Source organism: Williamsia sp. CHRR-6 (assembly GCF_018474015.1).
GTDB lineage: Bacteria > Actinomycetota > Actinomycetes > Mycobacteriales > Mycobacteriaceae > Williamsia_A.
This window is the reverse complement of sequence record NZ_JAHCSG010000002.1, coordinates 171941-229611: the sequence shown is the minus strand read 5'-3', so window position 1 is coordinate 229611 and position 57671 is coordinate 171941. Positions and strand designations below refer to the sequence as shown.

The 57671-nt window shown below is 66.7% G+C and carries 46 protein-coding genes (1 of these 46 cut by a window edge); 15 read left to right on the top strand and 31 right to left on the bottom strand.

The window, feature by feature from the left end:
• The 6 genes from KIK15_RS06985 to lysX form a co-directional block, all read right to left on the bottom strand.
• Positions 1-210, bottom strand: the start of a protein-coding gene (locus KIK15_RS06985; RefSeq protein WP_214243827.1) for a metallophosphoesterase. It extends 1518 nt beyond the left edge of the window; only the first 210 of its 1728 coding nucleotides appear in the window; it begins with the start codon at positions 208-210; its stop codon lies off the left edge, out of view.
• 118 nt (positions 211-328) lie between these two features.
• Positions 329-2074, bottom strand: a complete 1746-nt coding sequence (locus KIK15_RS06980; RefSeq protein WP_214243472.1) for a metallophosphoesterase — start codon at positions 2072-2074, stop codon at positions 329-331.
• A gap of 87 nt (positions 2075-2161) precedes the next feature.
• Positions 2162-2971, bottom strand: coding sequence for a DUF1295 domain-containing protein (locus KIK15_RS06975; protein WP_214243471.1), 810 nt, complete (start codon positions 2969-2971; stop codon positions 2162-2164).
• 1 nt (position 2972) lies between these two features.
• Complete coding sequence (locus tag KIK15_RS06970) at positions 2973-4274, bottom strand: cyclopropane-fatty-acyl-phospholipid synthase family protein (protein ID WP_214243470.1); 1302 nt, start codon at positions 4272-4274, stop codon at positions 2973-2975.
• 174 nt (positions 4275-4448) lie between these two features.
• Entirely contained in the window at positions 4449-5813 is a 1365-nt protein-coding gene (locus tag KIK15_RS06965) for a DUF4878 domain-containing protein (protein ID WP_214243469.1), read from the bottom strand.
• A gap of 172 nt (positions 5814-5985) precedes the next feature.
• The gene (gene lysX / locus KIK15_RS06960; protein WP_214243468.1) at positions 5986-9399 is read right to left on the bottom strand and encodes a bifunctional lysylphosphatidylglycerol synthetase/lysine--tRNA ligase LysX; all 3414 of its coding nucleotides are present in this window, start codon (positions 9397-9399) and stop codon (positions 5986-5988) included.
• A 162-nt stretch (positions 9400-9561) separates the two neighbouring features.
• On the opposite strand from lysX, the gene KIK15_RS06955 reads away from it, so the two are divergent.
• Positions 9562-11967, top strand: a complete 2406-nt coding sequence (locus KIK15_RS06955) for an amino acid permease (RefSeq protein WP_214243467.1) — start codon at positions 9562-9564, stop codon at positions 11965-11967.
• A gap of 45 nt (positions 11968-12012) precedes the next feature.
• Here the strand turns inward: KIK15_RS06955 and KIK15_RS06950 are convergent, their stop codons facing one another.
• The gene (locus KIK15_RS06950) at positions 12013-13170 is read right to left on the bottom strand and encodes a serine hydrolase (RefSeq protein ID WP_250324282.1); all 1158 of its coding nucleotides are present in this window, start codon (positions 13168-13170) and stop codon (positions 12013-12015) included.
• Positions 13171-13328: 158 nt separating this feature from the next.
• On the opposite strand from KIK15_RS06950, the gene KIK15_RS06945 reads away from it, so the two are divergent.
• Positions 13329-14693, top strand: a complete 1365-nt coding sequence (locus KIK15_RS06945) for a PE-PPE domain-containing protein (protein ID WP_214243466.1) — start codon at positions 13329-13331, stop codon at positions 14691-14693.
• Positions 14694-14710: 17 nt separating this feature from the next.
• Here KIK15_RS06945 and KIK15_RS06940 read toward each other — a convergent pair whose 3' ends face one another.
• The 7 genes from KIK15_RS06940 to KIK15_RS06910 form a co-directional block, all read right to left on the bottom strand.
• Entirely contained in the window at positions 14711-15982 is a 1272-nt protein-coding gene (locus KIK15_RS06940; RefSeq protein ID WP_214243465.1) for a triacylglycerol lipase, read from the bottom strand.
• 57 nt (positions 15983-16039) lie between these two features.
• Entirely contained in the window at positions 16040-16960 is a 921-nt protein-coding gene (locus KIK15_RS06935; protein WP_214243464.1) for a dienelactone hydrolase family protein, read from the bottom strand.
• A gap of 59 nt (positions 16961-17019) precedes the next feature.
• Positions 17020-17454, bottom strand: coding sequence for a MarR family winged helix-turn-helix transcriptional regulator (locus KIK15_RS06930; RefSeq protein WP_214243463.1), 435 nt, complete (start codon positions 17452-17454; stop codon positions 17020-17022).
• 73 nt (positions 17455-17527) lie between these two features.
• Entirely contained in the window at positions 17528-19147 is a 1620-nt protein-coding gene (locus KIK15_RS06925) for an alpha/beta hydrolase (RefSeq protein WP_214243462.1), read from the bottom strand.
• A complete protein-coding gene (locus tag KIK15_RS06920) occupies positions 19140-19454 on the bottom strand; it encodes a hypothetical protein (RefSeq protein ID WP_214243461.1) in 315 nt (104 codons plus the stop codon). The genes KIK15_RS06925 and KIK15_RS06920 overlap by 8 nt, the downstream gene beginning before the upstream one ends.
• 140 nt (positions 19455-19594) lie before the next feature.
• Positions 19595-19942 (bottom strand): hypothetical protein, encoded by a 348-nt coding sequence (locus KIK15_RS06915; RefSeq protein ID WP_214243460.1) that lies wholly within the window; start codon positions 19940-19942, stop codon positions 19595-19597.
• 83 nt (positions 19943-20025) lie between these two features.
• Positions 20026-20790, bottom strand: a complete 765-nt coding sequence (locus tag KIK15_RS06910) for a hypothetical protein (RefSeq protein WP_214243459.1) — start codon at positions 20788-20790, stop codon at positions 20026-20028.
• Between the two features lie 182 nt (positions 20791-20972).
• Here KIK15_RS06910 and KIK15_RS06905 point away from each other — a divergent pair, with 182 nt between their 5' ends.
• Complete coding sequence (locus tag KIK15_RS06905) at positions 20973-21416, top strand: Fur family transcriptional regulator (protein ID WP_307851773.1); 444 nt, start codon at positions 20973-20975, stop codon at positions 21414-21416.
• 31 nt (positions 21417-21447) lie between these two features.
• Positions 21448-23658, top strand: coding sequence for a catalase/peroxidase HPI (gene katG / locus KIK15_RS06900; RefSeq protein ID WP_214243824.1), 2211 nt, complete (start codon positions 21448-21450; stop codon positions 23656-23658).
• Positions 23659-23766: 108 nt separating this feature from the next.
• Here the strand turns inward: katG and KIK15_RS06895 are convergent, their stop codons facing one another.
• Positions 23767-25815, bottom strand: a complete 2049-nt coding sequence (locus tag KIK15_RS06895; protein ID WP_307851771.1) for a glycoside hydrolase family 97 catalytic domain-containing protein — start codon at positions 25813-25815, stop codon at positions 23767-23769.
• Between the two features lie 294 nt (positions 25816-26109).
• The gene (locus tag KIK15_RS06890; protein ID WP_214243457.1) at positions 26110-26820 is read right to left on the bottom strand and encodes a DUF6636 domain-containing protein; all 711 of its coding nucleotides are present in this window, start codon (positions 26818-26820) and stop codon (positions 26110-26112) included.
• Between the two features lie 190 nt (positions 26821-27010).
• Between KIK15_RS06890 and KIK15_RS06885 the strand changes: the two genes are divergently transcribed.
• The gene (locus KIK15_RS06885; protein WP_214243456.1) at positions 27011-28528 is read left to right on the top strand and encodes a DUF222 domain-containing protein; all 1518 of its coding nucleotides are present in this window, start codon (positions 27011-27013) and stop codon (positions 28526-28528) included.
• A 46-nt stretch (positions 28529-28574) separates the two neighbouring features.
• Positions 28575-29795, top strand: coding sequence for an amidohydrolase family protein (locus tag KIK15_RS06880; protein WP_214243455.1), 1221 nt, complete (start codon positions 28575-28577; stop codon positions 29793-29795).
• Positions 29796-30043: 248 nt separating this feature from the next.
• On the opposite strand, the gene KIK15_RS06875 is transcribed toward KIK15_RS06880, so the two are convergent.
• The 3 genes from KIK15_RS06875 to KIK15_RS06865 form a co-directional block, all read right to left on the bottom strand.
• The gene (locus KIK15_RS06875) at positions 30044-30742 is read right to left on the bottom strand and encodes a dienelactone hydrolase family protein (protein ID WP_214243454.1); all 699 of its coding nucleotides are present in this window, start codon (positions 30740-30742) and stop codon (positions 30044-30046) included.
• A 59-nt stretch (positions 30743-30801) separates the two neighbouring features.
• The gene (locus KIK15_RS06870; RefSeq protein ID WP_214243453.1) at positions 30802-31083 is read right to left on the bottom strand and encodes a hypothetical protein; all 282 of its coding nucleotides are present in this window, start codon (positions 31081-31083) and stop codon (positions 30802-30804) included.
• Positions 31084-31163: 80 nt separating this feature from the next.
• Complete coding sequence (locus tag KIK15_RS06865; protein ID WP_214243452.1) at positions 31164-32891, bottom strand: peptide-N4-asparagine amidase; 1728 nt, start codon at positions 32889-32891, stop codon at positions 31164-31166.
• 337 nt (positions 32892-33228) lie between these two features.
• Between KIK15_RS06865 and KIK15_RS06860 the strand changes: the two genes are divergently transcribed.
• From KIK15_RS06860 to KIK15_RS06850, 3 genes are all read left to right on the top strand, one after another.
• Complete coding sequence (locus KIK15_RS06860; RefSeq protein ID WP_214243451.1) at positions 33229-34335, top strand: hypothetical protein; 1107 nt, start codon at positions 33229-33231, stop codon at positions 34333-34335.
• A 267-nt stretch (positions 34336-34602) separates the two neighbouring features.
• Positions 34603-34683 (top strand): tryptorubin family RiPP precursor, encoded by an 81-nt coding sequence (locus KIK15_RS18875; RefSeq protein ID WP_214243823.1) that lies wholly within the window; start codon positions 34603-34605, stop codon positions 34681-34683.
• Between the two features lie 107 nt (positions 34684-34790).
• On the top strand, positions 34791-35834 hold the full coding sequence (locus KIK15_RS06850; RefSeq protein ID WP_214243450.1) for a cytochrome P450: 1044 nt from the start codon (positions 34791-34793) through the stop codon (positions 35832-35834).
• A 110-nt stretch (positions 35835-35944) separates the two neighbouring features.
• Here KIK15_RS06850 and KIK15_RS06845 read toward each other — a convergent pair whose 3' ends face one another.
• A complete protein-coding gene (locus tag KIK15_RS06845; RefSeq protein ID WP_214243449.1) occupies positions 35945-37774 on the bottom strand; it encodes an alpha/beta fold hydrolase in 1830 nt (609 codons plus the stop codon).
• 153 nt (positions 37775-37927) lie between these two features.
• On the bottom strand, positions 37928-38785 hold the full coding sequence (locus KIK15_RS06840) for a hypothetical protein (protein ID WP_284149959.1): 858 nt from the start codon (positions 38783-38785) through the stop codon (positions 37928-37930).
• Here KIK15_RS06840 and KIK15_RS06835 point away from each other — a divergent pair.
• The 4 genes from KIK15_RS06835 to KIK15_RS06820 are packed head-to-tail and all read left to right on the top strand — an operon-like array spanning position 38756 to position 41946.
• Entirely contained in the window at positions 38756-39466 is a 711-nt protein-coding gene (locus KIK15_RS06835; protein ID WP_214243447.1) for an alpha/beta hydrolase, read from the top strand. The two genes, KIK15_RS06840 and KIK15_RS06835, sit on opposite strands and share 30 nt — an antisense overlap.
• Positions 39467-39520: 54 nt before the next feature.
• A complete protein-coding gene (pnuC, locus tag KIK15_RS06830) occupies positions 39521-40165 on the top strand; it encodes a nicotinamide riboside transporter PnuC (protein ID WP_214243446.1) in 645 nt (214 codons plus the stop codon).
• Between the two features lie 6 nt (positions 40166-40171).
• Positions 40172-41260: an AAA family ATPase gene (locus tag KIK15_RS06825; protein WP_214243445.1), complete on the top strand. Its 1089-nt coding sequence runs from the start codon at positions 40172-40174 to the stop codon at positions 41258-41260.
• A complete protein-coding gene (locus KIK15_RS06820) occupies positions 41257-41946 on the top strand; it encodes an NUDIX hydrolase (protein WP_214243444.1) in 690 nt (229 codons plus the stop codon). Before KIK15_RS06825 ends, KIK15_RS06820 begins: the two co-directional genes overlap by 4 nt.
• Positions 41947-41982: 36 nt before the next feature.
• Here KIK15_RS06820 and KIK15_RS06815 read toward each other — a convergent pair whose 3' ends face one another.
• Positions 41983-43818, bottom strand: a complete 1836-nt coding sequence (locus KIK15_RS06815; RefSeq protein WP_214243443.1) for an alpha/beta fold hydrolase — start codon at positions 43816-43818, stop codon at positions 41983-41985.
• A gap of 252 nt (positions 43819-44070) precedes the next feature.
• On the opposite strand from KIK15_RS06815, the gene KIK15_RS06810 reads away from it, so the two are divergent.
• Positions 44071-44496 carry a nitroreductase/quinone reductase family protein gene (locus KIK15_RS06810; RefSeq protein ID WP_214243442.1) on the top strand — a complete coding sequence of 142 codons (426 nt, stop codon included), beginning with the start codon at positions 44071-44073 and terminating at the stop codon, positions 44494-44496.
• A gap of 1 nt (position 44497) precedes the next feature.
• On the opposite strand, the gene KIK15_RS06805 is transcribed toward KIK15_RS06810, so the two are convergent.
• The 6 genes from KIK15_RS06805 to KIK15_RS06780 form a co-directional block, all read right to left on the bottom strand.
• Positions 44498-45697 (bottom strand): kynureninase, encoded by a 1200-nt coding sequence (locus KIK15_RS06805; RefSeq protein WP_214243822.1) that lies wholly within the window; start codon positions 45695-45697, stop codon positions 44498-44500.
• Positions 45698-45742: 45 nt separating this feature from the next.
• A complete protein-coding gene (locus KIK15_RS06800) occupies positions 45743-46597 on the bottom strand; it encodes a ParA family protein (RefSeq protein ID WP_214243441.1) in 855 nt (284 codons plus the stop codon).
• A 40-nt stretch (positions 46598-46637) separates the two neighbouring features.
• Positions 46638-47873, bottom strand: a complete 1236-nt coding sequence (locus tag KIK15_RS06795) for an FAD-binding domain-containing protein (protein WP_250324281.1) — start codon at positions 47871-47873, stop codon at positions 46638-46640.
• A 54-nt stretch (positions 47874-47927) separates the two neighbouring features.
• Entirely contained in the window at positions 47928-48932 is a 1005-nt protein-coding gene (locus tag KIK15_RS06790; protein ID WP_214243440.1) for an aldo/keto reductase family protein, read from the bottom strand.
• Between the two features lie 100 nt (positions 48933-49032).
• Positions 49033-50985 (bottom strand): ABC transporter ATP-binding protein, encoded by a 1953-nt coding sequence (locus KIK15_RS06785; protein ID WP_214243439.1) that lies wholly within the window; start codon positions 50983-50985, stop codon positions 49033-49035.
• Positions 50985-52718 carry an ABC transporter ATP-binding protein gene (locus KIK15_RS06780; RefSeq protein ID WP_214243438.1) on the bottom strand — a complete coding sequence of 578 codons (1734 nt, stop codon included), beginning with the start codon at positions 52716-52718 and terminating at the stop codon, positions 50985-50987. The genes KIK15_RS06785 and KIK15_RS06780 overlap by 1 nt, the downstream gene beginning before the upstream one ends.
• 182 nt (positions 52719-52900) lie before the next feature.
• Here KIK15_RS06780 and KIK15_RS06775 point away from each other — a divergent pair, with 182 nt between their 5' ends.
• Positions 52901-53449 (top strand): lysozyme, encoded by a 549-nt coding sequence (locus KIK15_RS06775; protein ID WP_307851770.1) that lies wholly within the window; start codon positions 52901-52903, stop codon positions 53447-53449.
• Between the two features lie 81 nt (positions 53450-53530).
• On the opposite strand, the gene KIK15_RS06770 is transcribed toward KIK15_RS06775, so the two are convergent.
• The 3 genes from KIK15_RS06770 to KIK15_RS06760 form a co-directional block, all read right to left on the bottom strand.
• Positions 53531-55012, bottom strand: a complete 1482-nt coding sequence (locus tag KIK15_RS06770; RefSeq protein WP_214243436.1) for a carboxyl transferase domain-containing protein — start codon at positions 55010-55012, stop codon at positions 53531-53533.
• Positions 55013-55036: 24 nt separating this feature from the next.
• On the bottom strand, positions 55037-56734 hold the full coding sequence (locus tag KIK15_RS06765) for a cytosine permease (protein WP_374222827.1): 1698 nt from the start codon (positions 56732-56734) through the stop codon (positions 55037-55039).
• Between the two features lie 122 nt (positions 56735-56856).
• Positions 56857-57588 carry an enoyl-CoA hydratase gene (locus tag KIK15_RS06760; protein WP_214243434.1) on the bottom strand — a complete coding sequence of 244 codons (732 nt, stop codon included), beginning with the start codon at positions 57586-57588 and terminating at the stop codon, positions 56857-56859.
• Positions 57589-57671 lie beyond the last annotated feature (83 nt).

Genomic DNA, 57671 nt, shown 5'->3' with positions numbered 1-57671 from the left:
GGCGATACCCGACCAAGCCAGGTTGCCCATGCCCGCCGCGGCGGCCACCGCGGCGCTGCCGTAGAGGAAGTTGCGCCGGGTGACCGCATGCTTGCGCAGGTTCGACTGATGCCAGTCGTACTGCTCGGCGGTGGTCATCGAGGCGGCCACAGAACGCGGGATCCCGGTGTCAACGGTTTCGCCGGCCGGGTTGGCGCGAGATTCATTCACGGTCATGCATTCACCTCACGGCATCTGCGGGCCGGGCTGGTGCCCGGCGGATGGCCGACAGATGAACAACCGGCGAAGACTAGTTGTATCGGCAAAGTAGTTTTTACTCTGGCCGCGCTCATGACCCGAAGTCGATGCCTCCCAGGAGCGGCACCCGACGCTCGAAGGTCAACTCGTCGAACTCTTTTCCGTATTCGTCCACACCGACCACGGTCATCCGGCTGGGGATCACGCCGGGGATGCCGGGCGTGACGTCCACGCGCACGAACGAATACGAGCGAAACCGCACCCGCGACCACTCGACTGTTTCAGGGGTCTTGGAACCATCGGCGGCCCAGACGTAGCTGTTGGGTACCGAGGTGTCACTCAGGGCGTTACCGCGGTAGCTCTCCTTGACCCCATCGGGGAACGCGTAGCGGGAGTTTCCGCCACCGCCGACGGTGTAGTACACGGTGCCGTCGGTCTTGCTCGACACCGTCGAGCGGTCGGGAGCGGCCTTGCGCGGCTTGCCGTTTCGGATCGGGTCGGACCGTTCGAAGACATGGTTGTGGCCCTGGAACACCGCGTCGACGTGGTACTGGTCGAACAGCGGCGTCCAGGCGCTGCGCACGCCGTCGTCGCTGGCGTGATCCTTGGTCGTGGAGTAGGCGCACTCGTGGTAAAACGCCACGATGAAGTCGATGTCGGGGTCGGCGCGCAGCGCGGCCAACGTGGTGGCCAACCACGACTGCTGGGTTCCACCGCTGTAGCCTTTGAGCGCCTTGACCTCGTTGGACACGTCGTTGGCGTCGAGGGAGAGCACCGCAAGGTTGCCGTAGACCACCGAGTAGGTCAGCGGGCACTTGGCCGGACCGTTGGTGGGTTGGGCCAACCGGATCTCGTGTGCCCCATATCCGTTGGGGCTGTACAGGCTTTCGATGTCGTGGTTGCCGCTGGCGAAGAACCACGGCGTGGTGGCTGCCGACGGTTCGATCTCGGCGAAGTAGCCGTCCCACATGTAGGGGTTGTAGCGCCCGGATCCCGACGGGGTGGACCCGCCGCTGGGGGTGAAGACCAACGGGGTCCCGCGACCGGCGATGTCGGCATAGGAGATGTCGCCACCGAGGATGTGGAAATCGGGCTGGGACAACGCGATCTGGCGCACCACGTTCTTCGCGTGCGGGATGCCGGGCAGGTCGTCGGGGTCGGTGGTCTGGTTGTCGTACTCCCCCGGCTTGAGACCCGGCGGCTGGGTGGGCGTGTCGTCGATCCCCTGATCGGCCATCATGGTGAACCGGAACGAGCCGAAACGTCCACGGGGAAAGGCGGTCTGGGCAGTGGCCAGCGGGGTGGTGGCTTGGGTCGGGTTGGCGCCGTCCGCGACACGCCACCGGTAGTGGTAGGAGGTGTGTGGGGTCAGGCCACTCACCTTCGCATGCACGTAGAACTGTTCGGCGGCCAACACACCGCCGTCAGAGCGCGGCACCTGGCTGATCAGGTTGCGGACCTCCACCGCCGCGGTGGCCCCCAGCAGCGGAGTCGGCCCGTAGTCGAGGAAAACCTTTGCCGCACCCGGGTTTCGCGACAGCTGCGCGGAGAAGGTGAGCTGGGTGGCGGGGTCGTTGCCGTAGGACAGGTGTCGTCCCCCGATCGCCAGCGGGGCGTCGGCGGCGTAGGCGATGCCCGTCCAGGCCGCGTTGCCCACCCCGGCGGCGGCGGCCGCAGCCGCACTTCCGGCCAGGAAGTTGCGGCGCGACACCGGTCGCGCCCGCAGGTGGCCACGGTGCCAGTCATGTTGCTCGGCTGCGGTCATCTGCTCGGCGTGCGACACCGGGATGCCTGCGTTGGGGGTGAGCCCGTCGGGGTTGAGAACCATGCGTGACATGCAACGCGTGTAGGTGAACGCCACGGAAACGGGAAGTTGACCACCGAGTGTCCAGCACCCCAACAATGGCCTGCCGACAATGCCTTTTCAGGCAACCGCCTTCTTCGGCGGCCACGGGATGAAGTAGCTGGTGCGCTGCTGGTACTCGGGGTATCCCGGTCGGGTTGCCATGTGCTTTTCCAGCAGCCGCGCACCGGTGGCGAAGACCAGGAAGTAGGTCATGGCGATCGGTGAGGCGATGGTGGCCACCGTCGGCCAGAAGGTGAGACAGACCAGGAAGATCCCCCACCACACGCAGGCGTCGCCGAAGTAGTTCGGGTGACGCGTGTATCGCCACAGGCCACGATCCATCACCGGCGGGCGGTGTGGATCGGCCTTGTACCGGTCCATCTGCCAGTCCCCGACCGCCTCGAAGGTGAGCCCCACTGCCCAGACGATGCTGCCGATCACCGCGAACACCCACAGCTCGCCGTGCGCTGCGGCCGACACCTGCACCGGCAGCGACACAAACCACAGCGCCGGCGCCTGTGTCAGGTAGATCTTGGTTATCGCCGCCCACGTCCGATTACCGGGCGCCTTGTCCAGCAACGCGGTGTAGCGGGGGTCCTCACCCTTGCCCCAGGTACGTCGTAACAGCGATCCCGAGAGCCGCAGCCCCCAGACCGCGACGAGCGCGAACACCAGCAGTCGGCGCCACAGGTCACCGTTGCCGACCGCCGCCGACACCGCGGCGATCACCACGAACCCCGACCCCCAGGTCACGTCGACCACGTTGTGGCGGCCGATGCGGAATCCGATGACTGCGGTGATCCCCAGAAACACCAGCGTGGCGGCCAGGCTGGCCCCGACCACCACGCCGAATCGAGCCCAGTCGAAGTCGATTGCGCCAGAGTTCATCTCAGAAGTCCCGCACCGGCGGCATGGATGAGCGGCCGCGGCCGTCGGGGCGCACCGACAAGATCTGATCGACACCCATGCGCCCGTCCCGAAACGCCATCCCGCCACCGACGAGATACAGCCGCCACACCCGCGCCGTCTCCTCCCCCACCATCGAGACCACGTCGTCCCATCGGCTCTCGAACGTCTCGTACCAGGCGTCGACGGTGCGGACATAGTGCTCACGCAGCGCGTGCACGTCGCGTACCTCCAGACCGGACTGCTCGATCATCGCCACAGTCTCGCCCACCGGGCGCATGAACATGTCGGGGGCGATGAACTGCTCGATGAACGGGCCACCACCGGGGTTGTCGCCGTGTTTGCGCGACATCTGCTGGATCAGCACCCTTCCCCCCTCGATCACGTTGTCGTGCAGTGCTTTCGTGTAAGTGGGGTAGTTCTCCTGACCGACGTGTTCGCCCATCTCGATGGAGGCGACGGCATCGAAGGGGCCGTCGGGGATCTGCCGGTAGTCCTGGATCCGGATCTCCACACGGTCGCCGAGTCCACGTTCGGCGATGCGGGCGTCGATGAACGCCTTCTGCTCCTTCGAGATGGTGACGCCGGTGACCTGCGCGCCGTACTCGGCCGCGGCGAACAGGCTCAGCGAGCCCCACCCGCAGCCCACGTCGAGGAACCGCATCCCCGGACGTGCGTCGAGTCCGATCTTGCGGCACACCAGATCCAGCTTGTCGCGCTGAGCGTGCTCCAGGGTGTAGTCCGGGGCGTCGGAGGTCCAGTAGGCGCTGGAGTAGGCCATGTTCGGGTCGAGGACCAGCGCGTAGAAGTCGTTGGACAGGTCGTAGTGGTGACTGATGGCGGCCCGATCACGCGCCAGGGTGTGCAACTTGCCCTTGACCACCGCCTGGCTCGCCGGGGCGGGCAGCGGACGACCGATGGCTCCGAGCTTGGCCACGGTACGCACCAGATGGGCCACCCGCGCCGGCGTGATCTTAATGCGCTCCAGGTTGCGCTCACCGATCACCCGCCACACGTGGGTCAGCGCCTCGTTCAGGTCGCCGTCCACCTCGATCTCGCCGGTCACGTAGGCCTGCGCGGCTCCCAGTTCGCCTGGGCTCCACAGCAATCGGCGGAGTGCGTCAGGGCTGCGCAGGGTGACGCGCGGCGCGTCGGCCGGCCCGGCGGTGCTGCCGTCCCAGGCCGTGAGGTGCACCGGGATCTCACCACCGACATACGGCGCCAGGAGCTCGGCTACCGTACTCGCGGCCCCGGTCCGGGTGGGTGCAGAGGTCGTCTGGGTCATCGGTACTTCTCCTCGACTCATGGATTCGGCTGACGGTCGGCCGCAGGTGGTTCGTCAGCGACCCCTCGGTGGATCCGCGTCCTGGAAGACTGTGACTGCGATCACTGTCCCACAGCCACGCACAGTTGGTTTAGCGCCCAGTCGACGCCGGTTTCCGCCCAGTCGACGCACGGCTCACGGTTGGTCGGGAGTGAACACCACCGGATCGGCCGACAGGTCGATGTTTCCGACGAGCAGGTCAGGATCTTGCGTGGTGGAGGTGGAGTTGTCTCTCTTGCGGAAGGTGGCCGACCAGGTCACGTTGGTGAAGATGCGAATCTTGCCTTCCTCGGTGACGTCAAAGCGCGGCTTCAGCGATTCCAGCGTCACCGGTGGCGCCGTCCAGGCCACGGTGCCATCGACTGCGTCGTAGGCGAACACCTGTTGGCCACAGCCTGGCTTGTCCTTGGCGGCGTCGGTCTGCTTGCTGGTCGCACAGTTGTTCAGGTAGGCCTGCACCGCACCCAACACCGCTGCACCACCGGTCTCGCTGAGCTTGGGGTCGAGGCTGTATGCCGATGCGAAATCGCCGGGCTTGATCGGGTACTCAAATGTCGAGGTGTCCACGGCGTAGTTGGGATTTCCTGAACCCCAGTCGATCGGACCGGGGAACACCGAGATCGTCGACTGCTTCGACACGTCGACGCCGAAAGCGGTCAACGACGGCACGTCGACACGTCCGAGATCGATGTCGATTGCGCCTCGGTCGATCTGCCAGGTCCCATCGACCTTCTTCAACAGCAGTTGTCCCTGCACATCGCGGTCGCCCATCCGATAGGACACCTTGGCCGTCCCCGTGTTGCCGTACTCGGAGCTCGTGAGCACCGTCGCGTTCGAGATCGGGGCCTCTTGGCGCTGCTTCTTGAGCACGGCATCGGTCAGCAGCAGCTGCGAGGCCGGCGGCTCGACATACTTCAGTGCCGTTTTCGCGTCCCCATCGGAGATCGCCTTGAGGTAGGCCGTCGTGGCCGCCTTCGCCGACCCACCGCCCCCGTCCCGTCCGCCGCCACCGCTGAACAGCACGACACCACCGACGATGGCGAGCACAGCCACCACCGCGACGGCCACACCACCGATGATCAGCGGCTTGTTGTTCGACTTGTTCGACGGCGGAGCCGGAGGGCTGCCCACGGGGGCGCCGAAGGTGGGGAACCCCGGCGGCAGCGGTACCGAGCCGGGAGGCACCTGTCCCCCGGGTGGCGGTGCAACCGCAGACCATTCCGCGGGTGCAGGTGGCGCGGGCGACTGCGGTGCCGAGTAGTAGGGGCCCGACGACGCTGCGGAGTCGGGATACTGCTGGCTCCCGTAGGCCGGCTGCTGATCAGGTGTCGCACCCCAGGTGTTGGGCGCCGTGTACGGGTTGGTCGGGGCCGGGTAGCCACCGCCGGGCGCCGGGTAGGGGGGAGCTGCGGCGGGCTCCTCTGAGGGCACCGGCCCCGGGGTGTAGCCGCCGTACCCGCCGGCCGGAGGTTGAGGGGGAAACGGTCCCTGGTTCGTCATCTGTTGCTTCCTCGTCGGTACGCCCGTTGTGCAAACGGTGGGGATGGTGCGGGAGGTCGGCGCCGGTCGGTGGGTCCACAGATGAGAGTCGCACCGACCGGAAATGTTCCCGTCCAGGCGTACATCACAGCAGACTTGGTGCAGACAGTACCGAGCACGCCCAGAACCAGCCTCACTGCTGCGGTCGGACGAACGGGAAACTCAAGGTCGGTCGGATGGACACCCCGGCCAGCATCATCACCAGCCGGTCCACCCCCAGGCCCAGACCGCCCGTCGGTGGCATCGCGTAGCCCAGGGCGTGCAGGAAGTCCTCGTCCAGGCTCATCGCCTCGGGGTCGCCGCCTGCGGCCTGCATCGACTGGGCGGTCAACCGATCACGTTGGTCGACGGGATCGGTCAGCTCCGAATAGGCGGTGCCCAGTTCGGCCCCGAAGCCGACGAGGTCCCACTGTTCGGTCAGCCGGGGGTCGTCACGATGGCGCCGTGCCAACGGCGAGACCTCCACCGGGAAGTCGCAGTAGAAGGTGGGGAAGCGAGTCTGCTTCTCCACCAACGCCTCATAGAGTTCCATCACCAGCTTGCCCGCCGACATCCCCGCCGCCACCTCCACACCGTGGGCGCGAGCGACGCCTGCCACCTGGGCGGCGGGCGTGCCTGCGGTGATGGTGGTACCGGTGGCCCGCGACACCGCGGCGTGCACGGTGACGATCGGCCAGTCACCGTCAAGGCGTACGGCGGTGCGCTGTCCGGATTCATCGGGCTGCCAGGCCACCGGCTCGCCGTTGATCGCGACCGCCATCGCGAGGATCAACTCGCGGGTCAGCACCCGCATCGAGTTGTAGTCGCCGTAGGCCTGGTAGGCCTCCAATGCGGTGAACTCGGGGTTGTGGGTGGCGTCGGCGCCCTCGTTGCGGAAGTTGCGGTTGATCTCGAAGATCGCCCCCATCCCACTCACGCACAGCCGTTTGAGGTAGAGCTCGGGGGCGATGCGCAGGAACAGCTCCTGGTCGTAGGCATTGATGTGGGTCTTGAACGGTCGTGCCGCGGCTCCGCCGTGCACGGTCTGCAGCATCGGGGTCTCCACCTCGAGGAAGTCGTGCGCGAACAACGTGTCCCGCAGTGCCCGCACACCCCGCGAGCGACGTTCCAACAGTTCGACCGCGGCGGGGTTGGTGATCAGGTCCAGCGGCCGGTCCCGTACCCGGACGTCGTCACCGATCTCGGCGCTCAAGGGCGGCAACGGATTCAGGCATTTGCCTGCCATCGCCCACGACGCCACGGCCACCGACAGCTCACCGCTGCGCGACCCGACCACCTCGCCGGTGACGCTGATGAGATCGCCCAGATCGACGCTGCGACGCAGTCGTTCGTGTTCGCCGGGCCGGGCGATCGCCGACTCGCTGAGCACCTGGATCCGGGCGCCGGCGTCCTCGATCACCGCAAACCACACGCCCCCGAGATCGCGCAGGACCCGCACACGACCCGAGATGGACACCTGCACTCCAGTTCTCGACCCGGCGGCGACGCCTCGCTGCTCGGCGAGCACGTCGGCCACCCGGTGCGTTCGCGCGACGGCAACCGGGTAGGCCTGCACCCCCGACTCGGAGATCGCGGCCAGCTTGCGTCGGCGCATCCGCTGTTGGTCGTTGAGTCGCGGCGGTGGGACCCGCGCGAGCAACAGATCGCGTTCCAGGGTGGCTGCGGCGGCGAGGAAGTCGGGGTCGGTGCGCCGAGGCTGCTCGTCGGGAGTCTTGTTGCCCACCAAAAACTTCGGGCCCAGATGCGGCAGAAACCCCTCGGCCACACCAAGAGCCACAGCCGCCCGCATCACCGTCAACGACGGGTGGTAGCACATCACCCGGGGCACCCACTCGGGGCGATACTTCTGGTTGGACCGGTACAGCGACTCCAACTGGTAGAAGCGAGACGCGAATCCCAGCACGGCGTCGAGCAGCCGGGTCATCGGGCCCGCACCCTCACGTTCGGCGCCGGAGAACACCGACCGGAACACCGCGAAATTCAACGACACCCGGCGGATCCCCAGATCGGGTGCGGCCTCGATCAGGCGCGCCACCAGGTATTCGTTCACCCCGTTCTCCGCGCTGCGGTCCCGACGCATCAGGTCCAACGACACCCCCCGCACACCCCACGGCACGAAGGAGAGGAAGGCTCTGATGGTCCCGTGGGCATCGAGGGCGGTGATCAGCAGGCACCGCCCGTCCGACGGGTCGCCGACGCGGTTGAGCGCCATGGAGAACCCGCGTTCTACCTCCTCACCACGCCAGGCATCGGCCAGCCGTTCGATCTCGTCGAGTTCCTCCGGTGACAGCTCACCGTGGCGGCGGATCACCGTGGTGTAGCCGGCCGCGGTCACCCGATTGACCGCCTGGCGAACGGGTTTCATCGCCGCGCCCCGCAGGGTGAAGTCGTCGACGTCGATGATCGCCTCGTCGCCGATGGCCAACACCCGCAGACCGGCCGCCCGGTACACCTTGGCCCCGGCCTCGCTTGCCGCGAGAACCGCACCCAGCAGACTGTGGTCGCGGCAGTTGCGCATCCACGCCTGGACCGCGGCCGGCCACGACTGCACCGCCCCGATGGGGTCGGCCGAGGCCACACTCACGCTGCCCACCACCCGAAAGGTGACTGCGGCCTTGCCATCCGGGGAGAACACCACCGACTTGTCCCGGCGCGTGGCGAAGTAGCCCAGTGAGTCGTCCTCGCCGTAGCGCAACAGCAGTTCGCGTACGGCCAGTTCCTCATCGGCGTCGACGAAGTCGTTGTCCCGGTTGGCCCGATACAGCGCCAGGATGGCCAGCAGCAGGGCCAGGGCCGACATCCACCCGGCCAGAACATAGATCAGATGGTGCCCGGAGTGGTTCTCCAGCAACGCATCCCCGACCTGCGCCTGGTCACCGAGGGTGGAACGCAGGGCCCACTCCAGCTCCTCATCCCAGCCTTGCAGACGGTGCGGGAACAGGATGGTCAGAGCCAACGTCACCGCGAAGGAGATGCCCAGCCCGCCCAACAGCACCACCAACGCCACCCGTACCGATCGCGGGGCGAGGTGCGCCACGAACGCGCGGCGCGAGTAGGCGAACACCAGCAGGGTCACCACGCCGACGGCGAGAGCGAACCACAACATGGCCGCGGTGAGCGATATCCCGTTGCGACCGTGCAACTTCCCGTCCGGACTGGTGTAGCTGCTGATCAGCAGCAGCACGTCGTCGACGACAGAGATGCCCATGACCACCAGCAACGCCGAATGCGCGGCACGGAACCGCCGACGCACCGCCCCACCGAACGCGAACACCAGCAACACGATGAAGATGCTGGGGTCGGCCGGGATGTTGAACAGAGAGATCAGGTCCAGCACGTGGTCGGTGAACTGCAGATGCCGGAACGGGATGGCCAGCAGCGAGACAATCGCCGAGATGTAGAGCAGGCGTCCGGCCCACGTGGCGATCTGCTCGGCCACCGCGTCGTTGCGCCACCACCGGCGCGGCCGTGGGCTCCCACGGTGTGGCGTGCTGCGGTGCGGCGACGGTGTGGATCGCCGGTCGTCGACAGAGGTGGCTGCGGACATGAAAAACGACACTAACAGCACAGACAGCTGCATTCGGGGTGCTCGGTCCACGCCGCGACCGGTCCCCGCGCGCCGGGTCGGGCAGCGCTCCCGGATGCCCGACCCGGCGCGGCACCCTAGGCTTGGTACCCGCGCAGCCGCGCATTCGTGAGGTCGACCGTCATGCCGGCCCGTCATCAGGAGGTCGGTGTGTCCCCGAAGTCGTCTGACGCCACCGGAACGCCGAGCGAACGGCGAGCCGAGATCGAGCTCGAGCGCAACGTCCCCGAGACGCTGGGGTACGCGTTCAAACGACTCTTCCTGGGCAAACCGATGATCAGCGATCAGCTGAAGAACGAGCGGCTGTCCAATCCGGTGGCCATGGGAGTCCTGGCGCCCGACGCCATCTCCTCGACCGCCTACGGCACCGAGCTGATCCTGGTGGAGTTGCTCCCCTACGCCGGCCTGGCCGCGTTCTCGCTGCTGCTGCCCATCACCGGGGTCATCTTGGTGATCCTGGTCCTGGTGGCCGCGTCGTATCGACAGGTGGTGATGACCTACACCCGCGCAGGCGGGTCATATGTGGTGGCGCGCGACAACTTCGGGCCTCGGGTGGCTCAGATCGCCGCGGCCGCACTGCTCATCGACTATGTGGTCACCGTCGCGGTGCAGGCCTCGGCCGGCACGGTGGCGGTGGTGTCGGCCATCCGACCGCTGGGCCCCTACAGCCTCGAGATCACCATCGGCGTGGTCGTGATCATGGCGTGGGTCAACTTGCGCGGCTTGCGCGAAGCCGGGCGACCGTTCGCCATTCCCACCTACTTCTTCACCGCCATGGTGTTGGCGCTTATCGTCGTGGGCGTCATCCGCGACCTCCTCGGCAACCTCACGATGTTCGATCCCGGCTCGATGGCGGGGACGGTCGAGGTGCACCAGGGAGACGGATTGATCGCGGGGGCAAGCCTGCTGATCATCCTGCGCGCCTTCGCCAACGGCGGCTCGTCGCTGACCGGCGTGGAAGCGATCTCCAACACCGTCGGCACGTTCCGCAAACCCGAGGGCCCCAACGCGCGGCTGGTGTTGACCATCATGGCGTGTGTACTGGGAATCCTGCTGACCGGTGTGGCCTGGCTGGCCTATCGCACCCACGCCCTGCCCTACACCGACGGCTACCCGTCGCTGCTGAGTGAGATCGCCAAAAAAGTGTTCGGCGACAGCATCATCGGGCATCTGCTGTACTACGCCCTGCAGATCGCCACCGCTGCCATCCTCTTCACCGGCGCCAACACCAGCTTCAACGGGTTCCCTGCCCTGGCGAACTTCGTCGCCGCCGACCGCTTTCTGCCACGGCAACTCAGTAGACGCGGACACCGGTTGGTGTTCTCCAACGGCATCATGGTGCTCGCCGTCAGCTCCATCCTGCTGCTGTTGTTCACCGGGGGCTCGGTCAACGCGCTGGTGCCGTTCTACGCGATCGGGGTGTTCACCGGGTTCGCCATGGCCGGCTACGGTATGACCAAACACCATCTGACACATCGGGAAACGCGCTGGCGGGGCAAACTGGTCATCAACCTCAGCGCGGGCATCGTGTCGACCGTGGTCGTTGGCATCTTCGCCATCGCCAAGTTCACCGAGGGCGCGTGGTTGGTGGTGGTCGTGTTCCCACTCCTGGTCACCGTGCTGATCCGCCTCAACCGCGAGTACAGCGCCGAGGCCGCCATCCTGGACAACTTCCGCACCAACCGACCCGAGCGTGTCAACTACGCCCAGCACGACGCCATCATCCTGGTGAACTCGCTGGATCTGGCCGTATTGGAGGCGGTGCGATACGGCGTCGGGTTACGCGCCGACCGTCTCGTGGCCATCCACCTGATGACCGACGAAGCCCAGGCCCGAACGCTGCAACACCGCTGGGATCACTTCGGGCTGACGGTGCCGCTGAAGATCGTCGACTGCCCCGATCGCCGTATCACTCGAGGCGTGCAACGGCTGGTGGTCGAGGCACTCGAATCCACAGCCCGCTCACACGTGACCGTGCTGTTGCCACGACGCACCTACGCACCGTTTCTGGGTCGACTGCTCCACGACCGCACCGCCGACAAGATCGCACGCGCGGTCAGCGCCATCCCGCACGCGGCGGCCACCATCGTCCCCTTCGACGTGCAGGCGCAGATCCGAAAAGCATTCCCCGACATGGCCGAAGAACGCCTGGCGCGCAAGGTCGAACGGCTGCAGTCCCGGATCGTCAACCCCGAGGCACCAGACTCCCTCGACACCGACAGCACCCCGCCGGCCGTCCTGGCCATCGACGGCCTGATGTCGGGATACCTCAGCTCCGTCGAGGGGCGCGTCACCGAGATCTCCGAGGACACCTACCACGACGTTGCGATCCTGGTGGTCGAGGTGGCCGACGACAGTGGTGCGCTGGCCCTTCGGTTCACCCCACGTAAAGCGGCGAGCAACGCGCAACTGCGCGCCGGACAGCTGGTCCGCGCGGTGGGCAAGGCACGTCAGGCCAGAGGCGGTGAGATGATCATGGTCGATCCCGATGTCGAGGTGGTCACCGACGATTCCGCCGACACCGACTGAACCTCAGCGCGATTCACCCCGACTGTGTTCAGACCCCGACTGTGTTCAGACCCCGGTTGGGCAGGTGGAGGTGATGGCGGCGTTGATCGCCGCAGTGGCCTGCTGCTCCAACGGATCCCGGGTGGGGTCGGGACCCGATGCTGTCCACGCCAGCGTCAGCTGGCGGCTGCCGTCCGGTGAGGAGAACGACACCGAGCGGTAGCCGTAGCCGTTACCCCGTTGCCCGAACAGCAGTTTCGATCCGGTGCCGCAGGTGTCCCGGGCGGCCACCACCCCGAGGCCGTACCCGGACTCGGGTTTCTCCTGCATGAGCGCCACCAGGGCCGGCGGCACGATCTTGCCGGTGAACAGCGCCCGGTAGAAGCGGTTGACATCAGCCACCGTCGACACCAACGCACCGGCGCCACCGAAGAAGCTGGGCGTGAACGAGGTGGCGTCCTTGTAGTCGGTGCCGTTGACCAGATACCCGTGCAGCGCTCCTGGCGGCATCGCGGCGTCGGCCGGGTATCGGGTGGCGGTCATCCCGGCCGGCCCGAAGATGCGTCGCTGCAACGAATCAGCCAGCACACCGCCGTCGAGCGTGCGGATCACCTCGCCGAGCACCACATAGTTGGTGTCGGAGTAGACGTAACTGGAGCCCGGGTTCTGGGTCCACGGCTGGGTCAACGCCGCGGCGACCAGGTCGGCGTCGGTGCGTTCCACCCCGCTGTTGGCCAGGATGGAATCGACGTTGGGCGGTGCCATCGTGGCGGTGTAGTTGGGCAGCCCACTGGTCTGTTCCAGCAGCTGCTCGATGGTGACCGCCCGGGGAAGCAGTCCCGGGACCACCGTGTTGACGTCGGTGTCGAGTGTGAGCCGTTTCTCGGCGACCAGGTCCAGGATCACCGCGGCCACCATCGACTTGGTGATCCCGGAGATACGAAACGGTGCCTCGCCGGTCGCCACGGCGGGGTTGCCGCGGGTGAGCACCCCGGCCGAGCCCGTCCAGCGGCGATCGCCACTGACCACCTCGACCACCGCCGCCGGCGCGCCCGCCGCGACCAGCGCGTCGAGCGCTTGTTGCAGCGCTGCGGTGGTGAGCGTCGCCGTGGCCGACGGCTCAGGTGTCGAGCGCGGCGACGTGGACGAACATCCCGCCACCAACGCAGTTGTCACGATCATCACGGCAGGCAGCAGCCACCGGATCCCCCCAGAAATCCCCATGCCGGTCATCCTAACCGTGAATTCGCGATTGCCCATCTGCAACTAACTGGGCGATATGGGATTATTAAGCGTTTTGTCGGATTCTCATGCGATAGTTGCACTCGGATTCATCCGATCTCGATCGGGCAGACGCGGGGAGGGTCGAGTCGATGAGAATCGTGTCCACAGCGCGCGCAGCCGGGACGAGCACTGCCCTTCGCGTGCTCAGCATCGCGGTCGCCGTGTCGGTGGCGACGGTCGTGACCGAAGGCCCGGTGTCTGGCCCGGAGGTCAGACTGACCGCAGCCGACTCCGCGACCGGCCCCGCAGCCACGGTCTACGTGATGGGCGGCAACACCAATCCGACCGGGACCGCGATGGACCGATTACTCGGCGGATACTTCTCGACCGCACCGGGTACCCCCTACGCCGGCTATCGCTACACCCCGCTGACCTGGCCCGCCGACATCCCGTTCACCAGCGGCAACATCGGTGGGTGGACCCCGTTCGACGCCGCCACGCGCATCGGGTCACTCACCCTGATCGATGCACTGTCCACAACCGCAGCAGGCACGACCATCCTGGTGGTCGGGTATTCCTCGAGCGCCGCCGTGGTGACCAAGACGGTGCGCGCGTTGGCCGCAGGCGCCGCAGCCGGGCAGCCGGTGCGCTCGCCTGAGGATCTCTCGTTCCTGGTGTTGGGAAATCCCAACCGCCCCAACGGCGGCGTGATGGCTCGCCTGCCCGGCATCTACCTGCCACTGGTCGGCATCACCTTCGACGGCGCCACCCCACCCAGCCCGTACCCGACCACCGACGTGGCGTTGCAGTACGACGGGATCGCCGACTTCCCCGTCGACGTGACCAATCTGCTCGCCGTGACCAACGCGATACTGGGGATGGGGTTCTTGCACCCGGACTACCGCCGCTACGACATCACCGACCCGCGCACCCTCATCACCGACGTCAGGATCGGCACCACCCGTTTCCTCACCGTGCGCGCCGACCGACTACCGCTGCTGATGCCGTTCTACCTCTTCGGTTTTCCCACCGCGGTGCTCGATGCCCTCGACCCGATCCTGCGTGCTGCGATCGAGGTGGGCTATGACCGCACCGCCGGCCCGGGCACCGCGACCACCGCGCGCATCGGGTCCCCGCTCTCGTCCGCCAAGATCGCCGCGATGTTCGCCGAGGCGTCCGCACGCAGCGCGGCGGTCTGGGCGGCGGCGACCGCGCCGAGGTCGGTGACAGGTCCGGCGTCGACCGCGACGCCGACCACAGCACCTGCGGCCGCAACACAGGTGGCACCTCCAGCTGCCCCTGCGCCGCCGACCGCCCAATCTGGTTCTGGATCAACCGATCCCACTGGCCCCGAACCCACTGGTCCCGCACTCGACCCGTCGACGACCCCGGCGCCCGCCGGTACCGTGCCGACGGCCCCGACGTCAGAACCGACGACGTCGGTCCCGGCCGCTGCGGCCATCGAGCCGGGATCCAGCGCACCCACCGCGACCGAGGTGTCGAGCCCACCTGGGTCCGACTGAGGCCACCGAGCCGAGGATCAGCCGTGGGCGAGTAGCGCCGTGGGGGTCAGGCGAGCCAGGATCCAGGCGTAGACGCGGTCGTCGTTGAGCAGTGTGAAATGGTTCGCCGCCGACACCGCGAGACCGTCCTCATCACGAAAACCTATGTGGCGCCGCTTGTTACGCCCCGAGGCGCTCGGGGTCAGCACCAGACCATCGCCGATGAACCGCCCGATCGGATGGCGCGGATCGACGGTGACGGTGGCCGAGACGAAGCAGTGATCCACACCGGCCAGCAGCGGGATCTCGCGTACCGCAGCCACCTCCAGTGAGTCCAGGTCACGGCCGCTCCAGTCCTCGTCCACCAGCGAACCGTGGAAGAGATCGCGCACCCCAGCGCTGCGCCGACGCAGCAACCGGGCGAACGGTCGCAACTCGGGCAGCAGATCCAGTGCGGCACTGAGGTAGTGGACCGACCGCGCCAACGGCGCACCCAGGTGCGGGGTGCCCAGGCTGACCACCTGGCGCACCCGCTGCACCCACGCGGCCCCGTCCAGCGAGCCACGATGACACGCACTGCGCGCCACCAATCCGCCCATCGAGTGGCCGATCACGGCGATCTCGGTGACCGGCACCGGCCACTCGGCCACCAGGCGGTCCATCAGCACCGCCAGATCATGTCCGTTGCGGGAGATGTGCCGTCCGGTGTTGTAGCGGATCTCCACGCCGGTGGCGCCGAGATCGTCGGCGAACCGCTGGGCGTAGGTGGGTCGGCCGCCGAGGGTCCACGCGGCCTCGGTCTCCATCAGGCCATGCAAGAACACCACCAGTCGACCCGAAGCCTGCGGGAAGGCTGCGGCCAGCGCCGCGCGATCGGGGTCGACGGCCACCCCGGCCACCCGCACCGACATCGGCGCGGCCAGCGGGCTGTCCTTCTCGTCGAGGTGATCGCCGATGAGCCCGTTGACCGCAGCGATGGTCATCGCACCCTTGGTGGTCTGCGACGGCGGCCGGCCCCATCCGTCGGCGGTCTCGCCCGCGATGTCGGCGGCGGTCTCGCAGACCGTGGTGATGATGGCGTAGGTGCCGCCGGCGATCGCGTCGTGCATCACCTGAGCCGGGGCAACGAGATCGCCCAGCCCCATCCGCAGCCCGGCGAACACGCGCGAGGAGATGGCGGAGTGCACATCGGCCACCCCCGCGGTGGCACCGGCGATCTCGGAGAAGGCCAGTCGACTCAGTGCGCGCACCTCGGCGCGCCGCTGATCATCGGTGGCGGCAGAGGTGCGGTTCTCGTCGCTGTCATTCACACGTTGAGTGTACGACTGTTCACTCAAGTGTTCCGAGCGAATGTGATGTAGTCGAACTCAGCCGAGGTATTCGCCGAACCAGTCCAAGACCTGCTGGTAGATCTGGGCGGCCGCCTGAGCGTTGTAGCGCTGGCCGGTGTCGTTGAAGAATGCGTGGTCGACTCCGGGCACGGTGACGACGGTGTTGGTCATCCCGGCCGCCTTCAGTGCAGCCTCGGCGGCGGGCATGGACGCGTTGACCCGCTTGTCCAGCGCAGCGTAGACGGCGAGCACCGCAGCCTGTTTCGAGCCGGCGAAGTCGGCCTTGTCGGGCAGCGGACCGTAGAACGGGACCGCCGCCGACAGCTGCGGCTCGCCCGAGGCGAGCAACGTCCACACCAGTCCGCCGCCGAAGCAGAAGCCGATCGCACCGATCTTCTTGTCGGGTACGCGCTTGCGTAGTTCGGCCACACCCGCCTTCATGTCGGCGGTGAACCGATCCGGCGAGGCCTTGGCCAGGGCGGCGGTCGCCTGTGCGGGGTCGGAGAAGGTGGCAGTGCCCCCCTCCTCACTGAGCAGGTCGATGGCCAGGGCCGAATACCCGGCCCCAGCCAGCCGCCCGGCCACGCTACGGATGTGGTCGGTGAGGCCCTTGTTCTCGTGCAACACGATCACCGCACCCTTGGCCGAGGCGGCCGGTGCCCACGCACCCTGCAGCGGACCGCGTGGACCGGTGAAGGTGATGGCTTCGGTGGCCACCGCCGTCGACATCCCCGGTGCCGAGGCCGTCCCCGATCCCGCGGCCGCCGACGCCGGGGTCGAACTCGACGAACTCGACGACGATCCCGAATCGCTTCCGCAGGCCGCGATCAACGCCGACGCCGATGCAGCCGAGAGCCCGATCAGCCCCAGCCGGCGCATAGCCTCCCGACGCGAGAGCAGACCCTCCACATGGTCGGTGGCGATTTCCTCGGCGATGTACTGCTTGAGTTCGGTCATCACCCCACTATGCCCAATTCAGCGGGCCACAGGTGGCAAAACCTACGATCGACCACCAATCAGGTTGTTGTGCCGCCCATTTGGATCTCCCGCAATCGGTTGACGGCCGCCACCGCGGCCCCCAGCGTCGCCCGGTCCTCGCTCGACAAGCCCTGCAGGGACTGCTCGATCAGCTCGGCGCCGCGTCGCCGCCGGGCCAGGACGTAGTCGATTCCCTTGTCGGTCAGCGACACCTGTTGTGCACGCCGATCGGCCGGATCGGGGCGCCGCTGCACGTAGCCCGACCGTTCGAGCCCAGCGATCATCGCGGTCATGGACGGCTGGGCCACCCCCTGGACACTCGCGAGCGCCGTGATGCGCTGTGAGCCGAGCCGTTCGATCATCGACAACGTCGAGATCGCGGTGAGACTGAGATCGCGCGGCATCTGCCGCACCACCTCGACGGTCAACCCGTAGAGCGCCTGCGCGATCGCGGCATCGCGGGGAACGGTCACCGGCTCAGCATAGGGCGACGATGCGACGCACAAGCCCGAAACGGGCGGGCCCGCGCCCGCCCGACACCTGGCCTCACCGCTGCATCCGTCTGGCGGCGATGGCACCGATGGCATCCAGCGCCGGGTTGCCCTCGTCGAAGTAGGCAGAATGCACGGCCACCCCGAACTGCGACGACTGATCCCACGGTGGATCGCCTGGGAGCGCGGGGAATTCGACACCCCCCACCCTCGCCCCCGGCTGGGGACCCAAGACATAAGGGGCGGCCAATCGGATCGGGTCCAATGCTGCGGTGGACCACCAGACATGCTGCGCCACCGTGTTCCCTGAGGCCCCGAGCAGCCGCAGATCGGCCACCGAGTGCGCGCCACCCAGACCCGGACTGGCCAACAGCACCACGTCGTCGGCCTCCACACCCGAGTCGATCGAGGCCGCCATCCCGATCACCGTGGTCCCGTAGCTGTGTCCGATCACCGTCAGGTGTGGCGGATGCCCGCCCACCGCGGCCGAACGCAGACCGGACTGAAAGTCCTGCAGCCCCAACGCACCCGACCGAGCCGGCCCCGGGTCGACCGCGGCGAGCACCGATGGTGGTGCGGCGTAGTCCTGCCAGATCACCACTGCCACCTCGCCGTCGGCAGCACCGGCGGTGCGAGCGGCGGCGGCTATGCGGTCGGCGCGGCCGAGGTTGGCGTCGATGTCGCCGAGGGTGGTGGCGGTGCCCGGCACCACGGTGGCCACGTGGGCGGCGCCGTCGGTGTCCCCGGTGCCGACGGCCACCCGGCCGTCGGCCCGCAGCACCAGCAGAGCTCGTCCCGGGCGAGCGGCAAGAGCGTTCGCGAGCGTGCCGAGCTGATCGCGCCACCGCCGGGCCGCCGGGGAGGGACCCGCGCGCACCGCAGCGTCGGCATCGATCATCATCTCCCCCAACCTGATCCGATTGATGTGGTCACGATCGGCGGCGGGCAGTCCAGCCCGGTTGCCCAACTCGGGGAACTTCGCGACCAACAGCGCCTTCTCTGGTGCGGTGAGTCGCGACCAGAAATCGGCGAGCATGGCCGGCCAGGGCGGCAGCTGGGCCTCGCCGACGAGGATGCGGTTCACCCACTGCGACGCGACGACGCCCACCCCCGCCGCGTGTGCGGTCTCGCGCACCCGACCCAGCGACTCACCCACCTCACGCGCCAACTCGTGATCGGCCGCACCGACCGCTGCCATCGCCAGGTGCACGCGCTGCTCATGCAGGCGAGCCGATCCGGCGGCGATGGATGCAGCCGAGCGCGGTCCGGCGTCGGCGGGTATGTCGGTGGGGAACCCGCCGCGCGGCAGCTGCGGAGGTGACACCCCGCCCGAGTCGTCGACGAGATACCCTGCAGCTGAGATGGATTCAACCGCGTTGACGGTCAATCGGGTGGCGTGCTCGAGGGTGGGCAGCTGACGACGGATCGCTTCGGCGACGTCGAGCAGGCCGAAGCCGAGCCGCTGCCCCAACACGCGTTCGGTGTCGGCACGTGCCTGCATCGTGCGTGCGGTGATCCCCTGCCACTGCCCCATCGCGGTGTCGACGTCGCGATGCACGCGGTTGATCACCCCGTCCAGATCATCGACGAGCTGATCGATCGCTGCCGCGAGATCGGCCAGATGGTGCAGGTTGCGACTCCACGCGAGCACCTGCCCGATTGTGGGTTCAGCCATGCTCGTTGCGCTCGAGCACCTGGTGGATGCGCCGGGCGTAGTCCTCGTCGGCCAAGGTGATCGTCTGTGCCGCAGCAGTATTGGCCTGCGCCAATGCATCGATACGGTGGGCGATGTCCGACAGCGCGGCGGCGGCCACCTCGGCCAGCGGCCCGGCGGCCTGGGCCGCTTGCGATCCGGGTAGCCCTGCGGCCACGGTGCCGACGTCGATCGCCTCGCGCAAGGCTCGCAGCTGATGTGCCGCGCCACGCTGGCGCGCGGCCAACTCGGCCACCACAACCGGGTCGATGATGAGGATCTCAGTCACGAGCGCCAGGCTATGGCCGCCACCGCGATCCACCACACACACACCGAAAGGCCCTGTGGATCAACGGTAGCTGTGGAACCTGCCGGTGCCTGCGAGTGCGATACACCTTGAGACCGGCGCGAGCGCACCGCATGAACTCCTCACAGCGAGGCGTGCGCCACGCTGATCGTGGTCAAGACCTCACGCAAGGCTTCCACCAGATGCGTCAACTCCGCAGTGCCGGCCACCAGCGGCGGCGCCAGGCTGATCACGGGGTCACCGGCATCGATCGACACGCGCAACATCACACCGAGTCGCTCGAGCGGCCACGCGAGCATCGCGTCGCCGTACAGCTCGTTGCGCTCCGGCGGCGTGAGCAGCCGCCCGTCGACGGTGTGTGCGCTCGGTTCGATCGCGTAGAAGTAGCCGCAGCCCCGAACTTCCCGGACGGTCGGGAGGTCGGCGAGGGTGTCGAGCTGAGCTCGAAACGCTCCCTCCGTCGCCCGCACCCGCGCCCGGGATGCAGAACATGGATCACGTCGACGGTTTCGCCGCCATCAGAAACGCCTATCGCGCCTGAGCGCGGAGATGATCAGGCTGCGGTCAGCTTCTTCGCCGCGGTGCGCACCAGCGCGGTGAACGACGCGACGTCGGGGGCCGAGCCGTCGGTGGCAAACTTACGCGCGGTCACCTGCACCGTGGTCGATCCCTTGCGCAGCAACGCCACCAGCGTCGCATTGCTGCTGGTCTGCCCGGCGACGGCACTGCGCAGGGACTGCTTGGCCACGAAGGATTCATCGACTCCGGCCGGGGTGATCGGCAGCGGGGTGTAAGTGACCGTCACATCGACGGCCTGCCCGTCGGTGGTCACCCGCGCGCGGTGGGTGGCGCATGCGCCGGAGTTGTAGGTCTTGTACTGGCGCACCAGCGAGGTGCCGGTGGTGGCCACGGTGGTGACCAGCTCGCCGGTGTCGGTGTTGGAGAAGAAGCTGGTCGCGTAGCTGCCCTCGGCCGGCGGCGTCGCCCCACGCAGATCGGGTTGGCATCGCGCCGGGGTGATGACGGTGTTCTTGGCGTCGCCGAATGCCGAGCGAACCGCCTGCGCCCGCTGATCGGCGGGCACGCTCATCGAGGTGAACCCGCCGGGCAGGTCCGAAGCCGTCAGTAGGTACTTGTCCAGCGCCGACGAACCACCGGAATCAGCTGTGCCGCTGGACGTCTGGGCTGCTGACGTAGAGGCCGCCGACGTTGGATCAGCTGCCGATCCAGACGAATCCGACGAGCACCCGGCGAGCAGACCCGCCGCCGACAGCATCACCGATGTCGTCACGACGACCGACACGCAACTGCGCTTCATTCTTCTCCTGAGATCCCGTTACCTGCGCGCAACGCCCGACGGCCCGCACGCGCCCCAGCCCGGCCAACACCGGAAACAGACGAGCGACACACTAACCGGCACACCCGACGATCCGTGGTCACTTCGGTGAACACCTCCGACTCACTCTTGACTGGATCCAGAAAAGTGGTCATAGTCGGGTGGTGACCTCAACCGCCGACTTTCCTCAGATGCTGCGTGCCGCGGCCCTGCGGGTGACGCGGCCACGGGTGGCGGTTCTCGGAGCGGTGTACGCCCATGCGCACGCCGACACCGAGACGATCTTCACCCGGGTGCGCGATGAGCTACCCGAGGTGTCCCGGCAAGCCGTCTACGACGTGCTCGGCGCTCTCACCACTGCCGGGCTGGTGCGACGGATCCAACCCTCGGGTTCGGTCGCACGCTACGAATCCCGCGTCGGGGACAACCACCACCACATCGTCTGCCGCACCTGCGGGACCATCGCCGACGTCGACTGTGCGCTCGGCGAGGCCCCCTGTCTGCACGCGGCCGACACCCAAGGCTTCGAGATCGACGAGGCCGAGGTCATCTACTGGGGAGTCTGTTCCTCATGTTCGACAGCCCAAGCGGTGCAGTCACATCCGTGACCGCACCGGTGAAGAAGCAACTCTCGAAAGGATTGTCGTGACTGAAACCCACGAGACCGAGACCGCCGCACGGTGTCCCGTCGTCCACGGTGAGCGCAAGTACCCGGTGGAGGGTGCCGGCAACCAGGACTGGTGGCCCAAGGCCCTCAACCTCGGGATCCTGAAGAAGAACCCGTCCGTCGGCAACCCGATGGACGACGATTTCGACTACGCTGCAGCGTTCTCCTCGCTGGATCTCGCCGAGGTCAAGTCCGACATCGCTGCGGTGATGACCGACTCCAAGGACTGGTGGCCGGCGGACTGGGGCAACTATGGACCGTTCTTCATCCGGATGGCCTGGCATGCCGCCGGTACCTACCGGGTGACCGACGGTCGCGGTGGCGCCGGCGCGGGCATGCAGCGCTTCGCGCCGCTCAACAGCTGGCCCGACAACGCCAACCTCGACAAGGCGCGGCGCCTGCTGTGGCCGGTGAAGAAGAAGTACGGCAAGAACCTTTCGTGGGCCGACCTGATCGTGCTGACCGGCAACGTGGCCCTGGAGACCATGGGCTTTGAGACCTTCGGTTTCGCCGGCGGTCGTGAGGACGTGTGGGAGCCCGACGAGGACGTCTACTGGGGTCCCGAGCGCACCTGGCTGGGCGACGAGCGCTACAGCGGCAACCGCGAGCTCGAGTACGAGCTGGCTGCGGTCCAGATGGGTCTGATCTACGTCAACCCGCAGGGCCCCAACGGCAACCCCGATCCGCAGCTCTCGGCCAACGACATCCGCGAGACGTTCAAGCGGATGGCCATGAACGACGTGGAGACCGCTGCCCTGGTGGTCGGTGGTCACACCTTCGGCAAGGTGCACGGCGCCGGTCCGGACAGCACCGTGGGCGCCGAGCCCGAGGGCGCCCCGATCGAGCAGATGGGTCTGGGCTGGAAGAACAGCCTGGGCACCGGCAAGGGTGAATACACCATCACCTCCGGCATCGAGGGCACCTGGACCCCCAACCCCACCCAGTGGGACAACGGTTACCTGGAAACCCTCTACGGCTTCGAATGGGAGGTGCACCAGGGACCCGGCGGCGCGTGGCAGTGGCGGCCCAAGGACGGCGCCGGCGCCGACCTCATCCCCGATGCGCACGTCGAGGGCAAGAAGAACCCGCCGATGATGCTCACCTCCGACATCGCGATGCGCGTCGACCCCATCTACAAGGAGATCACCAGCCGTTGGCTGGAGAACCCCGCCGAGCTGGCCGACGAGTTCGCCAAGGCCTGGTTCAAGCTGACCCACCGCGACATGGGCCCCAAGGCGCGTTACCTGGGATCCGAGGTGCCCGCCGAAACCCTGCTGTGGCAGGACCCGGTTCCCGAGGTGACCGGTGCGCTGATCAACGAGGCCGACGTGGCCGAGCAGAAGAAGCAGATCCTCGCCTCCGGGCTGACCGTCTCACAGTTGGTGTCGACCGCGTGGAAGGCGGCGTCGTCGTTCCGCGGTTCGGACAAGCGTGGCGGCGCCAACGGCGGCCGCATCCGCTTGCAGCCGCAGGCTGGTTGGGAGATCAACGAGCCTGACGAGCTGGCTCAGGTCATCCGCGTCCTCGAGGGCATCGCCGAGAACTTCACCGGATCGGATGGGGCCAAGGTCTCGTTCGCCGATCTCGTGGTGCTCGGTGGCGCGGCCGGCATCGAGAAGGCCGCTGCGGACGCCGGTCACAGCGTGACCGTGCCGTTCACGCCGGGTCGCACCGACGCCACCCAGGATCAGACCGACATCGAGTCGTTCTCCTACCTCGAGCCGCGCGCCGACGGGTTCCGCAACTACGTGGGCAAGGGCGAGGAGTTGCCGGCCGAGTTCCTGTTGGTGGACAAGGCGAACCTGCTCACCGTCAGTGCACCGGAGATGACCGTGCTGGTCGGCGGCCTGCGGGTGCTGGGCGCCAACCACGGTGGGTCCACCCACGGCGTGCTCACCGACAAGCCGGGCACGCTGACCAACGACTTCTTCGTCAACATCTTGGACATGGAGACCGAGTGGTCGTCGGTGGAAGGTGAGAACACCACCTACGTCGGCAAGGATCGCGCGACCGGCGCCGAGAAGTGGACCGGCACTCGCGCCGATCTGGTGTTCGGCTCCAACTCCGAGCTGCGCGCATTGGCCGAGGTGTACGCGGCCGACGACGCGAAGGAGAAGTTCGTCGCCGACTTCGTCGCGGCATGGACCAAGGTGATGGACGCCGATCGGTTCGACTTGAGCTGATCTGCGCCTGACAGACGACGAACACCCCCCGACGGCCAGTCGGGGGGTGTCGCATATGTGCCTCAGGGTTGTTGTCGCGCAGGCTATCTCCCCGCGTGACGGCTCACGTCAGCTGCTGCCGAAGATTCCAGAGCCACCCGGACGGCGCGAGAGCCCACCGTCGAACACCAGCAGGAAGCCACCGAACGGGGCAGTGTCGATGGTGAAGCGATTGCCCCGCACCTCCTCGTGGACCAGGGAGCTGTCGGTGCTCGAGACATCACGGAACAGCGTGGCCCGCGCGCCGCGGCCGATCTTGAGGGCTCGCAGGTCGGCAGCCAACGGCAGCGACGCACCGGAGGCACGCCGATACCCGGGCGCCGACGTCGACAAGCCCGGCGAGATGGATGTGGTGACACCGTTGATGCCCGCCACCCACCAGACGCGACCCTTTCGGCGGGCCACGATCACCTGGCGCGCGGGATCGACAGTGAGGAAACGGGTTTCGTCCCAGTCGCACGGCACCGACGACAGTGCAGTACGTACCTGCTCATCCTGCCCGAGGTACTTGTCGGGAGCATCGGCGAACCCGTTGAATCCCGATTGGAAGATGACCGCCAGCGCCAATTCGTGGGCGGCAGAGGTATAGCGATCAGCGCCTGGTTTCAGTGCCGAGGTGAACAGTGTGGTCCCGTAGTCAAAGGGGCCCACCGCATTACGGACCACTGCGCTGATGGTGTTCTGCTCGGCCATCTGATCGGTGTAGGGCTTGGTGTTGTTGTAGTACTCGCTGGCGATGCCCGCTTCCACTCCAAGCAGATGCGGGTAGGTGCGGTCCCACCCGCGCGGGATGGTGGTGTTGTGCAGCACCACGTGCAGCTTGAACTTCGCAGCATCGATCAGCAGATCACGTTGCAGGGCCAGCAATTGTTGCTTGTCGCTCTGCCAGCCGTCGACCTTGACGCCGGCGATCCCCAGCGCCGCCAGACGGGCGAAGGTGGCCAGCCGAGTGGCCGGGTCGGCCAGCTTGTCGCGCGGAGTGTTGCCGGACGCGTCGTTGTTGGTACCTGCGGAGTTGTACCACAGGAACAGCCGCACGCCCCGCAGCTTCGCCTCCAACGCAAGGCGTTCCAACGGCACCGACGCACCTGTGGCGTCGGTCATCTGGTCCCACTTGACGTCGATCAGCGAGTACGGCCAGCCGAGCTTTTTCGACAGATCCAGCCAGGTGATCAGTTTCTCCAGGCTGGTCGGACTGCTGTTGTCGGTCAACCATGAGAACGAGGCCGACCCAGGCGTGACCCACGAGAAGTCGCCGATGGCGTTGGGTTCAGCGAGGTCAGTGGCCAGGGTGGTCTCGGCGACGGTGGCCGCATCGCGCGCGATGGCGATGAAGCGCCATGGACTGTCCCAGGCACCCGACACCCGCGGCGCCCCGGGGCCGAACGTGCCCAACGCCTCATCGTCGGTCGGAAACGCCACCGCGAACGTGGCGGTGCGCGCGGAGGGATCTCTCACAGGCTGCTTCAGATGACACGCCGGGTAGCTACCCAGAGCGCCGGATTCGCTTGCCAGCAACCAATACTGAGTGCCATCGGCGGCTGCACTGCGCAGCAGGATGGGGAAGGTTGCCCCACCGGAAGCGGTGAGCGCACTGGTGACGGTGCTGCCGAGAGTGGGGATCCCGTGGTGGTTGCGGTCGAGGTAGAAGTCCTGATACTTCGGCGACGCGGGAGTGTACGGCTCGGTGAACTGTGCGCCACCGTCGGCCGGGATGCGGGCGGTGATCCCGGTCAGGTCTCTGGTGACGGTGTGCGTTGCGCCGTCACGCGGATCAGCGAAGCGGTAACGCACCGCCACGCCCTGGGCAGAGGCCCACAACGCGACGGTCATCGTGCGCCCGGATGCGGAGGCGAGCGCCACCTCGCGTTGGGTGGCCACCCCACGCACCCGCGCGACCTTGCCCTGCGCCAGCGGGTAGTCATACGAAATCCGTTGCCGACGGCCACGATCGGTGATGGTCAGGCCGGTGGAGAAGTCGGCGTCGTCGAGCACGATGCCCAGTGGGCAGACGCCGGTGATGTCCACACCGTCAACCGAGGCAACGTAGCCGGGCGTGCCAGCAGGATCGATGATAAGCGTGATCCGCATCCGCCCACCCGGCGCGGTGGCGCCCACCGAGGTCGGCGACCGACGTTGAGGGGCGCCAACCGCCGAACCGGTGCCGGCCTGCCACACAACCGGCGCTGCGATTGCAGCCAGCGCCGTCGCGCGCAGTACAGTCCGTCGACCTACCGATGGTGACCACTCGTTTTCCTGCACACCACTCCCCGTTCCGGGTGTCCGCGGCAGGCACCCGGGGCCACAAGCTACAAGGCGATGAGGTTTCGGGGAACCCGCAATCGCCAACCGTGTTGTGAATATTTGGGTTCGCGCCCGGAATTGTGTATTTTGCCCGATTCTGGACCGGTTTCAGAAGAGCCGGTTAGTCTCTCGCGCGATGGTGAAACCCCGACCAGTGGAATTCTGGCGGCAGGTGATGCCACTTTCGAGGACCGTGCAGGAGAAGTCATACGCCTGCAGGGTCTGCCCGTACCCCAGCACCCGGGCCGGCGTACCGTCGGCCGGCGCGAACTGAACGTCGCTGACACACAGGAACTCTGGTGCGGCGCCCACGTTTACCCTGATGCCGTGGCCCCAGCTGAGGCGGCACGAGGACGGCTTCGGGGGAATCGGCGAGGTGTCGCCCTGGCATCCCGCCCCATTCGACGCCCCCGGCGTCGACGGCGCCAGGATGCCGCAGCTGAACAGCCCGCTCGGACTGATGAAGTAGTAGCGGTCGCCGACGGCGTAGGTCGATGGGTCCACCGTGCCCGGCGATGTGGGCGTCGGCGCGGGAGGCGACGGTTGTGGGGTGAGAGGTGGACGCTGATCCCCGGCAGGCCCACCGTCACCGAGGTCACCACCGCCACCAGCAGTGTTCGTCGCCGGGTTGGTCGTGGGGGTGCTCACCGGACTGCTGATCACGGTTTGGGTGAGCCGACTGGTCGCCGGCGAGCGGGACACCGAATCCGATCCGCATCCGGCCACCAGCACCACCGGCGCCCAGATGGCGAGGATCGCCGCAGCCCGCGCTGCCATACCGTGACGTGCCGACGAATTGGCACCATCGGGTGCGTACATGACCCGAGACTAGGCCGTGGCCGCGACCTCGGCTGGCACTCAGGCGACGATGAGACTCTCATTCACCGCGCAGCCTACCTGCCTACGCATCACCGCGACCGAGACCCGACGACCATCGCGCTGGACTGGTCCTCCCACGTCAGGGCTGGTTTTTCGATGATTGTCATACCTGTGTCGTAGCGTGCGGGGTATGGCTGGTGGGGGGTGGTCGGGGGTGTCGCGGGAGGCGATGGGGTTGCTTGCTGATCCCACCGCCGCCCCGGATGCGGCCCTGTTGACTGAGATGCGGCATGCGACGGCCGGGCAAGCGTTTTTGGAGTGGCTACGGCTGTCGCGGGCGGCGGAGTTGCATGCCCGTCGGGTTGCTCCGACCGCGGAGTCTGATACCCGCCGGTTTGACGGGTTCGTGCAATGCGCCACCTCAATCGCGGCGGTCCACAACATGTCCCAGGCCGCCGGGGAACGCCTGTTGGACACCGCAGTCACCATGGCGTCGCGGTTGCCGAAGGTGGGGGAGTGTTTGCGGGATGGGCTGATTTCGGGCCGGGATCTCCGGACCATCATCACCCGCACCGACCTGGTCACCGACCCCGACACCCAGGCGTTGATCGACACCGACATCGCCGCCACCCTGCACCGGCGGGGCTCATGGTCGACGGCCCGGCTACGGGACATGGTCGATCGGATCGTCTACCGCTACGACTCCTACGCCGTGCGGGAACGCCGCAAAAAAGCACTATCCGAACGTGGCTTCTGGTGTGATCCCCGCCCCGACGGCATGGCCGAACTCTCCGCGACCATGACCGCCGAAGCAGCCGTCGCGCTGGCCCGCCGCATCGACGCCCTCGCCCGCGCCGTCTGTAGCCGCGACGACCGCACCCTGGCGGCGCGGCGTAGTGACGCCTTGTTCTGCCTCACCATGGGAGTCCCCTGGGAATGCAGCTGCCACCAGCCTGACTGTGCCGCACCGGTCGTCCCCGATGCTGAGGCCGTCACCCGCCGGGACGTGCCCGCGACCGCGACATCGCTGATCGTGCATGTGGTGTGCGACCTAGAAACCGCCGCCGGCGACGGGGAAACACCGGCATTCATCGACGGCTACGGCGTCATCTCCGCCCCCCACCTCACCGACCTACTGACCCGCCCTGGAACGTCGATCCGGCCCGTCGGCGGATCCGACACACCACTCCCGCCACACCTACCGTCAGACCCCTACCGGCCCTCGACCGCCCTGGACACCATCCTGCGGACCCGTGACCTGTACTGCACCTGGCCCGGCTGCGACCAGCGGGCCTGGACCGCCGACCTCGACCACGTCACCGAATACGACCACCAAGACCCCGCCGCCGGTGGCCACACCTGCTACACCGACATGAACACCAAATGCCGCTTCCACCACGGCATCAAAACATTCACCACATTCCTCGACGATCAAACCGTCACCCACGGCATCACCACACAAACCATCACCACCCCCGAAGGGATCACCCTGGCCGGACCCGCCTTCACCGGCGACGACATGTTCCCCGGCCTCGCCGACATCACCTTCACCGAACCCGCCCACGCCCCACCCGCCCCACCAACCGCGGCCACACCAGACGAACCCACCAGACGACAACCACGCCTGGCAGACAAACACGCCCGCCGCCGCACCGAACGCCACCACAACCGCACCACCGCAGGCGCCGACGACCCACCACCCTTCTGACGGCCCGATTGCTGCGCATCACTCATGACCGGAGTTAGATCGTCGTATGCGCACACTCTTCAGCGGCGGGACCCTGTACACCGGTCACACCGAGGCCCCCGCTCCCGGCGACATCCTGGTTGAGGACGGTCGGATCACCGCGGTGGGTTCAGGTCTCGACGCCGACGAGGTGATCGACTGCACCGGCCGCTGGATCTCACCGGGCTTCTTCGACGCCCACGTTCACGTCGCCTTCGACAGCCCGAGCATGACGTCCAATCTCGAGTCACCGTTCAGCCTGCAGTTCTATCGGGCGGCGGCAAACCTCAAGCGCACCTTGGACATCGGGGTCACCTCAGTCCGGGACGCCGCTGGGGCCGACCTGGGGATCAAGACCGCGGTGGACACCGGACTGATCCCGGGACCGCGGATGCAGATCTCGATCAGCCTGCTGTCGCAAACCGGCGGTCACGGAGACTCGCACACCGCATGCGGGGTGGACGTGCCGTTGATGGTGCCCCATCCCGGACGTCCTCGCGGAGTGGTCGACGGTGTCGACGAAGTACGTAGGATGGTGCGCACCCTGATCCGCGAGGGCGCCGACGTCATCAAGGTGGCCACGACCGGTGGGGTGCTCTCCCCGCGAGATGACCCGCGCCACGCCCACTTTCGTGATGCGGAGATCGCGGTGATGGTCGAGGAGGCTGCGGCTGCGGGGCTGGCGGTGATGGCGCATGCCCAGGGCACCGAGGGCGTTAAAGCCGCCATCCGCAACGGGGTGCGTTCCATCGAACACGGCATCTTCCTCGACGACGAGGCGATCGAGATGATGCTCGATCGCGGCACCTGGCTGGTGCCCACCCTGCACGCGCCGCGGTCACTGCTGGCCGCGATCGACGCCGGGGTGCCCTACCCGCCGGCCGTGGTGGACAAGGCGCACATGGTTTTCGAGGCGCACCGCGACAGCGTGCGCCGAGCCCACGAGGCGGGTGTGGCGATCGCGATGGGCACCGATTGCGGTGTGGGCCCACACGGCACCAACCTCGACGAGCTCGCGTTCATGACCGAATGCGGGATGTCGGACCTCGACGCCCTACACGCCACCACCGGCAGTGCCGCAGCCCTGCTCGGCGTCGCCGACGACCGAGGCCTCATCGCACCCGGACAACGCGCCGACCTGGTGGTGCTCGACGGCACCCCTGGCGAGGTCACGGATCTGACCCCGCGAGTGCGCGGCGTGTATCAGGACGGCAGGCTGGTCTCCGACGGTCCCCAACCTGCCGCCTGAGTCGGGACTCGGCGCCGCGTGACCGTCGCCGAGCAGGTGACCGGGATTGTCCGCAGCCCATCGCGGTGGCCACGTTCTGCCAGCGCAGGGTGTTATCGGACCGATAGCCAGTATTCGGTGGCAAACCGATGAAGAACCAGAAGCTGGCGACGCTGGTCACCTGTGCCCCAGCCACGCCCGACGGCACCCCGACAGCAATCCGCCCGCCGACCAGGACGGCCGGCGGGCGGAGTTGTCAGAGCGCGAGATCAGACCACGGTGGCCTTCAAGAACTCCACCGTGCGACCCCAGGCCAACGCGGCCTGCTCGGCGTCGTAGGTTCCGGCCTTGTCCTCATTGTTGTGGAAGGCGTGTCCGGCCGGGTAGTAGAAGAACTCCACCTGCGCGCCGGACTCGTCGCGGATCTGCTTCTCCTGCGCATGCGCCTGTTCGACCGGGTAGAAGCCGTCGTCGTTGGCGTAGTGGCCCTGCACCTTTGCCGTCAGTCCCGCATAGGTGTTGGGCACACCCGGGCCGACACCGTAGAACGGGACGGCCGCCGAGACCTTGTCGCCGGCCTCCACCGCGAGTAGCAGCACGAACCCGCCACCCATGCAGAACCCGACTGTGCCCACGGTCTTCGAAGTCACCGCATCATGGGCGAGGAGGAAATCGACCGCGCCGGACAGGTCTTTGGCCGACTGCTCCACCGGAAGGGTGGTCATGTACTGCCCGGCGGTGTCGGCATCGTGGGCCACCCGACCGCCGTAGAGGTCGGGTGCCAGCGCCACGAAACCTTCGGCGGCCAAGCGGTCACAGATGTCGGCGATGTGGTCGTCGAGACCCCACCACTCTTGGATGACCACGACGCCCGGGCCCGAACCGCTCTCGGGAACCGCGAGGTAACCATGGGCCTGATGGCCGTTGCTGGCGAACGTGACGTTTTGACGTGGGTTGGTTTCAGTCATGGTCACCAGCCTACGAGATGAAAGAGAACGCGCAGCTCAGAGCGCTGCTACGCGCCTGATCACAACGGAGCGAGCTTGATCTTCTTCGACCCGTTGGATGGGAGCACGCAGTAGGCGCGGATCTTCAACCCTGCCGAGGCACGAGCCACGGTCCCCGGGTTCTTTCCGTACTTGGCCTTGTAGGCCGACTCGGTGGCTTTGCGTTGGTTGCTGTCGGACGCCTTCGCGAAGTTCGAACACGTCATGTTCGCGTTCGCCTTCGGCTTGCTGGAACATCCGGTGGCCAGCAACGACAGGCTCACCACCACGCTCCCCACCACCATCACGGCTCGAGGTCTCATCACGATTTTCCCAGCACCTTCCCGCCAGCCGTCTGAACGTACGGGAGAAATTATCACAGGCACACCGCCACGTGGATCGATCAGCGCGGTGTGGCCGTGTCGGTGAGCACCCGCCCATGCTCGGTGGTGATGGTGCGAGCGCTGTATCGGCCGCGGTCGTCGACTCCGCGCCAGGTTGTCCTCGACGACCCGTCCGAGGCGCTGGTCTTGCCCGCCGCGCGGGCCAACACCCCGCGCGAGTCGAGGGTCAGCTCGCCCGCTCTGCGTGCCCGCGGACCGCCGAGCGTCACCGCGTCGCTTGCGTAGTCCAGGCCCATCGACACGGTCGCGGTCAGCGAGAAGTTCTGGTCATCGGTGTAGTCGGCGGTGTTCACATCCACCGTCAGCGGATAGGTTTCCCGCAGGGTCTGCTCGGCCACCACCCGCGCGCCGCTGGTCGAGCGCGACCGGTAACGGGTCACGTCACGCTGTTCGAGTTGTTGGCTGGCACCGTTGCCCGAGATGGTGCCGACCTGCCGCCAATCCCGGGACTCAGCGACGGTGGTGTAGACGGTTCCTGCCGAGGACCGCACCCAGCCGACGGTCTGCCAGTTACGCCCAACGGCCACTTGATATCTCACCGCTGCACCGGCCGCCGGTCGCGTCGTCACACGCGGGGCGGCATCAGGCACCGAACTCGACACCAGCGATCCCGACGTCTGGGTCGATGAGGCATCGACGGTTCCGAACAGCGTCGCCACCACCTGCCATCGATCGTTGAGTTGTGGAAGTCGCACCGACACAGTGTGTTGCGCGCCGTCGACCAGCCGGCCGACGAACGGTGTGATGTCGACGGTCTCCGGCCGCAGATCCAGGGTGTTGATGGCGAGCACCGGTCGCCACAGGGTGGGAACGATTCCGCCAGAGTAGATGTGCGGGAACGTGTTCACCGCTGCCGCCGGGGTGTTGTCGATCGACAGGATCGCCTCCCGATACGACGTGGCACCACAGAGACCAGCCTTGGGGAACGCCGAGACCACCGCGTCGGGCACCGCGCTGAACCACTGTTCATCGCAGCCATTGCCCTTCAGCGTTGTCTCTACCGACGCCGAGGTGAGGTTGCGGGGCAGGGCCACCGACGCGGTCGCCGACGATGCCGCAGGCGTCAGATCGGCAAAGGTCAACGGTTTCACGACGTCGGGAACCGACGGTGCCGGGTTCGCGGCATCGGCCCGGAAGAACGTGAGAGTGACTGTCTGCGAATAGTTTCCGGTGTAGACGTCGGTGGTGTAGTTTTCGATCCCACCCTCGTAGGACTGCGCCGATCGGAACAACGCCGAGTAGCGGGTGACGTCTTTGCTGAAACGGAAGGTGGTCGGTACCGCGCCTGCGGGCTCCTGGGTGGTGCCGAACCAAATGGTCACACCTGCCACCTTCAGGTCACCCACCCGGTCGAACTGGCGACCCGAGACCGTCGTGGAACTGTCGAGGATCACCTTGGCCCATGGGCCCGGGCATGCGGCAGGCGGCGTGAAGGTCCCGCGGTACCGCTGGTTGCTGCCGTCGGGCGCGTTGGACAAGAAGTTGTGCGCCAACGTGACTGAGCACGATGCACTCGTTGGACGCGTGGTATCGGGTGCGGGCGTGACGGGATCGTCACTGCCGCTCTCGATGTAGCCCGACGGCGCCGGAGCAGGGTCGGCGATCGCGGCGGGAGCCCACCCCACCGCCCCACTGGCGAGCAGCACCGCGAGCGCCGACATCGCCACCAGACCCGAGCCGGAGCGCCGCAACCGGAGTCGAGCGGGGACCAAGATACGACCGACCATGCGCATGGGAGCTCAAGCTACCCAGGATCGGGGTCCACCGCCGATCGAATCGGTCGCCGATCATGACGCTTCCGACTCTGTCGCACATGGGAATTGGCTCGTACCGGACCATCCGGACACCACGACCCACCTCAGCCGCCGCCGGTCGAGCCGCCTTGCGCCCACAATGACCCGAACCTGTCCGAACTGCGTAGTTCTTGTCGTCTTTGAGTAGTTTGCCTCCCTAAAGTATTTCGGGAGTGTTAATTCTCTCAGACATTCACGAATGCGTTCATCTGCATAGGCTTCCCAAGCCGTTACTTACGGCAAACATCCCTTCACGAGAGGTTCGTCCTACATGACCAACAGGTCCACCAGTGTTCGCGTCCTGAGCATCGCCGCTGCCGTCGGTGCCGTACTGAGCGTCATCGGGTCCGGGATGGCGGCTGCCGCCCCGCCCGAGGGCAGCACCGGCCCCACCGCCGGTCCCACCGACGCAAAACACATCAAGCTTCATCTGATCGACGGCACGCAGAAGATCCAGTCGCGCAAGTCAGCCCGATCGGCCCCGGCTGCGCTCACCTCCACCGTGGCGTCCTACTCGACGACCAACATCGACGCCAACACCGGAAAGTCCTACCCCGCACGCTTTGTCGGCGGTAGCCCCTCCGCCAACGCCACCACCACCATCACCGTCAACCTGGTGCCGATGAACTTCGTGCTGCAGAACGCCAACGGCACGTCGACCACCATCAACGCCAGCGCAGCAGCCACCGCAACCGCGGGCAGCCCCATGTTCACCAACACCGCCACCAAGCCCGCCGGCGAGGTCACCCAGTACCTCGACGCCTACGTCCGGGCCAACGCGGGCAAGGTGGGCTCGAACTATCACCTGCTGCTCAACCCGGTGGTGAAAGCGCCTGTGACGGTGACGGTTCCCTACGGGCAGTGGAGCACTGTCGGCAGCGAGTACGGGGTCCTCGACACCACCATCCAAAATGCCGTCACCACCAACGGCATCAGCGGGGCCTACTCGGCCACCGGGCTGACGATGTTCGTCGCGCCGAACGTCTACGGCGACGACGGCACCTTCCAGGGAAGCGGTTTCGGCGGGTACCACGATCAGCGCGGCAACTACACGTTCGGCTACGCCAACATCGAAGCCAACAACACCAACCTGCAGGCGTTTTCGCACGAGGTCGCCGAGTGGGCGATGGACCCGTTCGTCGGCGGCACCCAATACAACGTGGTGCCGGGTAGTTCAGTGGCCGGATACGGGTGCCTGACCAACCTCGAGGTGGGCGACCCGGTGTACACCTCGACCTACACCCAGGTCGTCGGTTCCACCACCTGGAAGCTCGAGGACGAGGTCTATGTGCCGTGGTTCTTCCATACCTCACCCTCGCCGAGCTACCAGGGCAAGTACTCGATGCTCGGCCTGACCAGCCCGGCCACGAGCTGCTGACCGCGACCGACCTGCATTACGCGGTCGGCCGCGCTCGTGCGTTGCGCACCAGGGCAATTCGATCAGATCAGACAAACCACGCAGATCATCCAGATCTGTTCGGCCACAATCATGTTTCCGGTCGCGCCAGGTTCTTAGCGGTACTAAAGTACAACCTGTTCGCCCCCCGGTGAACAGTGGCGACACGGCCCCGGTTGCCTACCCCCCACACGTAAGTCCCCTCACGACAACCGGGTTCGGCCACTCGACAGAGATTGAGGAGTTCCCATGAAGGTGTTTGCCGGCATCAAGAACGCCGTTCGTCGCGAGAAGAGCCTGAAGGCCTACGCCTGGTACATCTGGTACTGACCGCGTGCACCCTTGGCCCCACCATTTGGGGCCAAGGGTGTTTCGGTAGAACAACCCTCAGCGCCACCGGCGCATCTGACCCGAACACGCACAGTGCAGGAGATCGCATGTCGGACATGACCGGTGTCCACCGCGCGCGAACGACACAACTGCCTGCTCGCCTCCGACGACTCCTCGCCGACCACCGTGACGACCCGGTGTTCCGCTTGGAACCGGCGACGGTCGGTGTCACCGATCCGACGCTGATGGACGCCATCCTCACCTCGCGCACGGCCACCGACATCGAGCGGCCCACCTTTCGACCGCTGCGCGGCCGATCCATCCCTCGGCACGAAGCCACTTTCCTCATGCGGGAGGTGGGCAAAGACGTTCGTGCCGCGCTCGACACCCCGATCGACGGGGTCGATCTCACCGGCCGCTGGCCAGACGTCGTGCACGAGCACCTCCGCAACACCGTGTTCGGCCACGACCCGCAGCGGATGACCGTGATGGTCAACCGCGAGCTCGAACGCACACCGGTGCTCACCTGGCTGACCATCGCGGCCGCGGCCACACCGCGGCTGCCCAGCGGTGACCGCGAACTGTCCGCGCTGGCCACAGCCGTCTCCACCCACGGCTCCACGTATGCGGGGCGACGCCACGCGCTAGGCCTCTACCGTCGCCTGGCCGCACCGGTCTGTTTCACTGTGGCCGCCGTGGTCACCAACGCCGTGTGGTTGGGATCGCCGTTCGACGACTCGGTGCCGAACTCGCACATCATCGCCGAATCCCTACGGCTGCTCCCGGTTTCATGGAACATCCTGCGACTGGCCTCAGCCGGGTTCACCGCCGTCGATCCCAGCATCAGATCTGACGACGACGTCTTGCTGCTGCCGTTCCTCAGCCATCGCAGCAGCCAGAACTTCGCCGATCCCGACCAGTGGCAGCCGCAACGCTGGAACGATCTCGACGTCGACACACATCCGGGCTATCTGCCCTTCGGGCACCTCTCAGAACGATGCTGGGGTCGACACATGGTGTTGCCCTTGGCTTCCCGCATCCTCGACGTGGTGCGTGAACAAGGTCTGCGCATTGCCGAGGAACAGCACAGCGCTTCCGTGCCGCTCGCCGGGATGCTCGGCGTCACCCGGGTCGAGGTGACCCGAACCTGACCTTCCGGTCGTCGAAGAAGAACGAACACCCGACCGATCCGCTGGGTGGTGTGCCCGGCCCGGGGGTTGCCCCAGGGCTCGGGTGATCGGCCGGGTGTCGTCGTCACCGGCTACCCGGCGTTCTTGCGCGCGATCTCGACGCCCCTGTCGCCGTACAACTCCCGAAGCTGCGGTGCCACGGTGTTGTCGAAGGTGACCCGATCGAGCTGCTTGTGCAGGTCGGCCACCGCCCGCTCTTGCCGCGGGGTACGCGGGATCAGGGTCACCGAGCCCCGTCCCCGCGCATCGAGCTGGTTACCCGATTCGTAGGTGGTGGTCTCGCCCGGCAGTGGCTTGGCCTGACACACCGTCACCTTCTTGCTCGGCAGCTTGCCGGTGAGGAAGAAGTCGATGATCGGACGGTCGAAACACTCGGTTCCATAAGGGAACAACCCATGCGTGCCCTCGTTGTCGATGGCGAGGAGTTTTGCGCCCGGTAGGCCCTTGACACTGGCCAGACCCGACTCGTAACCCACCTGCGCATCGAACTCCGACTGCCCGAAGAGCACCTTGGGAAAGTTCTTCGGGGCAACAGGATTGAGGTTCGAAGTGGGGAAGAACGCACAGAACGGCGGATTCTCCACCAGGTCGACCTGGGTGTCGAAGGGGGCGGTGGTCGTCAGCCGGGCGGCCAGCGACTCGTAGTAGGCGGTGCCCTGGGTCCATTGCCCGTCTCCGCAGCGGATGAAGTTCTGCGAATCGGTGAAGTCGAATGTCTGCGGCTCGTCGGGATTCTGCCCCACCAATGGTGCCGCGGCCGCACTCACCGTGGCGGCGGTTTCCTTGGCCACCGCCGGTGCGTCGGGGTCGACCTTCACCGCATCCAAGGAACTGATCAGCGCCGCAGCGGTCCCCCCGGTGGCCGAAGGCGCGGCAATCGGCTGCTCGCCCATCTGCACCAACGTGGTGAAAACGTTTGCCGCAGACTGAAAGAACTTGTTGTTGGCCAGCCCGGCGAGCCCGTTGTCGAAAGCCCACATCGTCTTCACCACGCCTCGATCGAGCTTGGCGGTAGCGGCGAAGTACCGCTTGACGATGTCCTCGCGAATGGTGCCGAGCTTGTAGAGGTCGTCGTGACGCGAGATGTAGTTGGCCAGATGCAGCGCGAACGAACGATCGCGGGCCAGGTACTGGAACTCCTGGGTGCTCTGCAGCGTCGGCTTGGTCACGTCGGCCGCCGAATCGAGGTACATGTGGTTGACCTTGCTGGGGAACAGACTTGCGTAGGTGGTGCCCAGCCACGTCCCGTAGGAGTACCCGATGTAGTCCATCTTCGGCTCCTTGAGCAGGCCGCGGATGAAGTCCATGTCGTAGGCCGTCTGCTGGGAGTTGATGGTCTTGACGTCCTCGTTGGCCGCACAGATCGGTGCCACGATCCGGTACAGCTCCTTCAACGAGCCGGGCTCGGTGGTGGTCACCCGGCACGTGGCGGGATCGGACTGCCCCACCCCGCGCGGATCAAAGCCCAGATAGTTGTAGTAGGGCTTGAGATCTGGGGTCCCCTCCTGCAGTGAGATCGGCAGGTCGATTCCCCCACTCCCCGGACCGCCGGGGTTGGTGAAGATCGTGCCCTTGTGGCGCGGGTTGTCTGTGCTGATGTTGAACGCGTACGAGATCTTGATGTTCCAGATCTTGCCGTTGGTCGGCTTCTTCCAGTCCCGGGGCACCTGCACCGTGGCGCACTTGATGTTGGCCAGGCTGGGCGGCAGAGGCGTTCCGGGCGGGATGTCAAAACACTCGCCCCACACCACCTTCTGCTTGGACAACGTGCCTGCCAACTTCATCGTGTCGGGTTCGGTGGATGCCGGTGCGGCAGTGGCCGGGGCCGGGAGCACCGCGACGACCAGCGGGGTGAGAAGACCAATGGCTCCAACGAGGAGCCGACGAGAGGGACCAGACATGCAATGCGCCTTTCCGGGGTGCCCCCACACGCACGACCACGACACCCGAAGACGCCACCGCGTGGCGCACGCGTGTCGACACCCCCGACTTGCCGATACAACGTAGGAATCCGGAGACTAGCGCAGATCCGCTGTGGCGACGCGGAAAACGACTCACGTCTGGTCGTGAAAGGTCTCGACGGTGGCACCGATCTCCCCGAGGCGTTCGGCGAGCTGTTGGTGACCCCGGTTGATCACATAGATGTTGCGCAACACCGATGTTCCTTTCGTGGCCAACATCGCCAGCAGGATCACCACGGCCGGACGTAGCGCAGGCGGACACATCACCTCCGCGGGCGACCACGACGTGGGGCCCTCGATGGAGACCCGATGCGGATCGAGTAGCTGCACTGCCGCACCCAGACGGGTGAGTTCCACCAGGTAGATCGCCCGATTCTCGTACACCCAGTCATGGATCAGGGTGCGGCCCTGGGCAATCGCGGCGATCAGGGCAAAGAACGGGAGGTTGTCTATGTTCAACCCGGGAAACGGCATCGGGTGGATCTTGTCGAACGGAGCAGCAAGTGGACCCGGGTGCACCGTGACGTCGGCCAGCCGGGTGACACCGTTGGCCGAGCGATACTCGGTCGAGACGTCCATCTGCAGCCCCATCTGCTCGAGGATGGCCAGCTCGATCTCCATGAACTCCATGGGAATTCGGGTGACGGTGAGAGTCGAGTGGGTGACCACGCCTGCGGTCAGCAGGCTCATCGCCTCGATGGGGTCCTCCGAGGGCTGGTAGTCGACATCGGCATCGATCGTGGCCAGCCCATGCACCGTCAGAGTGGTGGTACCGACACCCTCGATCCGCACCCCGAGTTGTCGCAGAAAGCAACAGAGGTCTTGGACCATGTAGTTCGAGCTGGCGTTGCGGATCACCGTCGTTCCCGGGCGATGAATCGCGCCTACACACGCGACGACCGTCCGTGCGACAGTGGTCGCGTGACATCGACAATCCAGTACGACGATCATCCCGAGACCGTGATCGAGGTGTACCGCCCGACGACCCCCGCACGGTGGGCAGCGGTACTCATCCACGGTGGTTACTGGCGATCGAGGTGGACCTATGACCTCATGGTCCCGATGTCGATGTGGTTGCAGGACAACGGCGTCAGCGCCTACAACGTCGAATACCGGCGACCCGATGCCCACGGGTGGGCGACCACGACCGCCGACGTCGCGTCCGCATTGACCGCATGCGTCGAGGCCATCGGGCCCGACATCCCGATCGTGGTGCTCGGACACTCCGCCGGAGGCCAGTTGGCGTTGCGCGCCTGCGCCGACGTGGGCGGTGGGTTGCTGGCAGTGTCATTGGCTGGCGTGGTGGACCTCGAGTCGGCGACGTCGCACGAACTGGGCAACGGCGCGGTCGCCGCCGCACTGGGACACATTTGGCGGGCCGACGATCCCGGCGACATCGCGTCGTCACCGCGCCATCGTCTGCCGCTGGGGGTACCTCAGCTGGTGGCCTGCGGGCACGACGACGACCCGAACCTTGTGCAGATCAGCCACGACTACGCCGCCGCCGCGTTCGCTGCGGGCGATGAGGTGACCGAGGTGTTCGCCCCCGGCGATCACTTCGACATCATCACCCCGTCGTCGGATCTGTGGGCCGCAGTGGTCACCGCTGTCGAAATGCGCGTGCAGGTCTGACGGCCCCTCTGCTACTCTGTAGTCATTCTGACCACAGACGCCGGGAGGTTGCCGATGAACGTTCTCGATTGGCTGCAGGCACCTGCGTTCACCTCGTTCGGCGCCCCCACCTCCCGAATCGAGCTGATCGGGTTCATCACCGGCGCGCTGTGCGTCTATCTCGTTGCGCGCCAGAATGTCTGGAACTGGCCGATCGGTATCGCCAACAACATCGCGTTCGTGGCCCTGTTCCTCACCGCGGGCCTCTACGCCGACTCGGGGCTGCAGATCGTCTACGTGGCCCTGGGTGTGTGGGGCTGGTATCGCTGGACCGCACGGCGCGAGGCGGCCCCGCACTCAGTGACCGGCACCAGCCCGACCGAATGGTTCTGGCTGATCGCGGCCGGGGTGAGCGCCACGGCGGTGTTGACCTACCTCCTGACCGTGGGCACCGAGTCGACGGTTCCGTTCTTCGACGCCGTCACCACCGCATTGTCGCTGGTCGCCACCTGGGGCCAAGCCCGCAAGCGCTGGGAGTCGTGGGTGCTGTGGATCATCGCCGACGTCATCTACGTCCCGCTGTACCTGTACAAGGGACTCACCCTCACCGCGCTGCTCTACCTCGGGTTCATCGTGCTGTGCGTGATCGGACTCCGAGAATGGCGGCGCGACATGGCCGCCGGCGTCGCAGCGGCCACGCCGTCGGTCGCCACCGTCTGAGCGTCGATGTACGCACACGCCCTGGTCATCGGCAAGTTCTACCCACCGCACGCCGGGCACCACGCGCTGATCCGCCATGCCGCCGGCGTCGCGGGTCGGGTCACGGTGGTGGCGATGGCCGCCTCGGTGGAGTCCATCCCCATCGACAATCGCGTCTCCTGGTTGGCGCAAGCGCATCGTCACGACACGACCGTGACGGTGACGGGCGTGGTCTGCGATGCACCCATCGACATGGGATCGCAGCCGGTGTGGGCGGCCCAGGTCGCAGCGATGCGCGCGGGGATCGCACAGGTCACCACTGACCCGGTCGACGTCGTGGTCAGCAGCGAGAGCTACGGCGGGCAGCTGGCGCAGTGGTTCGACGCCGCACACGTGACGTTCGACCCCGAACGGACCGCCTGGCCCGTGTCGGGTCGAGCGTGTCGGGCCGACCTCGTCGGTCACTGGCCACTGTTGGAGCCGGGCACCCGCGCGGGCCTGACCACCCGCGTGGTGGTGTTGGGTTCGGAGTCGACAGGGACCACCACGGTGAGTTCGGCACTGGCACAGCACTATCGCGAACGCGGCGGGGTCTGGGCGCAGACCAGGTGGGTGCCTGAACACGGACGCCAGGTCACCATCGACAAACTCACCCGAGCCCAGGCCGTCAACGCAGACGCCACGATGCATGATCTCACCTGGGAAGGACCGGATTTCGCCCAGATCGCTCACGCTCAACAGGTGGCTGAAGACACTGCAGCGGCCGAGGGATCACCGCTGTTGGTCTGCGACACAGACGCATTCGCGACCACGGTATGGGAACGCCGCTACCTTGGGCCGGCTAGCCGATGGGCACGTGATCGCCTGGTCGCGTCCCCGTCGGTCTACCTGGTGACCGATCACGTCGGAGTTCGGTTCGTACAGGACGGGATTCGCGACGGCGAACACATCCGAGCAGCAATGACCGGCTGGTTCACCGACGCGCTCACCCGCTCGGCGCGACCGTGGGTTCTGCTGACCGGCTCGGTGCAGGAGCGGCTCGAGCTGGCGATCCGGGTCACCGACATGGCACTGGACCGGCGCGCCACCTTCGCCGATCCTCTCGAGATGCGATGAGCACCAACGAGTTTCCACCTTTCGCGGTCACCGTGGACCTTCTCGTCGCCACCGTGCGCGACAACGCACTGTCGGTACTGCTCATCACCCGCGGTGTCGAACCGTTCCTCGGCGCGCCCGCGCTACCCGGAGGGTTCGTCCACATCAACGAGTCGGCTGAACAGGCCGCGCACCGTGAACTCCTGGAGGAGACCGGGCTGGCCCATTTCGCCGGACACCTCGAACAGCTGGGCACCTATTCGACCCCTGATCGCGATCCCCGTATGCGGGTGGTCTCGGTGGCCTATGTCGCCCTGGCGCCACACCTGCCCGATCCGCAGGCCGGCACCGATGCGGCACAGGCGATGTGGTGTCGGGCCGACGACCTGCCCGCGCTGGCGTTCGACCACGATCAGGTCGTTGCCGACGGGCTGGAACGCATCCGCGCGAAACTCGAATACACCACGTTGGCGGTGACCTTCGTGTCCGAACAGTTCACGATCCGGGATCTACAGACGGTGTACGAGGTGGTGTGGGGGATCACCCTGGACCGCGCCAACTTTCGACGCAAGGTGCTCGGCACGCCGGGATTTGTCGTCGCGGTCGACGGCATCACCGTACCCACCGGCCCCCGAGGCAAACCGGCTCAGGTCTACCGCAGGGGACCGGCCACCGTTCTGCGGCCACCCATCCTGCGACCGATCTGATGCCTGGGTGCGCGCGCGGGTACCCGCAACTGTCGATCACTCCACGTTCTTGCGCGCGATCTCCACGCCCTTGTCGCCGAACTTCTGCCGCACCTGCGGTGCAATCGTGGTGTCGAAGATCGCCAGGTCGAGCTGTTTACGCAGAGCCGACAGAGCTTCGGTTTGGCTGGGAGTCCTCGGCAGGAGAGTCACCGAACCCCGTCCCCGCGCATCGAGCTGGTTACCCGATTCGTAGGTGGTGGTCTCGCCCGGCAGTGGCTTGGCCTGACACACCGTCACCTTCTTGCTCGGCAGCTTGCCGGTGAGGAAGAAGTCGATGATCGGACGGTCGAAACACTCGGTTCCATAAGGGAACAACCCATGCGTGCCCTCGTTGTCGATGGCGAGGAGTTTTGCGCCCGGTAGGCCCTTGACACTGGCCAGACCCGACTCGTAACCCACCTGCGCATCGAACTCCGACTGCCCGAAGAGCACCTTGGGAAAGTTCTTCGGGGCAACAGGATTGAGGTTCGAAGTGGGGAAGAACGCACAGAACGGCGGATTCTCCACCAATCCGATCTGAGTGTTCAGCGGCGCCAGGGTTCGCATCCGCGTGGCCAAGCTCGCGTAGTAGCCCGCGCCCTGGGTCCACTGCCCGTCCCCGCACCGGATGAAGTTCTGCGAATCGGTGAAATCGAAGGTCTTGGGCTCATCCGGTGCCGTCCCGACCAGCGGTGCAGCGGCCGCGCTCGCATCTGCGGCAGTCTGTTTGACCGAGGGCGGGGTCTCAGGATCGGCCTTGACCGCATCCAGCGAGGCGATCAGCGCCTGCGCGGTGTCCGAGCTCGACCCGGTGGCCGCGGGGGCCGGTTGCTCGCCCATCCGGACCAGCGTGGCCACCGTGTTGGCGGAGACCTTGATGAAGTTGTTGTTGGCCAACCCCGACAGCCCGCCATCAAGGGTCCACATCGTCTTCACCACAGCAGGATCCAGCTTGGCGGTGGCCGCAAAGTATCGCTTGACGATGTCCTCGCGAATGGTGCCGAGCTTGTAGAGGTCGTCGTGACGCGAGATGTAGTTGGCCAGATGCAGCGCGAACGAACGATCCCGCGCGACGTACTGGAACTCCTGGGTGCTCTGCAGCGTCGGCTTGGTCACGTCGGCCGCCGAGTCGAGGTACATGTGCTCGACCTTGCTCGGGAACAGGCTCGCGTAGGTCGAACCCAGCCAGGTGCCGTACGAGTAGCCGATGTAGTTCATCTTCGGCTCCTTGAGCAGGCCGCGGATGAAGTCCATGTCGTAGGCCGTCTGCTGGGAGTTGATGGTCTTGACGTCCTCGTTTGCCGCGCAGATCGGTGCCACGATCTTGTTGAGGGCCTCGATCGAGCCGGGCTCCGTGGTGGTCACGCGGCAGGTCGCCGGATCTGATTCCCCGACGCCGCGCGGATCCATACCAAGGAAGTTGTAGTACGGCTTGAGGTCAACGGTTCCTTCTTGCAGCATGATGGGCAGCTGAATTCCCGCACTTCCCGGCCCGCCGGGGTTGGTGAAGATCGTGCCCTTGTGCCGCGGGTCATCAGTGCTGATGTTGGAAACGTAGGAGATCTTGACGTTCCAGATCTTGCCGTTGCCCGGGTTCTTCCAGTCGCGCGGCACCTGCACCTTGGTACACGTGACGCCGGCGAGCTTGGGCGGCGGTGGCGTACCCGGCGGCAGGTCGAAACACGGCCCCCACACCAGTTTTTGCTTGGCCAACGCGCCGGCAAGCTTCATGGTGTCGGGCTCGGGAGCAGCCGGAGCGGCCGTGGCCGGAGCCGGTAGCAACGCCGCGACGACAACCGGCGTCACGACTCCAAGTAGGCCGACGGCGAGTCGACGAGACGAGTAGGACATCACATACGCCTTTCCGGGCGCCCGCACGCACACCGGACACCCGGATGTGCACGGTGCCGACGCCCCCCAAGATCTTCAGCCGACAACGTCGGCTCGACTCTGGACTCTAGCGGAAGAATGCCGAAACACTTTGCCGCTACTCGTTTTTGCCGTTTTGTCGGATTTCTTCACGCTGCGCCGACTGACCCTCCGACCTCGACCCTGACCCCAGGGACTCTTGAAACCTGGCTGACTGGGGCGCACGATCATCCGATGAGTGACTTCAACTCCACGATCATCGCCGAGTTCCGGAACAACGGTGGACACGTCGCCACCGCCGGGTTCGGCGACAACCTGGTGGTGCTGCACACCATCGGCACCAAGAGCGGCCAACTGCGCCTCAACCCGCTCTACAGCGTCACCGACGCCGATGGACACCACCTGGTGGTCGGTTCGGCGGCCGGTTCGCCCAAGCACCCGGCCTGGGTACACAATCTGCGCGCGCACCCCCGCATCGAGGTCGAGGTGCCTCACGACGGTGCCGTGGCCACCATGACGGTCGACGCCGTCGAGGTGGACGAGGCGGACTGGGAGACCGAATGGGCGCGATTCACTGCTGCCTCACCAGGTTTCGTCGAATACACCGCGACCGCCGAGGGCCGACGGTTCCCGATCTTCCGACTTGTCCCGGTGGCGTGACCTAGCCGGCGATCTCGGCTGCGATCGCCGCCACCCCGCGCGCCACCTCGTCGAAGGTGGTGCTCAGCGGGCTCAGGCCCAGCCGGATCCCGTGGGGACGACGGAAATCGGGGATGATGCCCTGGGTCCACAACCGCGCGGTGATCACCTGGAAGTCGGGATGGTCAATGGTGATGTGACCGCCGCGGCGCCGGGAATCGCGCGGACTGGAGACCGTGACACCGCGCGGCGCGAGGTCGGAGTCGACGAGGTCGAGCGCAAATGAAGTGAGCGCCAACGACTTCGCCCGGATCGCCGGCACACCCACCTCGGCGACGAGATCGAGCATGTCCATCATCGGCAGCATCCCGAACACCGGCGGGGTGCCACTGATCATCCGCTGCACGCCGGCGGCGGGCACATAGCCCTGACCCATCTCGAACGGCGCCGCAGCACCCATCCACCCCCAGATGGGCTGGACGATGTGGCCCAGAAGTCGTTGCGCCACATAGGCAAAAGCGGGCGAGCCCGGACCACCGTTGAGGTACTTGTAGGTGCAGCCCACCGCGAGATCGACACCCCAGTCCTCGAGTTCGATGGGTACCGACCCCGCCGAGTGGCACACATCCAACAACAGCAGCGCCCCACGGTCGCGAACCAGCGCGGCAACGGCCGGGGCGTCCAACAGAAAGCCCGAGCGATAGTCGACGTGGGTGACCACCACCACCGCCGTCGACTCACCGACCACGTCGTCGAGCAGATCGACGGTGACCCCCGACCCGAAGTCCGGCTCCACCCACCGCACCACCGCGCCGGTCTCGGCCGCGATGCCTTCCACCAGATATCGGTCGGTGGGAAAGTTGCTGCGGTCGATGACGATCTCGGTGCGACCGGGGTGTAGGGCCAGTGCTGCCCGCACCAACTTGTAGATCCACACCGTGGTCGACTCCCCCACCACCGTCTGGCCCGGCCCGGCACCGAGGGTCAGCGAGGCGATGCGGTCACCGAGGGTGCGCGGCAGGTCGAACCACCGTTCGTCCCAGCCACGGATGAGCCGCCCACCCCACTCGTCGGTGACGAAGTCGCGTACTCGGTCGGCAGTCACCCGCAGCGGTCGGCCCAGCGAGTTGCCGTCTAGGTAGGCCTGCACGTCTCCACCGGTGACGAACCGATCCACGTATCCGGCGAGCGGATCGGCGGCGTCGAGGTCGCACGCTGGCATCGAGGTGGTCACTCCCCCACGCTGCCACACCTGCCCGAGGTGGGGTCACAGTTTGTCGGCCGCCTCGGTGAGCACCGTGCGCGCCAACTCCCGGAACTGGTCGAACTGTCCGTGGGTGCCGTACTTCGCGCGCAGGGAGGCATGGCGGCTGTGACCGGCTGCCGCGGCCACCGTGGTGGACTCGGCGATGTAGCCGGGCAACACGTGGGCGATGGTGGGATCGCGACGCAGGCGGTGCACGGTGTCGCGGTGCAACGCTGAGGCGGCCCGGTATTTGGTGATGACCACACCCAGTTCGACGATGGGCCGGTCGATCTCGTCGCAGAAGCGCCGCACGTAGCGCTGCACCTGTGGGATGCCATAGGTGGACAACACATCCGGGATGGTCGGGATGAGATAGCCGTCGGCCATCGCCAGCCCGTTGAGCGTGATGGGGCCCATCGTGGGTGGGCAGTCGATGAGGATGAAGTCGTACTCACCGGCGATGGGCGCCACCGCATCCCGCAGCACCCCGACCGCGGCGCCGGTGTCGTCGCGTCGCACCCGCAACGCACTGAGCTCCTCGGTCACCTCGATGAGGTCGAGCGAAGACGGGATGAGATCGATGCCGCCCAGCCCGGTCACGGTGGACACGTTGTGCACCAGCGTGTCGGCCAACGAGAACTCGGCCGTGCCATCGACGGCGTCGGCGAACAGGGTGGCCAGGGTGTGCCCGGCGGCGTTGAGCCGCAGCCAGGCATCTTCGCCGATCATCATCGTGGTCAGGTTGATCTGCGAGTCGAGGTCGATGAGCAGCACTCGCCTGCCGAACTCCCCGGCCAACAGGTCGGCGAGTCCGGCGGTCACCGTCGTCTTGCCGACGCCTCCCTTGAGGCTGATCGTCGCGATCACCGCGGGCATGCAGTGAGCCTAAGGACTGCACCGTCACCCGTGTGGGACCTCAGCTCGGGTCGCCGACCTTCTTGCGCCACGCCGTGTAGGAGCGGACCGGGGCGCGGGTGGGCACCACCAGCCACGGCCAGGGATGCACCTCGACGGGATGTACCCGCGCGGCGATGCGCCCGAAGCCTGGCACCGGTGCCCAGGTGGTGGCCAGCGAACGTCCGGCCAACTCGTCGGACACCACGCCGCGGCGCACCTCGACGGCCCGACGCTGCGCCAGGTCGCCGAGACATTCGGCCAGGAACACCAATCGCTTGCCCGACAACCTCAGTCGTGCCAACAGTGGTTCGTCGAAAACGAACACCGCGGGGCGATCGGGGTCAGCGTCCATCGCCGGATCGGTGTCGCCGAGGGACTCTGCGGTCAACCAGACTGCTTCGGCCACATCGCCATCGGGCGTCTCAAGTGGGCCGGTGGGGATGTCGTCGGCGGCCAGGTACGGCCCGTCCACCGCAGGACCCATCTGATCCGACGGCCAGTCCTCGATCGGGCACTGCGAGGCCAGCTCGCATCGGCGACACAGCTCCGGCGACCGCTTGGTCACCTGCCAGCGGCTGAATCCATACGGTTTGCCCGACCCGGTGCCCACCGTCCACTGCCAGCCCAACCGGTTGGCCGCGCGTGACCCGTCGAGCAGGTGTGCGAACATCTCGTCCTCACCGTCGCGCCAGGTGGCCCCAGCCCGCACCGCCCACTGCGAGGCCGCCCACATGCGGGTCTGGTTCACCAGCCACCCGTTCGAATGCAGTTCGTCGACAACAAGATCCATACAGGCCATCTCGCGCGGCCACGGGTCGGCGCCCCACGATCCCGCGGGTACCCGAGGCTGTTCGTAGCGCAGCGCGTGACCCGTCTCAACCCCTACGCGGGCGTAGAGGTGCCGGGCATACTCCTGCCACATCAACTCGTCGCGATACTTGGTCCGGTCGCGGTAGGGGGCGTCGCCCACGGCCTCCCACACCGTCGGCAACGACAACAAACCGTGGCGGATGTAGGGCGACATGCGGCTGGCCCCGCGACGACGTACCGGCAGCACCTCGTTGCGATCGCGGGCGTATCCGGTGATGTCGAGAGCGGCCAGCGCGGTGTCGGCAGCGGTCTGTCCGCCGGTGAACGCCCCGGCCGACACCCCGTCGGCACCCTCGCGGGTGAGGTCACCGAGATGCTCGGCGACCCACGCGATCACCTCCGAGTGGTCGTCGATCTGCGGCGCGGGCGGTGTGGGCAGCTGCATGCCTCCACAGTAGGCGCGCCCGGCGTCACCCCCACCGGCTCAGTCGAGACGGCGTCAGACGACGCGCTTCTCCGGGCTCTGGGTGAGCGCCGGATCGCTGATGACCGCGTCGCCGAGGGCGGCGTCGATCGCGGCGAGGACGTCGGCGTCGAGGGTGACCTCGGAGGCCTTGATGTTCTCGGTGATCTGTTCGGGACGCGACGCCCCGACCAGCGCGGCGGCGATGTTGTCGTTGGCCAGCACCCACGCGATGGCCAACTGCGACATGGTGATTCCCAGCCCGTCGGCGATGGGCGCGAGTTGCTGTACACGAGTGAGGATCTCGTCGCTCATCCACCGCTTGATCATCGCCTCGCCACCCTTGGTGTCGGTGGCGCGCGACCCGGCCGGCGGCTGCTCGCCTGGCTTGTACTTGCCGGTCAACACACCCTGGGCGATGGGCGACCACACGATCTGGGAGATGCCCAGCTCCTTGGAGGTGGGGATCACCCTGTCTTCGATGACCCGCCACAGCGCCGAGTACTGCGGCTGGTTGGAGATGATGGAGAAACCGGCCTGACGCGCCAACGCCTGTCCGGCGCGCAGTTGATCGGCGGTCCACTCCGACACCCCGATGTAGAGCGCCTTACCCGCGCGCACCACGTCGGCGAACGCCGAGATGGTCTCCTCCAGCGGCGTCTCGTAGTCGTAGCGATGCGCCTGATACAGGTCGACGTAGTCGGTACCGAGCCGGGTGAGCGAGGCGTTGATGCCCTCCATGATGTGCTTGCGCGAGAGCCCGGTGTCGTTGGGGCCCTTGGGTCCCACCGGCCAGTAGACCTTGGTGAAGATCTCCAGCGACTCGCGCCGAAGCCCGGCCAACGCGGCACCGAGCACCGATTCGGCCGCGCCGTTCGCGTAGACGTCAGCGGTGTCGAAGGTGGTGATCCCGGCGTCCAGCGCGGCCTTGACACATGCTGTGGCAGTGTCGTTCTCGACCTGCGAACCGTGAGTCAACCAGTTGCCGTAGGTGATCTCCGAGATCTTCAGACCGCTGTTGCCGAGGTACCGATACGCCATTGTCTCGCCTTCCGTTCCGGGTGGTTCGCGGCCGCCCCCGGGGGTGGTGCGGGCGGCCCGACCCGAGGGTAGGCGTGTGATCCGGCTCGCGCCAGAATCTCTAGCCGACGCCGACCGCGGCGGGGTCGGCCCCCGCCTCCGGACTGTCCGGCTCCCCGATCGGTCCCACGAACTGGCTGTTGTAGAGCCGGTGATAGGCACCCTGGGCGGCCAGCAGCTGATCATGGTTGCCCTGCTCCACGATTGCGCCGTTTTCCATCACCAGGATCACGTCGGCATCGCGGATGGTCGAAAGCCGATGGGCGATCACGAAACTGGTGCGGTCGGCCCGCAGCGTGGCCATCGCCTTCTGGATCAGCAACTCGGTCCGGGTGTCCACCGAACTCGTCGCCTCGTCGAGGATGAGGATGGTCGGCTTGGCCAGGAACGCCCGAGCGATGGTGATGAGCTGCTTCTCCCCCGCACTCACCCCGCCACCTTCCTCGTCGATCACCGTGTCGTAGCCGTCGGGCAGGATCGACACGAAATGGTCGACGTGGCCGGCACGGGCCGCCTCGAGGATCTCCTCCTCGGTGGCCTCGGGATCGCCGTAGGCGATGTTGTCGCGGATGGTCCCACCGAACAGCCACGAGTCCTGCAACACCATCCCGGTACGTTCCCGCAGCTGGGCGCGCGGCATCTCGCGCGTCTCGGTCCCGTCGACGGTGATGGCCCCGGAATCGATGTCGTAGAACCGCATCAACAGGTTCACCACCGTCGTCTTACCGGCGCCGGTGGGTCCGACGATGGCGATCATCGCACCCGGATGGGCCGCGAGATCGAGTCCGTCGATCAGGGGTCGGTCCGGCCGGTAGCGGAACGACACATCGTCGAACACCACCTCGCCGGGCCCGTCGATCACCGAGGTGCCGGTGGGATCGGGGGTTTCGACGTCCTCGTCGAGGATCTCGAAGATGCGCTCGGCTGAGGCCACCCCGCTCTGCATCAGGTTGAACATCGCCCCGATCTGGGTGAGCGGTTGGGTGAACTGCCGCGAGTACTGGATGAACGCCTGCACGTCACCAAGGCTCAACGAACCCGAGGCCACCCGCAGCCCACCGACCACCGCAATGGCCACATAGTTGAGGTTCCCGAGGAACATGATGGCGGGCATGATGATCCCGGAGATGAACTGGGCCCGCCAACTCGATTGGTACAGAGCCTCATTGCGAGTGTCGAAGCGTTGCTGGACATCGGCCTGACGCCCGAAGACCTTGATCACCTCGTGTCCGGTGAACGCTTCTTCCACCTCGGCGTCGAGCTGACCGGTGCTCTTCCACTGCGACAGGAAGTGCGGTTTGGAACGCTTGGCCACCATGGTGGTGACCACCACCGCCACGGGCACCGTGGCCAGCGCGATCAACGACAGCAGCGGCGAGATGACGAGCATCATGACCAGGATGCCGATGATCATGAACACCGAGTTGAGGAGCTGCTGCAGGGTCTGTTGCATCGACTGCGACAGGTTGTCGATGTCGTTGGTCACCCGACTGAGCAACTCTCCACGCGGCGTGGTGTCGAAGTAGCGCAATGGAAGTCGGTGGATCTTGTCCTCGACCTCACGGCGCAGTGAACGCACCGTGGCCTGCACCACCACGTTGAGCAGCAGGCTCATCAACCAGGCCAGCAGGGCGGCCACCAGATAGAGGATGAGCACCGTGATCATGGTGTGGGTGAGCGCCGGGAAATCCACGCCCGAGCCGGGCCGCACATCCATCGACGACACCATGTCGGCGTAGGTGCCGTTGCCGCCCTCGCGGAGCCGCTGCACCGCCTCCTGCTTGCTCACCCCCTCGGGCAACGTCTTACCGATCACCCCGGCGAAGATGATGTCGGTGGCGTGACCGAGGATCTTGGGTGCCAGCGCGGTGAGCACCACCGACCCGATCGCCGAGGCGGCCACCACGATCAGCGCGATCCGGTGCACGCCCAACCGGCGCAGCAGCCGCGCCACCGACGGGGTGAACGACTTCGCCCGCTGTCCGGGCGGACCCGCCCCCATCGGCCCGGTCATCACGAGACCTCCACCGACAGTTGCGATTCGACGATCTCGGCGTAGGTGCGACACCCCGAGGCCAACAGCTCCTCGTGGGTGCCCACCCCCACCACCCGGCCGTGCTCGAGGACCACGATCGAGTCGGCCTCGATGATCGTCGACACCCGCTGGGCCACGATGATCACACAGGCCTGCGCGGTCACCGGCGCCAACGCGGCGCGCAGCTGGGCGTCGGTGGTGAGGTCGAGGGCGGAGAAGGAGTCGTCGAACAGGTAGATGTCGGGACGGCGGATCACCGCGCGCGCGATGGCCAACCGTTGCCGCTGCCCACCGGAGACGGTGGTGCCCCCCTGTGCCACCGGGGTGTCGAGGCCATCGGGCATGGCGCGCACGAAGTCGGCCGCCTGGGCGATGGTCAACGCATCCCAGATCTCGTCGTCGGTGGCGTCGGGCTTACCGTGCTGCAGATTGGTTCTGATGGTGCCAGAGAACAGGTACGGCTTCTGCGGCACCAGTCCGATCACCCGCCGTAGCTCGTCGAGATCGAGCTGACGTACGTCGGTGTCGCCGACCGACACCGTCCCCTCGGTCACGTCGATCAACCGCGGGATGAGGCCGAGCAGGGTGGTCTTACCTGATCCGGTGGAACCGACGATGGCGGTGGTGGTGCCCGGTCGGGCGGTGAACGACACGTCGGCCAGCACCGGCGATTGCGCTCCGGGGTAACGGAACTCGACGCCTGCGAACTCCACCTTCGCCGCCGGCGCCGCGAACCCGATCGGGGCGGCAGCCGGGATCACCGACGTCTCGGTGTCGAGGACCTCGGTGATCCGTTCGGCGCAGACGGCGGCGCGCGGCGCCATCATGGCCAGGAACGAGGCCATCATCACCGCCATCAGGATCTGCATCACGTAGTTCATCAGCGCGGTCAGTGCCCCGATCTCCACGCTGCCACCGGAGATGAGGTAGCCGCCGATCCAGATGATGGCCACGATGGTGAGGTTGGTGATGACGGTGACCACCGGGAACATCAGTGCGACCAGGCGTCCCACCCGCAACGACGCCTCGGTCAGGTCGTCGTTGGCAACCCCGAAGCGAGTGCGCTCATAGGGCTCACGGACGAAAGCGCGCACCACTCGGATACCGGTGATCTGTTCGCGCAGAACACGATTGACATTGTCGATGCGGGTCTGCATGGCGCGGAACTGCGGCACCATCCGCGCGATGATCAGCGCCATCGCCCCGCCGAGGACCGGTACGGCCACCACCAGCACCCAGGCCAGGGTGCCGCCCACCCGCAGACCCATCACGATGCCGCCCACACACATGATGGGCGCGGTCACCAGGATGGTCGCCGCCATCACGCCCAGCATCTGCACCTGCTGCACGTCGTTGGTGGTGCGGGTGATCAACGACGGCGCCCCGAAGGTCCCCATCTCACGGGCCGAGAACGTACCGACGCGGGTCATCAGGTCGCGGCGGATGTCGCGTCCGGCGCCCAACGCCGCCCGCGCGCCGAACCACGCCGAGGCGATGCTGCACACCACCTGCACCAGCGAGACCGCCAGCATCCACATCCCTCGGTCGGTGATGTAGTCGGTGTCGCCGCGGGCGATTCCCTTGTCGATGATCTCGGCGTTGAGGGTGGGCAGGTAGAGCATCGCGATGGTCGAGATGACCTGAAGGAAGACGATCGCCACCAGCTCGGTGCGATAGCGCTGCAGGTAGGTCCGGAGTAGACGAACGAGCACGTGGGCTCTACTTTCGGCGAGCTGATGAGACGGGCTAACAGTACCAATCGGGCGGTCGACCGGGCGCTGCGAGATTGAGAATTCGCACAGCATGACGAACAATCGGCGGCGGGTCGGGGGACAGACACACACGACAACGTTAGGAACCCATGCGCATCAGAGAGCGACTCGTGGCGGCGATCGTGACCACGGTATCCGTGGCCGTCGTGGCATCTTCGCAGTTCGCCGGGGCGGCGAGCGCAGACAACACATACGGAGAGTTCCTGGTCGGCGGCAAGATCGAGGAGGCGTATCTCGCCACCGGTGGCGCCGCGACCTGGGGAAACCCGACCGGACCCGAGCTGTCGGCGGGACTGGGCGGCCGCTTCCAGCGGTTCGAGAAGGACACATCGTTCTACTGGAAAGCCTCGGTCGCCGGTGGCACCGCACACCAGGTGGGCGGTGCGATCCTACGCAAGTGGGGCACCAAGCGCTGGGAGCGCGGGCCGCTGGGCTACCCGCTGACCGACGAACAGGACGCCGCAGGCAAGGGCAAGCGCCAGCAGTTCCAGGGCGGAAACGTCTACTACTCCAAGAACAACGGCACCTTCGTGGTGTGGGGCATGCTGCTCGGTGTGTGGGCGCGCAAGGGCGGACCCGGCGGCTTCTTCGGGATGCCGGTCAGCGACGAGTACCGCGTGGGCAAGAAATGGGCGCAGGACTTCTCCGGCGGCACCCTGTTCTGGCCCTGATCAGCGCGTCACCTGAGCTGTTCGGCACGCTCGACGGGTAATATCGGCACGCTCGACGGGTGATATCGGCACGGTCGACGTTCAGGCGCCGAAGCGGGCAGTCCGGGTCATGATGGCCTGCGTGCGATCGGTCTGCGCGCAGGCCTGCGCCAAGGCACTGACCACGGCATCGGCCATCGCGGCACAGAACTGCTCGGGTGCAGACGAGTCCGGTGCTTCTGCGACCACCAGGTCGACGAAACCGTTCTCCCGCAGCGTGTCGGCGCGGATGCCCTGCGCGGCAGCCATCTGCGCGGCGTGGTCGACGTCGCGGTGCACGATGATGCTCGCCCCCTCGGGCGGCAGCGGCGACAGCCACGCATGTTCGGCGGCCACCAGCCGATCGGCCGGGAGCAACGCCAACGCCGCCCCCCCGGCCCCCTCACCGAGTAGCACCGACACCGTGGGCACCGGCAATGCGATCAGATCGGCCAGGCAGCGGGCGATCTCTGCGGCCAGGCCCCCTTCCTCGGCGGCCGCCGACAGTTCGGCGCCGGGGGTGTCCACCACGGTCACCAGCGGCAGGTTCAGCTCGGCGGCCAGGGACATGCCCCGCCGAGCCACCCGCAGCGCTGCCGGACCCAGCCACGAGCCTGGACGTTGTCGCCGCCGGTCCTGACCGATCACCACCACACCGCGCCCGCCGATGGTGGCCAGGGCGACGACCATGGCCCGGTCACTTTCCCCTTCCCCGGTGCCGTTGAGGTACACGACGGGAGATGCGATCTGCGTCAACAGATCCCGAATTCCCGGCCGCCGCGGGTCGCGTGAGCGCAGCACCGAGGACCACACCTCGCCCCTGGAGGCGAACGCCGATGGTGTCGCGACCGCCGCCGGGGCCACGGGCCGGTCGTGGTCGACGACGGCCAGCACCGCGTCGACGAACTCGGCCAGGTTGTCCGGCGGGGTGACGATGTCGATGATCCCCTGCGCCCGCAGGTTTTCCGCACGCTGGACACCCTCAGCGAACGGCTCACCGTAGAGGCCCTCGTACACCCGGGGGCCCAGGAAGCCGATCAGCGCGTCGGGTTGGGCCAGGGTGACGTGACCGAGCGAACCCCACGACGCCAGTACCCCACCGGTGGTCGGATGACGCAGATACACCAGGTAGGGCAACCGTGCGGCCTTGTGGTCGACCACGGCGGCGGTGATCGCGACCATCTGCAGAAAGGCGGCGGTGCCCTCCTGCATGCGGGTGCCGCCCGATGCCGGTAACGCCACCAACGGCAACCGCGCTGCGGTGGCCCGTCGGATCGCGGCCACGATGCGGTGGCCGGCGGCGCGGCCGATGGAACCGGCGAGGAAACCGAACTCGCTCACCACGATCGCCACCGGCCGCCCGGCGATGGTGGCAGCGCCGGTGAGCACCGACTCATCGACCCCGGCCGCTGTGCGCGCGGCCGCCAGCTCGGCGGCGTATTCGGCGCTGATCACCGCGGGCATCTGCGGTGGCCCGTCCCAGGACCGCCAACTCTCGGCGTCGATCAGCAGGGCGAGGATGTCACGCGCGGTGCGTCGGGTCACGCTCTCATCGTCGCAGCCGTCGCCTCACTTCTGTGCAGGCAACACGTGTTCGCCGGTCTTGTCGCAGGACAACGCCAGCGAGGAGATGTACTGCTTCTCCCCGTTCGGTCCCGGCTTGGCCGAGGCGATCATGTCGGGACGCTCGAACTCGATGCCGGTGACGCAGCACATCAGCAGCGCGTCTGAGGGGTTGCCGTGTTCGTCGAGCATCGGAAGATCGATCCCGTCGTCGGTGCGCCGCAGGTAGTACCGACCTCGCGTGGCGATCGCGATCACCGGTGGCAACACCAGCGCGAGCACCGCAGCCACGATCGGCGAGTAGGGCTGGATGGCGTCGCCGAAAACGTGGAAGTAAGTCATGATCGACAATCCGCCGGCCAACACCACGCTGCCGAATCCGACCGGGTTGACGCTGTAGAGCATTCCGCGTCGGAACTCCGGCTGCTTGGGCGACAACCCCAGCAGATATTTGTTGATCGCGATGTCAGAAGCCACCGCCACGATCCAGGCGATGCCGCAGTTGGCGTAGAAGTTCAGCAGATCCGACAGGAAGCTGAACATGTCGGCCTCCATCAACACCAGTGCGATGAGGACGTTGAACCCGAGGAACACCAGCCGCCCGGGGTAGGTCTTGGTGACGCGGGTGAAGCTGTTGGTCCAGGCCAGCGACCCTGAGTAGGCGTTGGTGACGTTGATCTTGATCTGACTGATGACCACGAGGATCACCGCCAGCGTCAGCGCCAACCAGTGCGGCATGAAGTCGTCGTAGATGGCCAGGAACTGTTCGACCGGCTGGTTGGCCACGCCGGCCTGCGCCGTGAAGTTGAGGATCAGGTAGACCGCCAGGAACAGCCCGACGACCTGCTTGATGGCGCCGAAGAACACCCACCCCGGGCCCGCGACGATGACCGCGGTCCACCACCGACGCTTGTTCTCAGGCGTTTTCGGCGGCATGAACCTCAGATAGTCGATCTGTTCGGCGATCTGGGCGATCAGCGACAGACAGACACCTGCCGCCAACATGATCCCGGCGAAGTTGACGTTGTTTCCGCCTGTCGCATCGGTGCCGCCGCTGTAGGCCAAGAAGTCTCCGACGGTCTCGGGGTGGCGCAACAGCAGGTATGTGAACGGCAACACCATCATCACCAGCCACAGCGGGGTGGTCCACACCTGCAGCTTGGCCAGCGTGTTCATGCCGTAGATGACCAGTGGGATGACCATCACCGAGGAGATGAGGTAGCCCGCCCACAGGGGGATCCCCAACCCGAGCTTGAGGCCCTGGGCCATGATCGAGCCCTCGAGCGCGAAGAAGATGAAGGTGAACGAGGCGAAGATGATGTTGGTCAGGACCGAGCCGTAGTATCCGAAACCGCTTCCGCGGGTGATCAAGTCGAGGTCGATGTTGTAGCGAGCCGCGTAGTAGGCCAACGGATAACCCGACAGCACGATGACCACGGCGAAGACGAGGATGCCCCACAGGGCGTTGCCGGTGCCGTTGGCGATGCCGATGTTGGCGCCGATGGCGAAGTCGGCGAGGTAGGCGATGCCGCCCAGCGCAGAGGTGGCCACCACGGCCGGGCCCCAACGGCGATAGCTGCGCGGAGCAAACCGAAGGGTGTAGTCCTCCAACGTTTCCCGGGTCGCCGCGGCTGCCATCGCATTGGCGCCTGAGGCCGGTGCGGTGGCGCTGACGGGGGGATCGGCGACGGTGTCCGACGACATGTGCACTCCTCGGTGAAAGGATCGGGAATGCCAGAAACCTAGAGACGTCGTGTATCAGTGGGTGCGCGTTCGTGTTTCACGCAGGAAAACTCAGACACTCGCCGCCGGGACGGGTGCCTGCGTCACCGACCGGTGAACCGCGGTGGGCGCTTCTCGATCCTGGCCGCCCGGGCCTCGGCGACGTCCGAGCTACGCCAGGCGGCTCGCATGGCCTCGGTGTGTGCTGGGGCGGGCTCGTCGCGGGCGCCGTCGCCGGTGAACACCAGTTTGTAGTGGGCGAGGGTGAGCGGGGCCAGTTCGGCGATGCTCGCCGCCCACTCCTGGGCCACCGCCAGATCGCCGATGCGATTCGCGAAACCCACCGACAATGCGTGTTCGGCGGTAAGCGGGTCGCACCCGATGAGCATGCCGCGGGCAATTCCCGCCCCCACCAGAGAGATCAGACGTCGAATAGTCCATTCATCCACGGCCACACCGATCTTGGCCGCCGGTATCCCGCAGGTCGCACCGGGTGCCATGACGCGCAGATCGGCGACCATCGCCAACTGCAGGCCTGCGCCCAGCGCACTGCCGTTCAACGCCGCGATCACCGGAACCGGGACCGCCTCGATCCGCTGCAGCGCCGACACCAGCGTGGTCAGGAACTCGGGGTCGTACACCGGGCCCGACAGGTCCGCGCCCGCGCAGAACACCGGCCCCTGACCGGTGAGCACGATGGCGCGCGCCCCCGCGTCGACGGCAGACTCCACGGCGGCCACCAACCCGTGGACCATGTCGTGATCGAGTGCGTTGCGCTTCTCGGCGCGGCGCAATTCGATCGTGGTCACCGGCCCGTCTGACGTGCTGTCGATCATGCGCGTCAGCCTAACGCTGCAGTATGTGTTCTAGTGTTGTTGCACTATTCGAACATATGATCTACAATGAGAGTACAGCGCGC

Bases quoted from the DNA above. Each gene is read 5' to 3' on its own strand.
- KIK15_RS06980 (WP_214243472.1), bottom strand. From the start codon at position 2,074: ATGTCACGCATGGTTCTCAACCCCGACGGGCTCACCCCCAACGCAGGC.
- KIK15_RS06975 (WP_214243471.1), bottom strand. From the start codon at position 2,971: ATGAACTCTGGCGCAATCGACTTCGACTGGGCTCGATTCGGCGTGGTG.
- KIK15_RS06970 (WP_214243470.1), bottom strand. From the start codon at position 4,274: ATGACCCAGACGACCTCTGCACCCACCCGGACCGGGGCCGCGAGTACG.
- KIK15_RS06965 (WP_214243469.1), bottom strand. From the start codon at position 5,813: ATGACGAACCAGGGACCGTTTCCCCCTCAACCTCCGGCCGGCGGGTAC.
- lysX (WP_214243468.1), bottom strand. From the start codon at position 9,399: ATGTCCGCAGCCACCTCTGTCGACGACCGGCGATCCACACCGTCGCCG.
- KIK15_RS06955 (WP_214243467.1), top strand. From the start codon at position 9,562: ATGCCGGCCCGTCATCAGGAGGTCGGTGTGTCCCCGAAGTCGTCTGAC.
- KIK15_RS06950 (WP_250324282.1), bottom strand. From the start codon at position 13,170: ATGGGGATTTCTGGGGGGATCCGGTGGCTGCTGCCTGCCGTGATGATC.
- KIK15_RS06935 (WP_214243464.1), bottom strand. From the start codon at position 16,960: ATGACCGAACTCAAGCAGTACATCGCCGAGGAAATCGCCACCGACCAT.
- KIK15_RS06925 (WP_214243462.1), bottom strand. From the start codon at position 19,147: ATGGCTGAACCCACAATCGGGCAGGTGCTCGCGTGGAGTCGCAACCTG.
- KIK15_RS06910 (WP_214243459.1), bottom strand. From the start codon at position 20,790: ATGAAGCGCAGTTGCGTGTCGGTCGTCGTGACGACATCGGTGATGCTG.
- KIK15_RS06890 (WP_214243457.1), bottom strand. From the start codon at position 26,820: ATGTACGCACCCGATGGTGCCAATTCGTCGGCACGTCACGGTATGGCA.
- KIK15_RS06885 (WP_214243456.1), top strand. From the start codon at position 27,011: ATGGCTGGTGGGGGGTGGTCGGGGGTGTCGCGGGAGGCGATGGGGTTG.
- KIK15_RS06880 (WP_214243455.1), top strand. From the start codon at position 28,575: ATGCGCACACTCTTCAGCGGCGGGACCCTGTACACCGGTCACACCGAG.
- KIK15_RS06875 (WP_214243454.1), bottom strand. From the start codon at position 30,742: ATGACTGAAACCAACCCACGTCAAAACGTCACGTTCGCCAGCAACGGC.
- KIK15_RS06870 (WP_214243453.1), bottom strand. From the start codon at position 31,083: ATGAGACCTCGAGCCGTGATGGTGGTGGGGAGCGTGGTGGTGAGCCTG.
- KIK15_RS06865 (WP_214243452.1), bottom strand. From the start codon at position 32,891: ATGGTCGGTCGTATCTTGGTCCCCGCTCGACTCCGGTTGCGGCGCTCC.
- KIK15_RS06860 (WP_214243451.1), top strand. From the start codon at position 33,229: ATGACCAACAGGTCCACCAGTGTTCGCGTCCTGAGCATCGCCGCTGCC.
- KIK15_RS18875 (WP_214243823.1), top strand. From the start codon at position 34,603: ATGAAGGTGTTTGCCGGCATCAAGAACGCCGTTCGTCGCGAGAAGAGC.
- KIK15_RS06850 (WP_214243450.1), top strand. From the start codon at position 34,791: ATGTCGGACATGACCGGTGTCCACCGCGCGCGAACGACACAACTGCCT.
- KIK15_RS06845 (WP_214243449.1), bottom strand. From the start codon at position 37,774: ATGTCTGGTCCCTCTCGTCGGCTCCTCGTTGGAGCCATTGGTCTTCTC.
- KIK15_RS06840 (WP_284149959.1), bottom strand. From the start codon at position 38,785: ATGATCGTCGTACTGGATTGTCGATGTCACGCGACCACTGTCGCACGG.
- pnuC (WP_214243446.1), top strand. From the start codon at position 39,521: ATGAACGTTCTCGATTGGCTGCAGGCACCTGCGTTCACCTCGTTCGGC.
- KIK15_RS06825 (WP_214243445.1), top strand. From the start codon at position 40,172: ATGTACGCACACGCCCTGGTCATCGGCAAGTTCTACCCACCGCACGCC.
- KIK15_RS06820 (WP_214243444.1), top strand. From the start codon at position 41,257: ATGAGCACCAACGAGTTTCCACCTTTCGCGGTCACCGTGGACCTTCTC.
- KIK15_RS06815 (WP_214243443.1), bottom strand. From the start codon at position 43,818: ATGTCCTACTCGTCTCGTCGACTCGCCGTCGGCCTACTTGGAGTCGTG.
- KIK15_RS06810 (WP_214243442.1), top strand. From the start codon at position 44,071: ATGAGTGACTTCAACTCCACGATCATCGCCGAGTTCCGGAACAACGGT.
- KIK15_RS06805 (WP_214243822.1), bottom strand. From the start codon at position 45,697: ATGCCAGCGTGCGACCTCGACGCCGCCGATCCGCTCGCCGGATACGTG.
- KIK15_RS06800 (WP_214243441.1), bottom strand. From the start codon at position 46,597: ATGCCCGCGGTGATCGCGACGATCAGCCTCAAGGGAGGCGTCGGCAAG.
- KIK15_RS06795 (WP_250324281.1), bottom strand. From the start codon at position 47,873: ATGCAGCTGCCCACACCGCCCGCGCCGCAGATCGACGACCACTCGGAG.
- KIK15_RS06790 (WP_214243440.1), bottom strand. From the start codon at position 48,932: ATGGCGTATCGGTACCTCGGCAACAGCGGTCTGAAGATCTCGGAGATC.
- KIK15_RS06785 (WP_214243439.1), bottom strand. From the start codon at position 50,985: ATGACCGGGCCGATGGGGGCGGGTCCGCCCGGACAGCGGGCGAAGTCG.
- KIK15_RS06765 (WP_374222827.1), bottom strand. From the start codon at position 56,734: ATGTCGTCGGACACCGTCGCCGATCCCCCCGTCAGCGCCACCGCACCG.
- KIK15_RS06760 (WP_214243434.1), bottom strand. From the start codon at position 57,588: ATGATCGACAGCACGTCAGACGGGCCGGTGACCACGATCGAATTGCGC.